Origin of the sequence: Vibrio sp. 10N.239.312.D08 (assembly GCF_041466145.1) — a bacterium.
In the GTDB taxonomy this organism is placed as follows: domain Bacteria; phylum Pseudomonadota; class Gammaproteobacteria; order Enterobacterales; family Vibrionaceae; genus Vibrio; species Vibrio crassostreae_C.
Genome location: NZ_JBFSSD010000018.1, coordinates 1 through 53,679 on the forward strand (window position 1 = coordinate 1; position 53,679 = coordinate 53,679).

General features: G+C 45.2%; 66 protein-coding genes and 1 riboswitch (1 of these 67 only partly in view). Of the genes, 43 read left to right on the plus strand and 23 right to left on the minus strand.

Features of this window, described 5'->3' with window-relative positions:
* Window positions 1–508 precede the first annotated feature (508 nt).
* The 28 genes from rpsJ to rplQ all read left to right on the plus strand — a co-directional run bounded on the left by rpsJ (window position 509) and on the right by rplQ (window position 14,159).
* A complete protein-coding gene (gene rpsJ, locus AB6D58_RS11410; RefSeq protein ID WP_004736761.1) occupies window positions 509–820 on the plus strand; it encodes a 30S ribosomal protein S10 in 312 nt (103 codons plus the stop codon).
* A 14-nt stretch (window positions 821–834) separates the two neighbouring features.
* The gene (gene rplC / locus AB6D58_RS11415; protein ID WP_004736763.1) at window positions 835–1,464 is read left to right on the plus strand and encodes a 50S ribosomal protein L3; all 630 of its coding nucleotides are present in this window, start codon (window positions 835–837) and stop codon (window positions 1,462–1,464) included.
* Between the two features lie 16 nt (window positions 1,465–1,480).
* Window positions 1,481–2,083 carry a 50S ribosomal protein L4 gene (gene rplD / locus AB6D58_RS11420; protein WP_004738803.1) on the plus strand — a complete coding sequence of 201 codons (603 nt, stop codon included), beginning with the start codon at window positions 1,481–1,483 and terminating at the stop codon, window positions 2,081–2,083.
* On the plus strand, window positions 2,080–2,382 hold the full coding sequence (gene rplW / locus AB6D58_RS11425; protein WP_004736765.1) for a 50S ribosomal protein L23: 303 nt from the start codon (window positions 2,080–2,082) through the stop codon (window positions 2,380–2,382). The genes rplD and rplW overlap by 4 nt, the downstream gene beginning before the upstream one ends.
* Before the next feature lie 14 nt (window positions 2,383–2,396).
* Complete coding sequence (rplB, locus tag AB6D58_RS11430) at window positions 2,397–3,221, plus strand: 50S ribosomal protein L2 (RefSeq protein WP_010435149.1); 825 nt, start codon at window positions 2,397–2,399, stop codon at window positions 3,219–3,221.
* A gap of 19 nt (window positions 3,222–3,240) precedes the next feature.
* The gene (rpsS, locus tag AB6D58_RS11435; RefSeq protein ID WP_004736729.1) at window positions 3,241–3,519 is read left to right on the plus strand and encodes a 30S ribosomal protein S19; all 279 of its coding nucleotides are present in this window, start codon (window positions 3,241–3,243) and stop codon (window positions 3,517–3,519) included.
* Window positions 3,520–3,529: 10 nt separating this feature from the next.
* Window positions 3,530–3,862: a 50S ribosomal protein L22 gene (gene rplV, locus AB6D58_RS11440; RefSeq protein ID WP_004736732.1), complete on the plus strand. Its 333-nt coding sequence runs from the start codon at window positions 3,530–3,532 to the stop codon at window positions 3,860–3,862.
* A gap of 18 nt (window positions 3,863–3,880) precedes the next feature.
* Window positions 3,881–4,579 carry a 30S ribosomal protein S3 gene (rpsC, locus tag AB6D58_RS11445; RefSeq protein WP_004736734.1) on the plus strand — a complete coding sequence of 233 codons (699 nt, stop codon included), beginning with the start codon at window positions 3,881–3,883 and terminating at the stop codon, window positions 4,577–4,579.
* Between the two features lie 11 nt (window positions 4,580–4,590).
* Window positions 4,591–5,001, plus strand: coding sequence for a 50S ribosomal protein L16 (rplP, locus tag AB6D58_RS11450; protein ID WP_004736736.1), 411 nt, complete (start codon window positions 4,591–4,593; stop codon window positions 4,999–5,001).
* Entirely contained in the window at window positions 5,001–5,192 is a 192-nt protein-coding gene (gene rpmC, locus AB6D58_RS11455) for a 50S ribosomal protein L29 (RefSeq protein ID WP_004736737.1), read from the plus strand. Before rplP ends, rpmC begins: the two co-directional genes overlap by 1 nt.
* Window positions 5,192–5,446 carry a 30S ribosomal protein S17 gene (rpsQ, locus tag AB6D58_RS11460; RefSeq protein WP_004736739.1) on the plus strand — a complete coding sequence of 85 codons (255 nt, stop codon included), beginning with the start codon at window positions 5,192–5,194 and terminating at the stop codon, window positions 5,444–5,446. Before rpmC ends, rpsQ begins: the two co-directional genes overlap by 1 nt.
* Before the next feature lie 162 nt (window positions 5,447–5,608).
* On the plus strand, window positions 5,609–5,980 hold the full coding sequence (gene rplN, locus AB6D58_RS11465; protein WP_004736740.1) for a 50S ribosomal protein L14: 372 nt from the start codon (window positions 5,609–5,611) through the stop codon (window positions 5,978–5,980).
* A gap of 11 nt (window positions 5,981–5,991) precedes the next feature.
* Window positions 5,992–6,309 carry a 50S ribosomal protein L24 gene (rplX, locus tag AB6D58_RS11470; RefSeq protein ID WP_004738792.1) on the plus strand — a complete coding sequence of 106 codons (318 nt, stop codon included), beginning with the start codon at window positions 5,992–5,994 and terminating at the stop codon, window positions 6,307–6,309.
* A gap of 24 nt (window positions 6,310–6,333) precedes the next feature.
* The gene (rplE, locus tag AB6D58_RS11475) at window positions 6,334–6,873 is read left to right on the plus strand and encodes a 50S ribosomal protein L5 (RefSeq protein ID WP_004738790.1); all 540 of its coding nucleotides are present in this window, start codon (window positions 6,334–6,336) and stop codon (window positions 6,871–6,873) included.
* 16 nt (window positions 6,874–6,889) lie between these two features.
* Window positions 6,890–7,195 (plus strand): 30S ribosomal protein S14, encoded by a 306-nt coding sequence (gene rpsN / locus AB6D58_RS11480; protein ID WP_004738789.1) that lies wholly within the window; start codon window positions 6,890–6,892, stop codon window positions 7,193–7,195.
* Between the two features lie 29 nt (window positions 7,196–7,224).
* Window positions 7,225–7,617: a 30S ribosomal protein S8 gene (rpsH, locus tag AB6D58_RS11485; RefSeq protein ID WP_017061309.1), complete on the plus strand. Its 393-nt coding sequence runs from the start codon at window positions 7,225–7,227 to the stop codon at window positions 7,615–7,617.
* A 10-nt stretch (window positions 7,618–7,627) separates the two neighbouring features.
* Window positions 7,628–8,161: a 50S ribosomal protein L6 gene (gene rplF / locus AB6D58_RS11490; RefSeq protein ID WP_017063712.1), complete on the plus strand. Its 534-nt coding sequence runs from the start codon at window positions 7,628–7,630 to the stop codon at window positions 8,159–8,161.
* A gap of 9 nt (window positions 8,162–8,170) precedes the next feature.
* Entirely contained in the window at window positions 8,171–8,524 is a 354-nt protein-coding gene (gene rplR / locus AB6D58_RS11495; protein WP_004738784.1) for a 50S ribosomal protein L18, read from the plus strand.
* A gap of 14 nt (window positions 8,525–8,538) precedes the next feature.
* Window positions 8,539–9,039: a 30S ribosomal protein S5 gene (gene rpsE, locus AB6D58_RS11500; RefSeq protein WP_017061307.1), complete on the plus strand. Its 501-nt coding sequence runs from the start codon at window positions 8,539–8,541 to the stop codon at window positions 9,037–9,039.
* A 7-nt stretch (window positions 9,040–9,046) separates the two neighbouring features.
* Window positions 9,047–9,223 carry a 50S ribosomal protein L30 gene (gene rpmD / locus AB6D58_RS11505; RefSeq protein ID WP_004736756.1) on the plus strand — a complete coding sequence of 59 codons (177 nt, stop codon included), beginning with the start codon at window positions 9,047–9,049 and terminating at the stop codon, window positions 9,221–9,223.
* A 5-nt stretch (window positions 9,224–9,228) separates the two neighbouring features.
* Entirely contained in the window at window positions 9,229–9,663 is a 435-nt protein-coding gene (gene rplO, locus AB6D58_RS11510) for a 50S ribosomal protein L15 (protein ID WP_004736758.1), read from the plus strand.
* Between the two features lie 20 nt (window positions 9,664–9,683).
* Window positions 9,684–11,018, plus strand: a complete 1,335-nt coding sequence (secY, locus tag AB6D58_RS11515) for a preprotein translocase subunit SecY (protein ID WP_004738781.1) — start codon at window positions 9,684–9,686, stop codon at window positions 11,016–11,018.
* Between the two features lie 41 nt (window positions 11,019–11,059).
* On the plus strand, window positions 11,060–11,173 hold the full coding sequence (gene rpmJ, locus AB6D58_RS11520) for a 50S ribosomal protein L36 (protein ID WP_000868186.1): 114 nt from the start codon (window positions 11,060–11,062) through the stop codon (window positions 11,171–11,173).
* 148 nt (window positions 11,174–11,321) lie between these two features.
* Window positions 11,322–11,678: a 30S ribosomal protein S13 gene (gene rpsM, locus AB6D58_RS11525; RefSeq protein WP_004738779.1), complete on the plus strand. Its 357-nt coding sequence runs from the start codon at window positions 11,322–11,324 to the stop codon at window positions 11,676–11,678.
* A gap of 19 nt (window positions 11,679–11,697) precedes the next feature.
* The gene (gene rpsK / locus AB6D58_RS11530) at window positions 11,698–12,087 is read left to right on the plus strand and encodes a 30S ribosomal protein S11 (RefSeq protein ID WP_004738778.1); all 390 of its coding nucleotides are present in this window, start codon (window positions 11,698–11,700) and stop codon (window positions 12,085–12,087) included.
* A 31-nt stretch (window positions 12,088–12,118) separates the two neighbouring features.
* A complete protein-coding gene (gene rpsD, locus AB6D58_RS11535; RefSeq protein ID WP_004738777.1) occupies window positions 12,119–12,739 on the plus strand; it encodes a 30S ribosomal protein S4 in 621 nt (206 codons plus the stop codon).
* 22 nt (window positions 12,740–12,761) lie between these two features.
* Window positions 12,762–13,754, plus strand: coding sequence for a DNA-directed RNA polymerase subunit alpha (locus tag AB6D58_RS11540; protein ID WP_004729813.1), 993 nt, complete (start codon window positions 12,762–12,764; stop codon window positions 13,752–13,754).
* Window positions 13,755–13,778: 24 nt separating this feature from the next.
* Window positions 13,779–14,159 (plus strand): 50S ribosomal protein L17, encoded by a 381-nt coding sequence (gene rplQ, locus AB6D58_RS11545; protein ID WP_004729812.1) that lies wholly within the window; start codon window positions 13,779–13,781, stop codon window positions 14,157–14,159.
* Window positions 14,160–14,410: 251 nt separating this feature from the next.
* On the opposite strand, the gene AB6D58_RS11550 is transcribed toward rplQ, so the two are convergent.
* Window positions 14,411–14,905, minus strand: a complete 495-nt coding sequence (locus AB6D58_RS11550) for a DUF2780 domain-containing protein (protein ID WP_017058875.1) — start codon at window positions 14,903–14,905, stop codon at window positions 14,411–14,413.
* A gap of 134 nt (window positions 14,906–15,039) precedes the next feature.
* Window positions 15,040–15,660, minus strand: a complete 621-nt coding sequence (locus AB6D58_RS11555) for an FKBP-type peptidyl-prolyl cis-trans isomerase (protein ID WP_008220519.1) — start codon at window positions 15,658–15,660, stop codon at window positions 15,040–15,042.
* Window positions 15,661–15,873: 213 nt separating this feature from the next.
* Here AB6D58_RS11555 and AB6D58_RS11560 point away from each other — a divergent pair, with 213 nt between their 5' ends.
* Window positions 15,874–16,458, plus strand: coding sequence for a LysM-like peptidoglycan-binding domain-containing protein (locus AB6D58_RS11560; RefSeq protein WP_017068022.1), 585 nt, complete (start codon window positions 15,874–15,876; stop codon window positions 16,456–16,458).
* Between the two features lie 59 nt (window positions 16,459–16,517).
* Here the strand turns inward: AB6D58_RS11560 and AB6D58_RS11565 are convergent, their stop codons facing one another.
* From AB6D58_RS11565 to AB6D58_RS11610, 10 genes are all read right to left on the minus strand, one after another.
* On the minus strand, window positions 16,518–17,366 hold the full coding sequence (locus tag AB6D58_RS11565) for a DMT family transporter (RefSeq protein ID WP_372157327.1): 849 nt from the start codon (window positions 17,364–17,366) through the stop codon (window positions 16,518–16,520).
* Complete coding sequence (locus AB6D58_RS11570; protein WP_017058878.1) at window positions 17,366–17,818, minus strand: GNAT family N-acetyltransferase; 453 nt, start codon at window positions 17,816–17,818, stop codon at window positions 17,366–17,368. Before AB6D58_RS11570 ends, AB6D58_RS11565 begins: the two co-directional genes overlap by 1 nt.
* 57 nt (window positions 17,819–17,875) lie before the next feature.
* A complete protein-coding gene (locus AB6D58_RS11575; RefSeq protein ID WP_017067547.1) occupies window positions 17,876–18,442 on the minus strand; it encodes a Crp/Fnr family transcriptional regulator in 567 nt (188 codons plus the stop codon).
* A gap of 71 nt (window positions 18,443–18,513) precedes the next feature.
* Window positions 18,514–20,268, minus strand: a complete 1,755-nt coding sequence (locus tag AB6D58_RS11580; protein WP_372157329.1) for a lysophospholipid acyltransferase family protein — start codon at window positions 20,266–20,268, stop codon at window positions 18,514–18,516.
* A 12-nt stretch (window positions 20,269–20,280) separates the two neighbouring features.
* Entirely contained in the window at window positions 20,281–20,718 is a 438-nt protein-coding gene (locus AB6D58_RS11585; protein WP_372157331.1) for a YHS domain-containing (seleno)protein, read from the minus strand.
* A 9-nt stretch (window positions 20,719–20,727) separates the two neighbouring features.
* Window positions 20,728–21,477, minus strand: coding sequence for an NRDE family protein (locus AB6D58_RS11590; RefSeq protein WP_017086680.1), 750 nt, complete (start codon window positions 21,475–21,477; stop codon window positions 20,728–20,730).
* A gap of 2 nt (window positions 21,478–21,479) precedes the next feature.
* Window positions 21,480–22,022 (minus strand): hypothetical protein, encoded by a 543-nt coding sequence (locus AB6D58_RS11595; protein ID WP_280584389.1) that lies wholly within the window; start codon window positions 22,020–22,022, stop codon window positions 21,480–21,482.
* A gap of 19 nt (window positions 22,023–22,041) precedes the next feature.
* Window positions 22,042–23,175, minus strand: coding sequence for an ATP-grasp domain-containing protein (locus tag AB6D58_RS11600; RefSeq protein WP_108092209.1), 1,134 nt, complete (start codon window positions 23,173–23,175; stop codon window positions 22,042–22,044).
* Entirely contained in the window at window positions 23,172–23,759 is a 588-nt protein-coding gene (locus AB6D58_RS11605) for a DedA family protein (protein ID WP_372157333.1), read from the minus strand. The genes AB6D58_RS11600 and AB6D58_RS11605 overlap by 4 nt, the downstream gene beginning before the upstream one ends.
* Before the next feature lie 338 nt (window positions 23,760–24,097).
* Complete coding sequence (locus AB6D58_RS11610) at window positions 24,098–26,074, minus strand: bifunctional 2',3'-cyclic-nucleotide 2'-phosphodiesterase/3'-nucleotidase (RefSeq protein ID WP_017069395.1); 1,977 nt, start codon at window positions 26,072–26,074, stop codon at window positions 24,098–24,100.
* Window positions 26,075–26,488: 414 nt separating this feature from the next.
* On the opposite strand from AB6D58_RS11610, the gene cysD reads away from it, so the two are divergent.
* The 4 genes from cysD to cysC all read left to right on the plus strand — a co-directional run bounded on the left by cysD (window position 26,489) and on the right by cysC (window position 31,317).
* A complete protein-coding gene (gene cysD, locus AB6D58_RS11615; RefSeq protein ID WP_226088532.1) occupies window positions 26,489–27,433 on the plus strand; it encodes a sulfate adenylyltransferase subunit CysD in 945 nt (314 codons plus the stop codon).
* Between the two features lie 18 nt (window positions 27,434–27,451).
* Window positions 27,452–28,882: a sulfate adenylyltransferase subunit CysN gene (gene cysN / locus AB6D58_RS11620; protein WP_017063719.1), complete on the plus strand. Its 1,431-nt coding sequence runs from the start codon at window positions 27,452–27,454 to the stop codon at window positions 28,880–28,882.
* Window positions 28,883–28,947: 65 nt separating this feature from the next.
* Window positions 28,948–30,672: an SLC13 family permease gene (locus AB6D58_RS11625; RefSeq protein WP_017067554.1), complete on the plus strand. Its 1,725-nt coding sequence runs from the start codon at window positions 28,948–28,950 to the stop codon at window positions 30,670–30,672.
* 24 nt (window positions 30,673–30,696) lie between these two features.
* Window positions 30,697–31,317: an adenylyl-sulfate kinase gene (gene cysC, locus AB6D58_RS11630; RefSeq protein WP_372157335.1), complete on the plus strand. Its 621-nt coding sequence runs from the start codon at window positions 30,697–30,699 to the stop codon at window positions 31,315–31,317.
* Window positions 31,318–31,480: 163 nt separating this feature from the next.
* Here the strand turns inward: cysC and AB6D58_RS11635 are convergent, their stop codons facing one another.
* The 7 genes from AB6D58_RS11635 to AB6D58_RS11665 all read right to left on the minus strand — a co-directional run bounded on the left by AB6D58_RS11635 (window position 31,481) and on the right by AB6D58_RS11665 (window position 37,244).
* Entirely contained in the window at window positions 31,481–32,389 is a 909-nt protein-coding gene (locus AB6D58_RS11635) for a TIGR03899 family protein (protein WP_017069397.1), read from the minus strand.
* Between the two features lie 514 nt (window positions 32,390–32,903).
* Window positions 32,904–33,419 (minus strand): DUF3299 domain-containing protein, encoded by a 516-nt coding sequence (locus AB6D58_RS11640; RefSeq protein ID WP_017058892.1) that lies wholly within the window; start codon window positions 33,417–33,419, stop codon window positions 32,904–32,906.
* A gap of 14 nt (window positions 33,420–33,433) precedes the next feature.
* On the minus strand, window positions 33,434–34,693 hold the full coding sequence (locus tag AB6D58_RS11645; RefSeq protein WP_017058893.1) for an ABC transporter permease: 1,260 nt from the start codon (window positions 34,691–34,693) through the stop codon (window positions 33,434–33,436).
* A complete protein-coding gene (locus AB6D58_RS11650; protein ID WP_017058894.1) occupies window positions 34,690–35,406 on the minus strand; it encodes an ABC transporter ATP-binding protein in 717 nt (238 codons plus the stop codon). The genes AB6D58_RS11645 and AB6D58_RS11650 overlap by 4 nt, the downstream gene beginning before the upstream one ends.
* Before the next feature lie 141 nt (window positions 35,407–35,547).
* Entirely contained in the window at window positions 35,548–36,270 is a 723-nt protein-coding gene (locus AB6D58_RS11655; RefSeq protein WP_065584315.1) for a DUF2796 domain-containing protein, read from the minus strand.
* A gap of 40 nt (window positions 36,271–36,310) precedes the next feature.
* Window positions 36,311–36,601 carry a DUF2607 family protein gene (locus AB6D58_RS11660; RefSeq protein WP_372126921.1) on the minus strand — a complete coding sequence of 97 codons (291 nt, stop codon included), beginning with the start codon at window positions 36,599–36,601 and terminating at the stop codon, window positions 36,311–36,313.
* Window positions 36,602–36,692: 91 nt separating this feature from the next.
* Complete coding sequence (locus tag AB6D58_RS11665; RefSeq protein WP_372126919.1) at window positions 36,693–37,244, minus strand: YtfJ family protein; 552 nt, start codon at window positions 37,242–37,244, stop codon at window positions 36,693–36,695.
* Between the two features lie 253 nt (window positions 37,245–37,497).
* On the opposite strand from AB6D58_RS11665, the gene AB6D58_RS11670 reads away from it, so the two are divergent.
* Entirely contained in the window at window positions 37,498–37,698 is a 201-nt protein-coding gene (locus tag AB6D58_RS11670) for a DUF1107 family protein (protein ID WP_017058898.1), read from the plus strand.
* A gap of 110 nt (window positions 37,699–37,808) precedes the next feature.
* On the opposite strand, the gene msrA is transcribed toward AB6D58_RS11670, so the two are convergent.
* Window positions 37,809–38,438 carry a peptide-methionine (S)-S-oxide reductase MsrA gene (gene msrA, locus AB6D58_RS11675; RefSeq protein ID WP_102394286.1) on the minus strand — a complete coding sequence of 210 codons (630 nt, stop codon included), beginning with the start codon at window positions 38,436–38,438 and terminating at the stop codon, window positions 37,809–37,811.
* A gap of 195 nt (window positions 38,439–38,633) precedes the next feature.
* Between msrA and AB6D58_RS11680 the strand changes: the two genes are divergently transcribed.
* Genes AB6D58_RS11680 through AB6D58_RS11690 form a run of 3 tightly spaced genes read left to right on the plus strand, consistent with a single transcriptional unit; the run spans window position 38,634 to window position 44,476 of the window.
* A complete protein-coding gene (locus tag AB6D58_RS11680) occupies window positions 38,634–40,346 on the plus strand; it encodes an autotransporter assembly complex family protein (RefSeq protein WP_102394285.1) in 1,713 nt (570 codons plus the stop codon).
* On the plus strand, window positions 40,343–44,101 hold the full coding sequence (locus AB6D58_RS11685; protein WP_017058901.1) for a translocation/assembly module TamB domain-containing protein: 3,759 nt from the start codon (window positions 40,343–40,345) through the stop codon (window positions 44,099–44,101). The genes AB6D58_RS11680 and AB6D58_RS11685 overlap by 4 nt, the downstream gene beginning before the upstream one ends.
* A gap of 18 nt (window positions 44,102–44,119) precedes the next feature.
* Complete coding sequence (locus AB6D58_RS11690) at window positions 44,120–44,476, plus strand: gamma-glutamylcyclotransferase (protein WP_017069403.1); 357 nt, start codon at window positions 44,120–44,122, stop codon at window positions 44,474–44,476.
* 87 nt (window positions 44,477–44,563) lie between these two features.
* On the opposite strand, the gene fbp is transcribed toward AB6D58_RS11690, so the two are convergent.
* Window positions 44,564–45,574 carry a class 1 fructose-bisphosphatase gene (gene fbp, locus AB6D58_RS11695; protein ID WP_008220458.1) on the minus strand — a complete coding sequence of 337 codons (1,011 nt, stop codon included), beginning with the start codon at window positions 45,572–45,574 and terminating at the stop codon, window positions 44,564–44,566.
* Window positions 45,575–45,844: 270 nt separating this feature from the next.
* On the opposite strand from fbp, the gene mpl reads away from it, so the two are divergent.
* The 5 genes from mpl to thiQ all read left to right on the plus strand — a co-directional run bounded on the left by mpl (window position 45,845) and on the right by thiQ (window position 51,484).
* Window positions 45,845–47,203 carry a UDP-N-acetylmuramate:L-alanyl-gamma-D-glutamyl-meso-diaminopimelate ligase gene (mpl, locus tag AB6D58_RS11700; RefSeq protein WP_102394284.1) on the plus strand — a complete coding sequence of 453 codons (1,359 nt, stop codon included), beginning with the start codon at window positions 45,845–45,847 and terminating at the stop codon, window positions 47,201–47,203.
* A 38-nt stretch (window positions 47,204–47,241) separates the two neighbouring features.
* Window positions 47,242–47,865 carry a flavin prenyltransferase UbiX gene (locus tag AB6D58_RS11705; protein ID WP_016787846.1) on the plus strand — a complete coding sequence of 208 codons (624 nt, stop codon included), beginning with the start codon at window positions 47,242–47,244 and terminating at the stop codon, window positions 47,863–47,865.
* 43 nt (window positions 47,866–47,908) lie between these two features.
* A riboswitch (TPP riboswitch) is annotated at window positions 47,909–48,028 on the plus strand.
* A gap of 53 nt (window positions 48,029–48,081) precedes the next feature.
* The gene (thiB, locus tag AB6D58_RS11710; RefSeq protein WP_017058906.1) at window positions 48,082–49,074 is read left to right on the plus strand and encodes a thiamine ABC transporter substrate binding subunit; all 993 of its coding nucleotides are present in this window, start codon (window positions 48,082–48,084) and stop codon (window positions 49,072–49,074) included.
* Window positions 49,075–49,166: 92 nt separating this feature from the next.
* Window positions 49,167–50,780, plus strand: coding sequence for a thiamine/thiamine pyrophosphate ABC transporter permease ThiP (gene thiP, locus AB6D58_RS11715; protein ID WP_017071294.1), 1,614 nt, complete (start codon window positions 49,167–49,169; stop codon window positions 50,778–50,780).
* Window positions 50,780–51,484: a thiamine ABC transporter ATP-binding protein gene (gene thiQ / locus AB6D58_RS11720; protein WP_017071293.1), complete on the plus strand. Its 705-nt coding sequence runs from the start codon at window positions 50,780–50,782 to the stop codon at window positions 51,482–51,484. Before thiP ends, thiQ begins: the two co-directional genes overlap by 1 nt.
* Before the next feature lie 106 nt (window positions 51,485–51,590).
* Here thiQ and yjgA read toward each other — a convergent pair whose 3' ends face one another.
* Window positions 51,591–52,115, minus strand: coding sequence for a ribosome biogenesis factor YjgA (yjgA, locus tag AB6D58_RS11725; protein ID WP_102394283.1), 525 nt, complete (start codon window positions 52,113–52,115; stop codon window positions 51,591–51,593).
* Between the two features lie 118 nt (window positions 52,116–52,233).
* Here yjgA and pmbA point away from each other — a divergent pair, with 118 nt between their 5' ends.
* The gene (gene pmbA / locus AB6D58_RS11730; RefSeq protein WP_017058910.1) at window positions 52,234–53,577 is read left to right on the plus strand and encodes a metalloprotease PmbA; all 1,344 of its coding nucleotides are present in this window, start codon (window positions 52,234–52,236) and stop codon (window positions 53,575–53,577) included.
* 96 nt (window positions 53,578–53,673) lie between these two features.
* On the opposite strand, the gene mgtE is transcribed toward pmbA, so the two are convergent.
* Window positions 53,674–53,679 carry the final stretch of a magnesium transporter gene (gene mgtE, locus AB6D58_RS11735; protein ID WP_102394282.1) on the minus strand. 1,350 nt of this gene lie beyond the right edge of the window, so only the last 6 of its 1,356 coding nucleotides appear in the window; its start codon lies beyond the right edge, outside the window; the stop codon is at window positions 53,674–53,676.

Here is a 53,679-nt window from a genome sequence, read left to right on the forward strand (position 1 = left end):
TCGCAATCCGCGAAGGTGGCCGTACAGTTGGTGCTGGTGTTGTAGCTAAAATCTTCGCTTAATAGCATTTAGATTTTTGCACTCTCTTCATTAGAAGAGCACGCATCTGAAAAGGGGAGCTTCGGCTTCCCTTTTGTTTTCTCAAAAGAAATATTACCTTCCATCTGTCTTCTTCCCTCTCGATACAAAACCAACTTCCAATAAATTGCGATTATTTTTCCAACACTACTTGCATACTAAAGTGTGATCTGTATAATGCATCGCACTGGCTAACGCTGGTTGTGAACCAATGAGCACTGAGGAGTAGGTCTTACCTAGTAATGTATACTCAGCTTATGTTCGCGGTTAATAAAAATAGTAAACTTCTTGTTTACTTCAAAAGTTAACTGACAATGCGTCCTAATTTTGGGTGCTACGGTTTCACATAAATCAATCGGCATTCTCTCGTTTTATCGGGTTTGAGTGGCGATATTGTTTGTGTAATTTTTAATAATTGGAGCTCTGTCTCATGCAGAACCAACGTATTCGTATCCGCCTTAAAGCGTTTGATTACAAGCTAATCGATGCTTCAACTGCGGAAATCGTTGAAACAGCAAAACGTACTGGCGCACAGGTTCGTGGTCCTATTCCACTTCCTACTCGTAAAGAGCGTTTCACTGTTCTTACCTCTCCACACGTCAACAAAGATGCACGTGATCAGTACGAAATCCGTACTCACAAGCGTTTGATCGACATCGTTGAGCCAACAGATAAAACTGTTGATGCTCTAATGCGTCTTGATCTTGCAGCTGGCGTTGATGTTCAAATCAGCCTAGGTTAAGGGAGATAAGAATAATGATTGGTCTAGTCGGACGTAAAGTGGGTATGACCCGCGTATTTACTGAAGAAGGCGTTTCTATCCCAGTAACTGTTGTTGAGGTTGAAGCGAACCGTATTTCTCAAGTTAAAACTCTTGAGACAGACGGCTACGCAGCAATCCAAGTAACTACTGGTGCTAAGAAAGCTAACCGTGTAACTAAACCTGAAGCTGGTCACTTCGCGAAAGCGGGTGTAGAAGCAGGTCGCGGTCTTTGGGAATTCCGTTTAGAAAACGGCGAAGAGTTTGAAGTTGGCGCTGAGCTAAACGTAGAACTTTTCAACGAAATTAAAAAAGTAGACGTTACTGGTACATCTAAAGGTAAAGGCTTCCAAGGCGCTATCAAGCGTTGGAACTTCTCTACTCAAGATATGACTCACGGTAACTCTTTGTCTCACCGCGCACCGGGTTCAATTGGCCAATGTCAAACTCCAGGCCGCGTGTTTAAAGGCAAGAAAATGGCAGGTCACATGGGTGCTGAGCGTGTAACGACTCAAAACCTAGAGATCGTACGTGTTGACGCTGAGCGCAATCTACTCCTTATTAAAGGTGCAGTACCGGGCTCAACAGGCGGAAACGTGATCGTAAAACCTGCTGTTAAAGCATAACGTCTAGGAGTAAGTAATGGAATTGATGGTTAAAGGTGCTGATGCACTAACTGTTTCCGAGACTACTTTCGGACGTGACTTCAACGAAGCTCTTGTACACCAAGTAGTTGTTGCATATGCAGCAGGTGCTCGTCAAGGTACTCGTGCTCAAAAGACTCGTTCTGAAGTATCTGGCGGTGGCGCTAAGCCATGGCGTCAAAAAGGTACTGGCCGCGCACGTGCTGGTACAATTCGTAGCCCAATCTGGCGTACAGGTGGTGTTACTTTTGCTGCGAAACCACAAGATCACAGCCAAAAAGTAAACAAAAAAATGTACCGCGGTGCTATGAAGAGCATTCTTTCTGAGCTAGTTCGTCAAGAGCGTTTAATCGTTGTTGATAACTTCTCTGTAGAAGCACCAAAAACAAAAGAACTTGTAGCTAAGCTTAAAGAGCTTGAGCTAAGCGACGTTCTGATTGTGACTGGCGAAGTAGATGAAAATCTATTCTTAGCTGCTCGTAACCTATACAAAGTAGATGCACGTGATGTTGCTGGTGTTGATCCAGTATCACTAATCGCTTTCGACAAGGTTCTAATGACTGCTGACGCAGTTAAGCAAGTTGAGGAGATGCTAGCATGATCACTGAAGAGCGTATCTTAAAAGTTCTACGTGCTCCGCACATCTCTGAAAAAGCAACTATGGCAGCTGAGAAAGCGAACACTATCGTTTTCAAAGTAGCTAAAGATGCAACTAAGAAAGAGATCAAAGCAGCTGTAGAAAAGCTATTTGAAGTTGAAGTTAAGTCTGTAAATACTCTTGTATTAAAGGGTAAGACCAAACGTCAAGGTATGCGTGAAGGCCGTCGTTCAGACGTTAAGAAAGCCTACGTTACTTTGAAAGAAGGTCAAGATCTTGACTTCGTTGGCGGCGCGGAATAACAGGAGTAGTAAAAATGGCTATTGTTAAATGTAAGCCGACTTCCCCTGGTCGTCGTCACGTCGTTAAAGTTGTTAACGCTGACCTACACAAGGGTAAGCCATACGCACCACTTCTAGAGAAAAACTCTAAGAACGGTGGTCGTAACAACAACGGTCGTATTACAGTACGTCACATCGGTGGTGGTCATAAGCACCATTACCGTGTAATTGACTTCAAACGTACTAAAGATGGCATCCCAGCGAAAGTTGAGCGTCTAGAATACGATCCAAACCGTAGTGCTAACATCGCTCTAGTTCTGTACGCAGACGGTGAGCGTCGTTACATCATTGCACCTAAAGGTGTTAACGCAGGCGACCAGATTCAATCTGGCGTAGATGCTGCAATCAAAGCAGGTAACACTCTGCCGATGCGCAACATCCCAGTAGGTTCTACTGTACACTGTGTTGAACTTAAGCCTGGTAAAGGTGCTCAACTAGCTCGTTCGGCTGGTGCTTATGCTCAAATCATCGCTCGCGATGGTGCATACGTAACTATCCGTCTACGTTCTGGTGAGATGCGCAAAGTTCTTTCTGAAGGTCGTGCAACGATCGGTGAAGTTGGTAACTCTGAGCATATGCTACGTGAACTTGGTAAAGCTGGTGCTTCACGCTGGCGCGGCGTACGTCCAACCGTACGTGGTGTAGTAATGAACCCGGTGGATCACCCACATGGTGGTGGTGAAGGCCGCACATCTGGTGGTCGTCACCCAGTTTCTCCTTGGGGCGTTCCTACTAAGGGCTTCAAGACTCGTAAGAACAAGCGCACTGACAAGTACATCGTACGTCGTCGCACTAAATAATTTATAAAGAGGAATCGCCATGCCACGTTCTCTCAAGAAAGGTCCTTTTATTGACCTACACTTGCTGAAGAAGGTAGAGAAAGCGGTGGAAAGCGGAGACAAAAAGCCTATTAAGACTTGGTCCCGTCGCTCAATGATCATCCCAACAATGATTGGTTTGACCATCGCTGTCCATAATGGTCGTCAGCACGTTCCAGTTTTCGTTACCGAAGAAATGATCGGTCACAAACTGGGCGAATTTGCACCAACTCGTACTTATCGCGGTCATGCTGCAGATAAGAAAGCTAAGAAGAAATAAGGAGTAGATGATGGAAGCTTTAGCTAAACATAACTTTGCTCGTATTTCTCCACAGAAAGCTCGCTTAGTTGCAGACCAAATTCGCGGTAAGTCGGTAGACCAAGCTCTAGAAATTCTAACTTTCAGCAACAAAAAAGCTGCTGTATTAGTTAAGAAGGTTCTTGAGTCAGCTATCGCTAACGCGGAACATAACGAAGGTGCAGATATCGACGATCTAAATGTCGCTAAAATCTTCGTAGATGAGGGCCCTATCATGAAGCGTATTATGCCTCGTGCTAAAGGTCGTGCGGATCGTATCTTGAAGCGTTCAAGCCACATCACTATTGTTGTAGCAGATCGCTAAAGACTAGGAGAGTAAGCAATGGGTCAGAAAGTACATCCTAATGGTATTCGTCTTGGCATCGTTAAGCCTTGGAATGCTACATGGTTTGCTAATACCAACGAATTCGCTGACAACCTAGACGGCGACTTCAAGGTACGTCAGTTCCTTACAAAGGAACTACAAAAAGCATCATTATCTCGTATCGTTATCGAGCGTCCAGCTAAGAGCATCCGTGTGACTATTCACACTGCTCGTCCTGGCGTTGTTATCGGTAAGAAAGGTGAAGACGTAGAGAAGCTACGCGCAGCTGTAGCTAAAATCGCAGGTGTACCAGCGCAAATTAACATCGCTGAAGTACGTAAGCCTGAGCTAGATGGTCAGCTTGTAGCTGATAGCATCGCGTCTCAACTAGAGCGTCGTGTTATGTTCCGTCGTGCAATGAAGCGTGCGGTACAAAATGCTATGCGTCTAGGCGCTAAAGGCATCAAAGTACAAGTAGGCGGCCGTCTTGGCGGTGCTGAAATCGCACGTTCTGAGTGGTACCGTGAAGGCCGTGTGCCTCTACACACTCTACGTGCAGACATTGATTACGCAACTTCTTCGGCTCACACTCAATACGGTGTGATCGGCATTAAAGTTTGGATCTTCAAAGGTGAGATTCTAGGCGGTATGCCAGCTGCTAACGCAGTAGAGCCAAAAGGCGATAAGCCTAAGAAGCAGCGTAAAGGCCGTAAGTAAGGAGTCGAACGATGCTACAACCAAAACGTACTAAGTTCCGCAAGGTTATGACTGGTCGTAACCGTGGTCTAGCTAAAGGTACTGAAGTAAGCTTCGGCGAATTCGGTCTTAAAGCTGTTGGCCGTGGTCGTCTGACTGCACGTCAAATCGAAGCGGCACGTCGTGCTATGACACGTCACATTAAGCGTCAAGGTCAAATCTGGATTCGTGTATTCCCAGACAAGCCAATTACTGAAAAGCCTCTTGAAGTTCGTCAAGGTAAAGGTAAAGGTTCAGTTGCGTACTGGGTTGCTCAAATCCAACCAGGCAAAGTTATGTACGAGATGAATGGCGTACCTGAAGAGTTGGCACGTGAAGCGTTCCGCCTAGCGGCACGTAAACTGCCTGTTAAAACTACTTTTGTAACTAAGCAGGTGATGTGATGAAAGCACAAGATCTACGCGAAAAGAACGTTGAAGAGCTTAACGCTGAGCTATTGAATTTGCTACGTGAACAGTTCAACTTGCGCATGCAAGCTGCAACTGGTCAACTTCAGCAAACTCATACTCTAAAAGCTGTACGCCGTGACATCGCACGTGTGAAAACTGTTTTGACTGAAAAGGCAGGCGCATAATGAGCGAAACTAACCGCATCCAGCAAGGCCGTGTAGTAAGCGACAAGATGGACAAGTCTATCGTTGTTGCTATTGAACGCACTGTAAAACACCCAATTTACGGTAAGTTCATCAAACGCACGACTAAAGTACACGCACACGACGAAGACAACACTTGTGGCCTAGGCGACAAAGTTGAAATCGCTGAGTGTCGTCCTCTGTCTAAGACTAAGTCTTGGACATTGGTTAAAGTTCTAGAAAAAGCGAAGATTTAATCTTTGTAATTCTATAACTTATAAGCGGCTCCAAATTATTTTTTGGAGCCGCTTGTTTTTTGTCTACCCAATTTAAAAAAAGGGTGGTACAATTCGCGTCCCTTTTAAAGAGGCAGCCCGACCCGAGAGGGTCTAGTTTTAATATTTAGCGGAGCACTAACAATGATCCAGATGCAAAGTACACTTGACGCAGCAGATAACTCTGGCGCGCGCAAGGTAATGTGTATTAAGGTTCTGGGTGGCTCTCACCGCCGTTATGCACATATCGGTGACGTCATCAAGGTTACAGTGAAGGAAGCGATTCCTCGCGGTAAAGTAAAGAAAGGTGATGTTCTGAAGGCGGTAGTAGTGCGCACCCGTAAAGGCGTTCGTCGCCCAGACGGTTCTGTCATTCGCTTCGACAGTAATGCTTGTGTATTGTTAAATGACACTACTGAGCAACCAGTCGGCACACGTATCTTTGGTCCTGTGACTCGTGAACTTCGTAACGCGAAATTCATGAAGATTGTATCACTAGCACCTGAAGTTCTGTAAGGAGCGGCAATATGGCAGCTAAAATCCGTCGTAATGACGAAGTAATCATTCTTGCTGGTAAAGATAAAGGCAAGAAAGGTAAAGTAACTAAGGTTCTGACAACTGGTAAAGTTATCGTTGAAGGCATCAACCTTGTTAAGAAACACCAAAAGCCGGTTCCGGCTCTAGGTCAACAAGGTGGCATCGTTGAACAAGAAGCAGCTATTGATGCTTCTAACGTTGCTGTTTTTAACGCGGCTACTGGTAAAGCAGACCGTATCGGTTTCCGTATCGAAGATGGCAAGAAAGTTCGTTTCTTCAAATCTAACGGCGAAACTGTTTCTAACTAATTAGAAGTAATTTGGAGTTCTACTATGGCGAAACTGCATGATTACTACAAGTCGTCTGTAGTCGCTGAGCTTACCAAAGAGTTCAGCTACACAAGCGTCATGCAAGTCCCTAGGATTGAGAAAATCACCCTAAATATGGGCGTTGGTGAAGCAATCAACGATAAGAAACTGCTAGAAAACGCAGCAGCTGATATGGCAACGATCTCTGGTCAAAAGCCACTTATCACTAAAGCGCGTAAATCTGTAGCTGGTTTCAAAATTCGTGAAGGCTACCCAATTGGTTGTAAAGTAACCTTGCGTGGTGAGCGCATGTGGGAATTTTTAGAGCGTTTAATCTCTATCGCACTTCCACGTGTACGTGATTTCCGTGGTGTTAGCGCTAAGTCTTTTGACGGTCGCGGTAACTACAGCATGGGCGTTCGCGAGCAAATCATCTTTCCGGAAATCGACTACGATAAAGTCGATCGTGTCCGCGGTCTTGATATCACTATCACGACTTCTGCGGGTTCCGATGAGGAAGGCCGAGCTCTGCTGGCTGCCTTTAACTTCCCATTCCGTAAGTAAGGGTAGGGTTACTGTTATGGCTAAACAATCAATGAAAGCACGTGAAGCTAAACGTGCAAAACTAGTAGCTAAGTTCGCTGAAAAGCGTTCTGCGCTAAAAGTTATCATTAGCGATGTAAACGCATCTGAAGAAGATCGTTGGAATGCGGTTCTTAAACTGCAATCTCTTCCACGTGATTCAAGTGCATCACGTCAGCGCAACCGTTGCAACCAAACTGGTCGTCCACACGGTTACCTACGTAAATTCGGTCTAAGCCGCATTAAGGTTCGTGAAGCTTGCATGAAAGGCGAGATTCCGGGTCTTCGTAAGGCTAGCTGGTAATTGCCACTTAATCATTTGGAGTAAATCTTATGAGCATGCAAGATCCGATTTCGGATATGCTGACCCGAGTTCGTAACGGTCAGGCAGCAAACAAAGTTGCTGTAAAAATGCCTTCTTCAAAGCTTAAAGTTGCAATTGCTGCATTACTTAAAGCTGAAGGTTACATCGTAGACTTCGCTGTTAACAGCGAAGCAAAACCTGAGCTAGAAGTTACTCTTAAGTACTTCCAAGCTAAACCTGTAATCGAGCAAATCAAGCGTGTATCACGTCCTGGTCTAAGAGTTTATAAAAATAAAGACTCTTTACCTACAGTGATGGGTGGTCTTGGTATTGCAGTTGTTTCTACTTCCAAGGGTCTGATGTCTGACCGTGCTGCTCGTAAAGCAGGTCTTGGCGGTGAAATCATCTGTTACGTAGCTTAAGGAGTAGATTATGTCTCGTGTTGCTAAAGCACCTGTCGCTATTCCAGCTGGCGTAGAGGTGAAACTAAACGGCCAAGAAGTTACTGTAAAAGGTAGCAAAGGTGAGCTTACTCGCGTTCTTAACAGCGCCGTAGTTATTGCACAGGAAGAAACCAACCTAACTTTCGGTCCGAAAGAAGGTGTTACTAACGCATGGGCACAAGCTGGTACAGCTCGCGCTCTAGTTAATAACATGGTTGTGGGTGTTACTGAGGGCTTCACTAAGAAGCTAACTCTTAAGGGTGTTGGTTACCGTGCTGCTATGAAAGGCAACTCTGTAGCTCTAACTCTTGGTTTTTCTCACCCAGTAGAGCACGCTCTACCTGAAGGTATTAAAGCTGAGTGCCCTAGCCAAACTGAGATCATCATTACTGGTTGCGATAAGCAAGTAGTAGGTCAAGTTGCGGCTGACATTCGTTCTTACCGTGCTCCTGAGCCTTACAAAGGCAAAGGTGTTCGTTACGCAGATGAAAATGTGCGTACTAAAGAAGCTAAGAAGAAGTAAGGTATCACTATGGATAAGAAAGCATCTCGCATCCGTCGTGCTACACGTGCACGTCGTAAGATTGCAGAACTTGGTGCAACTCGCCTGGTAGTACACCGTACTCCTCGCCATGTTTACGCACAAGTTATCGCGGCAAACGGCTCTGAGGTTATCGCAGCTGCTTCTACTGTAGAAAAAGCGATCCGTGAGCAAGTTAAGAACACTGGTAACGTTGATGCAGCTAAAGCAGTTGGTAAAGCTGTTGCTGAGCGCGCTCTTGAAAAAGGCGTAGCTTCAGTTGCATTTGATCGTTCTGGTTTCCAATACCACGGTCGAGTAGCGGCGCTAGCAGAATCTGCTCGCGAAGCTGGTCTGAAATTCTAAGGTAGGGTTGGAAGATGGCTAAAGAACAACAACAAGCTAATGATTTGCAAGAAAAGCTGATCGCAGTTAACCGTGTATCTAAGACGGTTAAAGGTGGTCGAATCATGAGCTTTACTGCACTAACAGTAGTTGGTGACGGTAACGGTCGCGTAGGTTTCGGTTACGGCAAAGCTCGTGAAGTACCTGCTGCGATTCAAAAAGCAATGGAAAAAGCGCGCCGTAACATGGTTACAGTATCGCTTAACGAAGGCACTCTTCACCACCCGGTGAAAGGTCGTCATTCGGGCTCTAAAGTTTACATGCAGCCAGCTGCAGAAGGTACAGGTGTTATTGCCGGCGGTGCAATGCGTGCTGTACTTGAAGTTGCGGGCGTACATAACGTACTTTCTAAAGCATACGGTTCAACGAACCCGATCAACATCGTTCGTGCAACGATTGGTGCTCTAGTAGACGTTAAGTCACCAGAAATGGTTGCTGCTAAACGTGGTCTAACTGTTGAATCTATTTCGGAGTAAGCACACGATGGCAACTATTAAAGTAACTCAAACTAAAAGCTCAATTGGTCGCCTACCTAAGCACAAAGCGTGTCTTAAAGGTCTAGGTCTTCGTCGCATCAACCATACAGTAGAACTTGAAGATACACCGTGCGTACGCGGTATGATCAACAAGGTTTACTACATGGTTAAGATTGAGGAGTAATCAGAATGCGTTTGAATACTCTATCACCGGCTGCTGGCTCTAAACCTTCTAAGAAGCGTGTAGGTCGTGGTATCGGTTCTGGCCTTGGTAAAACAGGTGGCCGCGGTCACAAAGGTCAAAAGTCACGTTCTGGCGGCTCTGTTCGTCCAGGTTTTGAAGGCGGTCAAATGCCTCTAAAACAACGTCTACCTAAATTCGGTTTCACTTCTCGTAAGAGCCTAGTGTCTGCTGAAGTTCGTCTAGCTGAGCTAGCGAAAGTAACAGGTGACGTAGTTGATCTTAACAGCCTTAAAGCTGCTAACGTTATCACTAAGAACATCGAGTTTGTTAAGATCGTTCTTTCTGGTGACCTAAGCAAAGCTGTGACTGTTAAAGGTCTACGCGTGACTAAAGGCGCTAAAGCTGCAATCGAAGCTGCAGGCGGTAAAATCGAGGAATAATCTCGAGGAACGAGGTACAGATGGCTAAGAAACCAGGACAAGATTTTCGTAGTGCTCAGAGCGGCTTAAGTGAACTAAAGTCGCGCTTATTATTCGTAATTGGTGCACTTTTAGTATTCCGAGCCGGCTCTTTTGTGCCGATCCCTGGTATTGACGCAGCTGTACTTGCCGATTTGTTCGATCAGCAAAAAGGTACCATCGTAGAAATGTTTAACATGTTCTCCGGTGGTGCTCTTGAGCGTGCATCTATATTAGCATTGGGTATCATGCCGTACATTTCGGCATCGATCGTAGTCCAATTGCTAACTGTAGTTCATCCAGCGTTAGCGGAACTCAAGAAAGAGGGTGAAGCAGGCCGTCGTAAGATAAGCCAATATACACGCTACGGCACGCTTGTACTTGCAACATTCCAAGCTATTGGTATCGCAACAGGCTTACCAAACATGGTCGACAATCTGGTTGTTATCAACCAAACCATGTTTACGCTTATTGCTACCGTGAGTTTAGTAACTGGTACCATGTTCTTAATGTGGTTAGGTGAACAAATCACTGAGCGAGGAATCGGTAATGGTATTTCCATTCTGATTTTTGCAGGTATTGTTGCTGGATTGCCTTCTGCAATCGGTCAAACAATCGAGCAAGCGCGTCAAGGTGAATTGCATGTGCTTCTTCTGCTGTTGATTGCTGTATTGTCTTTTGCTGTTATTTACTTCGTAGTTTTCATGGAACGTGGTCAACGTCGTATCGTCGTTAACTATGCGAAACGTCAACAAGGTCGTAAAGTTTTTGCAGCACAAAGCTCTCACTTGCCTCTTAAGATTAATATGGCAGGTGTTATTCCAGCGATTTTCGCATCAAGTATTATTTTGTTCCCAGGAACATTAGCGCAGTGGTTTGGTCAAAATGGTGAAAGCAGCGCGTTCGGTTGGTTAACTGACGTGTCATTAGCTCTTAGCCCAGGTCAACCTTTGTATGTAATGCTTTATGCAGCAGCTATAATCTTCTTCTGTTTCTTCTATACAGCGTTGGTGTTTAACCCACGTGAAACAGCTGATAACTTGAAGAAGTCTGGTGCATTCGTACCCGGTATCCGCCCAGGTGAGCAGACAGCGAAATATATCGATAAAGTGATGACTAGACTAACCCTTGCGGGCGCTCTATACATTACTTTTATATGTCTGATTCCTGAGTTCATGATGGTCGCGTGGAACGTTCGTTTCTACTTTGGCGGCACATCACTACTAATCGTAGTGGTAGTTATCATGGATTTCATGGCACAGGTACAGACTCATCTGATGTCACAACAGTATGATTCTGTGTTAAAGAAAGCGAATCTGAAGGGTTACGGCCGTTAATTCGGTGGTAACAATTTCGATTCCATTTACGGAGTTTAGCAATGAAAGTTCGTGCTTCCGTTAAAAAAATCTGCCGTAACTGTAAAGTTATCAAGCGTAACGGTGTCGTTCGCGTGATTTGCAGTGAGCCAAAGCATAAGCAACGCCAAGGCTAATTAGCAGAAATTTTTACTTGAAATACAAGGTAGAGTCGAGTATATTCCTCGGCCTACCTTTTGCGTGCAAAAGAAGTAGTATGCCGCAGCGTATCCATAACGGGCTTTGCTGCGGATAATTCTTTTATGAACCCCTTAGGAGTGAATAATGGCCCGTATAGCCGGCATTAACATTCCTGATCATAAGCATTCTGTAATTGCACTTACTGCAATCTACGGTATCGGTAAAACTCGCTCTCAAGCTATTCTAGCTGAAGTGGGTATTGCTGAAGATGCTAAGATCAGTGAACTAACTGAAGAGCAGATCGATCAACTGCGTGATGGTGTAGCTAAGTACACTGTAGAAGGTGATCTACGTCGTGAAGTATCGATGAACATCAAGCGTCTTATGGACCTTGGCTGTTACCGCGGTCTTCGTCATCGTCGCAGTCTACCACTACGTGGACAGCGTACTAAAACCAACGCTCGCACCCGTAAGGGTCCGCGCAAGCCGATCAAGAAATAGTCGGATAAGGTAGAGTACAATGGCAAAACAACCAACTCGCGCGCGTAAGCGCGTACGCAAGCAAGTAGCTGATGGCGTAGCGCACATTCATGCTTCTTTCAACAACACAATCGTAACTATCACTGACCGTCAAGGCAACGCTCTTGCATGGGCTACAGCAGGTGGTTCAGGTTTCCGTGGTTCTCGTAAATCTACTCCGTTCGCAGCACAAGTTGCAGCTGAGCGTTGTGGTGAAATGGCTAAAGAATATGGCCTAAAGAACTTGGAAGTTATGGTTAAGGGTCCAGGTCCAGGTCGCGAATCTACTGTTCGTGCACTGAACGCTGCTGGTTTCCGTATCACTAACATTGTTGATGCGACACCAATCCCTCATAACGGTTGTCGTCCACCTAAGAAACGTCGCGTTTAAGTTTCGTTTCTAGGAATATTGGAGAAAGATCATGGCAAGATATTTGGGTCCTAAGCTTAAGCTTAGCCGTCGCGAAGGTACTGACTTATTCCTTAAGTCTGGTGTCCGTGCGATCGATACCAAGTGTAAAATTGATAACGCACCAGGTGTACACGGCGCTCGTCGCGGTCGTCTATCTGAGTATGGCGTTCAGCTTCGTGAGAAGCAAAAAGTTCGTCGTATCTACGGCGTTCTAGAAAAACAATTCCGCAACTACTACAAAGAAGCTGCACGTCTTAAAGGCAACACAGGTGCAAACCTGCTTCAGCTTCTTGAAGGTCGTCTTGATAACGTAGTTTACCGTATGGGCTTTGGCGCTACTCGTGCTGAATCTCGTCAACTAGTTAGCCACAAGTCTATTCTAGTTAACGGTAAAGTTGTAAACGTTCCTTCTTTCAAAGTAGCGGCAAACGACGTTGTTTCTATCCGCGAGAAAGCTAAACAGCAATCTCGTATTAAAGCGGCTCTAGAAGTTGCTGAACAACGTGAAAAGCCAACTTGGATTGAAGTAGATGCTGGCAAAATGGAAGGTACATTCAAGCGTATGCCTGAGCGTTCTGACCTATCAGCTGACATCAATGAACACTTGATCGTCGAACTTTACTCTAAGTAAGGTTAAAAAAAGAGAGGACACAATGCAGGGTTCTGTAACAGAATTTCTTAAGCCGCGTCTTGTTGACATTGAACAGATCAATACGACACACGCGAAAGTAACTCTTGAGCCATTAGAGCGCGGTTTCGGCCACACTCTAGGTAATGCTCTTCGCCGCATTCTTCTATCTTCTATGCCGGGTTGTGCCGTAACAGAAGTTGAAATTGAAGGTGTGCTACACGAATACAGCACTAAAGAAGGCGTTCAGGAAGATATCCTGGAAATCCTTCTAAACCTTAAAGGTTTGGCTGTACGCGTTGCTGAAGGCAAAGATGAAGTGTTTATTACACTGAACAAATCAGGCTCAGGCCCTGTTGTTGCAGGTGACATCACCCACGATGGTGATGTAGAGATCGCTAACCCTGAGCACGTAATTTGTCACCTAACGGATGACAACGCTGAGATCGCTATGCGTATCAAAGTAGAACGTGGTCGTGGTTACGTTCCAGCTTCAGCTCGTATCCATACTGAAGAAGATGAGCGTCCTATCGGTCGTCTACTAGTTGACGCTACTTACAGCCCGGTTGATAAAATCGCTTACGCTGTAGAAGCGGCACGTGTAGAACAACGTACTGATTTAGACAAGCTTGTTATCGATATGGAAACGAACGGTACTCTAGAACCTGAGGAAGCAATCCGTCGTGCAGCTACTATTTTAGCTGAACAATTGGATGCGTTCGTAGATCTTCGTGATGTACGTGTACCTGAGGAGAAGGAAGAGAAGCCAGAATTCGATCCTATCCTACTACGTCCTGTAGACGATCTTGAACTAACAGTTCGCTCTGCTAACTGTTTGAAAGCAGAAGCGATTCACTACATCGGTGATCTTGTACAGCGCACTGAGGTTGAGCTACTTAAAACGCCAAACCTTGGTAAGAAATCTCTTACAGAGATTAAAGATGTGCTTGCTTCACGTGGTCTTTCTCTAGGCATGCGTCTAGAAAACTGGCCACCAGCGTCAATCGCTGAAGATTAATCGAAAAGTTAGAAGGATTAGGTCATGCGCCATCGTAAAAGTGGTCGTCAACTCAACCGCAACAGCAGTCATCGCAAAGCGATGTTCAGCAACATGGCTAGCTCTCTTGTTCGTCACGAAGTTATTAAAACTACCGTGCCTAAAGCAAAAGAACTACGTCGCGTAATTGAGCCATTGATTACCCTAGCTAAGACAGACAGTGTTGCTAACCGTCGTCTTGCATTTGCTCGCACTCGTGATAACGAAGTTGTGGCAAAACTATTTAATGAACTAGGCCCGCGTTTCGCGGCTCGCCAAGGTGGTTACACTCGCATTCTTAAATGTGGTTTCCGTACTGGTGATAAAGCTCCAATGGCTTACATTGAGCTTGTAGACCGCCCAGCTGCTGAAGAAGCTGCTGAGTAATCTATACTAGATTCTTAATACAAAAGCCGAGCATTAGCTCGGCTTTTTTGTGTCTGTAGAACAAGGAAAAGATAATAGAAATTGCACCATGATGTTTGGCACTTTTTGCTTGTCTTATCTGCTCCAATTTTCAAAAATGTCTCGTATCTCGTATCTCGTATCTCGTATCTCAAATATCTTTTCTTCCACGCACAAAAAAGAGCACCGAAGTGCCCTTATTAGATTTTAAGCTAGCTATTAATAACTAACGATTATTGCCATATAGCTGAAAGTGAATCCATCAGGCCGCTCGTCGCACCTTGTGACTGCAATGCTTGAAGAATGATTGGCGCAAATGTCGTAACCATTGATGGATCCATGCCTAATCCAGAAAACGCACTTTCAACGGCACCTTGTGAGCTTAGTAGCGATGATAGCCCCGTAGACTCAAGGCTCGACATGCCTGGAATAAGTGTCGCGAGTTCTTTGTTGTCGGCTGTGCCAAGTGAGTTTTGTGCAAGGGCCAACATTGAACCAATACCGCCAACTGCTTGGTCGCTGGTAACAGAAGCTTGGTCAGCTACCGTATCCACAAGTGGTGTTGTTTCGTTCTGCTGAGACCACATATTCACTGCTGCCATTAGTGCAGTTTGTGATAGTTGGGAATAGTTGGTATCTGATGATGAACTGGTTTGTTCAGAGTCGCTAGTGCTAGCGCAAGAGACAACAGCAAGGCTGCTTAAAACTGTGATGAGTACTTTCTTCATTATTCGTCCTTAAGTAATAAAGTAATTTACTCTTTCACTATAAACGAAAAACGGCGATGTAGTCACATCGCCGTTGGATTATTTCAATTTTATTTGCCAATAGTATTTTGTTTTACTAAAGGTTTTTATAAAAATTAAAGAATAGCTAGAAGTTCTACTTCAAATACTAGAGCAGCAAATGGTGGGATTGCAGCACCTGCGCCACGCTCACCGTATGCTAGATCTTGAGGGATGTATAGCTTCCACTTAGAGCCAACAGGCATCATTTGTAGAGCTTGTACCCAACCTTGAATTACGCCAGTTACAGGGAATTCAGCAGGTTGACCGCGAGATACAGAGCTGTCGAAAACAGTACCGTCAGTTAGTTCGCCGTGGTAGTGAACACGTACTTGCTTGTCTGCAGTTGGGATTTCGCCAGTACCTTCAGTTAGTACTTCGTACTGAAGACCAGACTCAAGAACCGTTACTTCTGAACGAAGAGCGTTGTCAGCTAGGAAAGCTTCGCCGTCAGCAGCAGCAGCTTTAGCTAGTTCTTGACGTGCAGCTTCACCGCGAGTGTGTAGCTCTTGTAGTGCGTTGTTGATTTCGTCAACTTCGATAGCTGGCATGTCGCCAACTAGAGCTGTTGCGATACCAGCAGCGATTGCGTCAACGTTTAGGCCTTCAAGACCAGAACCAGCAAGTTGTTGGCCCATTTGTAGACCGATACCGTAGCTAGCTTTTTGCTCTACAGTTTCAAATTTTACTTCAGACATGAAAAGTCACTCTTTTTGTCAGTACGAAAAGGGTAAGAATACCAGTATTAGCAGCGTGAAGAAACGGCTAGTCCCTGATCACTTGCGCTTTACCGCGCCCAAATCACAGCCATGTCAATTTTCTCGCTTTGGGCCTTGTTGTGACGGAAAGATCTATACTGTTGGTACTTTGGTTTTTATACTGTAGTTATTCAATGTATAGGACGCAGTGGTATGAATCGTCGTCAAAAGAAAAAACAGAAAGTTGACCACTTAGCAGAATTCAAGGATCGACTGAATCAGGTCAAAGAGAAATTGAGTTCGATCGATGTGAAGAAAATGAAAACCTCGACAGCGCAAACTTGGGGTTCATTGCCGAAGTTACACCAAAGACTGTTGATGGTGATTTCTCCGATCGTACTGATATTACTTTTTGTGCCGCTACCAGAACCTAAAGTAGACACAGCTCCAACAACATCGCGCGTTGAGCTTGAAATAAACACCGTCGGCTTAAGCGAACAGCAAAATGCCAAGAACAGCTCATTAGAACCGAGTAACAAAAATTGGCAGGAGTACCTTGTTAAGCAAGGGGATACGTTAGCGCAGGTTTTTCGAAACAACGATTTGCCATTGTCTGACTTGAATGCGTTAGTGCGTATTGAAGGTGCAGATAAGCCACTCAGTCAGATTCGTAAAGGCCAACTGGTTCGTTTCAAACTTGCTGAAACTGGGCAGTTGGACATTCTTCAGCTAGAGAAAGGCGATACTTCGGTGATGTTCTTCCGCTTATCCGATGGTGGCTTTGGTCGCAGTAAGTAGATGAACAGTAAGCCTGAGTTAAAGCGCTTTGCTAGACACAGATAAACGATAGAAAAGAGCTAAGCATTAGCTCTTTTTTTTGGTCGCTTGAAAGGGGCGAGTGGCAAGATGATAAGCATGATTCCGATAAAGGTTAATGTATCCGGAATCTCATCGAACCATATTGCACCTATTAGCGCGACAAACACCAATCCTGAATACTCAGCCAAGGCAATTTGGCTAGAGTGTGCTTTTTGATAGGCAGCAACCGCAAGGCCGTTGTAGCTTAAGATTAGCGTCGCACTTAATGCTATGTATCCCAAATGCTCCACAGACACCGGCTGCCAGTATAAGAAGCACAGTACTAATGAGGCTGGAATAGAGAATAAGGTTGTCCACCACAGCGTAGTGACCACCGTTTGCTCACTAGGAAGCTTTCTTACGAGTACATTAAAGAGTGCGAGAGTGAGTGCTGTACCCAAAGCAAACAGTGCCGCCCAATGAAATTGTGATGGCCTCAAGACAATCAATGCACCAATAAAACCTATGGTTGTGCCGATAACCTTGCCGAGTGCCGGTTGCTCTTTCAATAGCAACATTGAGATCGGCAACATCAGTAAAGGCGCGACATAAAATACTGCGTTGGCGGTTGCCAAAGACAAGTGAGTGATCGCGACCACCATGCACCCACTGCCGATCAGAATTAACTGACCTCGAATGAAGGTTACCTTAGCCTGCTGTAAGCGCCGTTGTTCTTTTTTCTGCTGTAGCCACAAAGGGGTGATGATGAGCAGAGATATCAACTGTCGGAAAAAAATATACTGTAAGGGCGGTACTTCGCCATTTAACAGCTTTACCGCTACGTCGGAAAGCGAGGCAAACAAGTTACCTGCAACCAACAATAGAATACCGGCAGTGATATTCGTCATTATTTTTCTAATCTCATGTCTATATGAGGAATGTCATCTTCGAGGTACATATCCGAGATGGTGTTGAAGCCGTGGCTCGCATAGAAGTTTTCTAGGTGTTGCTGCGCGCCAATATCAATGGCCGTATTTGGCCAAAGAGCCTCGCAGCGTGTTAATGCTTCTTTGATTAATTGATGCCCCAAGCCACCACCTCTTGCCGATTGCTTGGTTGCGACTCGACCGATGCTGGTGTTGTCGTAAGAGGTACCTGGTGGTAATAAACGTGCACACGCTACCAACTCTTCATCAGCATAGCCAAGCAGGTGCTCAACACCCGCGAGTGTATCTTTACCGTCCAGCTCTGGATAAGGACAAGTCTGCTCGACCACAAATACATCGACTCTTAATTTAAGTAGTTGATAAAGCTGTTGTGTTGAGAGTTCAGAAAAAGGAATTGAGTGCCAAGTGATCATGTTTACATCCAGAGATTATCGATGCCCTGAATGTACTATGCGTGATGATTGTTGGCATTAACTATTGTTAATTCGACCTTTAATTCTGCTCAGGCTGATTGCGGTTATTCCTAGGTAGGCTGCAATTTGATTGTCGTTCAAGCGCTGCTCAAGGTCGGGATAGTGCTCGCAGAACAGCTGATAGCGTTGCTCTGGTGTATAGAGCAGCATGAAGCGTTCTTTGTTTTCCTTATGCATCAGTTGTGTTTCTAACAGCTTTAAATACAAAGGATTATTTGATGCACGCCACTCGATAACCGCATTCATTGGCAGCTCTAACATGGTGATGGGTGTCAGCGTTTCTAATAGGTAAGGAGAGGCTTGGTTCTTTATCAGACTCTCAAAGCCGATGATCCAATCTTGTTCCCAATAGAACTCTTTGCTGTATTGCTTACCATCATCAGTGAGGTAGCAGGCATGGCACAAGCCTTCAAGTACAAAGTAGATTGAACTCGCCATCTCACCTTGATTGATCAAGATGTGTCTGGTTGGCAGCTCAAGTGGCTTGGCGACAGCGAGTAGAGATTCAATCTGGCTTTCAGAGAAGTCGAAGCTTTGCAGTTGTTCGATAAAAGAGGTGTGCATGAAAATAACCTATCCCAAATAAGTGCCGAAATCATCGCACTTATTTGGAGAGAGGTACAGAGCAGGATAAATCAGAGGCGTGCGTGTTGCTCTAGGTAATCTTGAGCAAGTTCTCTGCCCATGTATTTACCTAAGGTCTTCAATGGAACCTTCTTAAGGTTCACCACAATCAAGCCATCCAAGGCATCATTAAACGATGGGTCGACGTTAAAGCAAACCAGTTTCCCGTTCATCCCTAGGTATTGGCGCAATAATACCGGTAAGCCTTTTCCTTGTTCCATCCGTGCTAATACTTTTGAAAGTAGGGGCACACTCGCCAGTGACGATAATAGATGATTCTGCCAGAACACATGACTGCTGGTATTGAGTGGTGATGAAGGTGAAACCAAGTTCGCCTTTTCCTCATCGTAGTGATGGATTGATAAGGTGGTCGCGATCAACAGACGCGCATTGTGGCTGTAATCATTACTGATACTGACTGGGCCGAACAGATGGGTATATTGAGGGTGACGAGAAACAAAAGTCGCAATGCCTTTCCACAATAGTAACAGGGAGTTCAGGCTCTTTTGGTAAGGTTTACTTACTACCGATCGCCCTAGTTCAATGCTGTTTTCTAACGTATCAATGAATTCTTGGTTGTAGTTAAACAGGCTACGAGAGTAAAGCTGATCAAGCCCGTGCTCTGCGATGAGTTTGTCGACCATACCGAGTCGATACGCCCCGACCAGTTCTGCCTTGGTTTTATTCCACACAAACAGTTGATGGTAGTAAAGGTCATACTCATCTAAATCACAGGCCAGCCCACTGCCTTCTCCGACTTCTCTAAAGCTTTCTTCTCTTACTCGACCAATCTCGCGCATTAAGTTAGGAATAGATTGGCTAGGCGTGCAGTAGACCTCGAAGTCCCCTTGCTCAAGTAACTTCATATCTTCCGGAAGAGAATCGACCTCTATTGCCAACACTTCTGGCGGAATAGGCGCAATCACTTGGGTATCAAAAGAAGGTGCGTGGATGGGCGTGCTCGGGCTGTCTTGTTGACTCATTAGATAGGTATTAAGTCGTAGGTAGTTGACGATATCCATCTCTTTTTCAAACGATTTTATCTCTGAATATGGAATCGATGAGCCAATCGAGATAGAGATAGTTGTCGCTTGTTTATTAAGAAGTTCACGCCCGAGTAGAGCGGTTCTCAACAGTGGATGAACACGACCCGCTTGATAGAAAAGCTCACTGTTCTTGCCATTGATAAAGATAGGTACCGTGGTGGCTTGGTGACGTTTGACGAATTTCGCTACCGACTTGCTCCACTCGATGTCTGTCAGTGTTTTTGCCCCTTTACGGTAGCTTGATACTTCACCTGCTGGGAATACAATCAATAGTCCACCATCAGCCAAATGACGATTGGCATCTCGAATCGCTTTGGCATTGGTGCGTTTCGATTCTTTACTGTTAAAGACATCGACACCGATGAAAAGATCATCCAGTTCAGGCAGGCGCTTAAGTAACTCATTGGCCAGCACCTTCACATCCTTTCTTACTGATCCTACGAGATCGGCAAGGATCACGCCTTCGATGGCGCCAAGCGGGTGGTTCGCCACAATCACGACAGGCCCTTCTTCCGGGATGTTTTCCGTGCTTCCCGATGCAACCGAGTAGTCGATATTGAGCGCCGACAGAGTGTAATTCATGAATTCGAAGCTAGATAACTCGTTTTTACGATCTTGGTAGAGTCGGTCTAGCTTAGATAGCCCAGTTGCCCACTCGACAACAGACTCACCTAAACCAAAAGGCGTGTAACGTGGTAAACGAAAAGGACTATCAATCATAATGAAATTACCTTACTTAATCAGTTGCGGCCAAACTTTATCGGCTTGTTGAATATGCTGTGCTTGGTCTTGTTCCCAGCGCTGCTTAATCTCTTGGTCGTAGTTGAGGTAAAGCTTGTTATCAACAATTGTCCATTGATGTGGGTCACTCGGTGCAAAGTCGCTCTTCGCTGATACTGCCCAAGCGCAATAGCCACCATATTGAGGGGCATATTTTTCAGGATTATTAACAAATAAAGTCAGATTCTTTTCAGAAGAGAAATACCAGTCCGCGCCTTTGTACTCGGTGCTGAATTTTTTACTGCCTTCAATGGGCTTACCTGAAGTGAAATAAGCCACAGTATCGTAGCCATCGAGCGCCTTACTGCTAAAGAACCCGGTGTAGATTTCATCGGCGGCAAATACGTATGGGCTAACAAGTAGCATGACCATGGTTAATAGTTTTCTCATGATGGACTCCTATAGATTGATTACGGGTGATAAATCGAAGGTAAAGCGCTGTTGATTTATCTGGCATGGTTTAATGGGTTCACAAGGCGAGCCGGGTGCGTAAAACATAGAGGCTTGGCCGTGTAGATTGCGTAAGTGTGTAAAGCTCACGGTGTGCGCGTCTTCACGATGCATACAGGTCGCTAAATGAGGCTGTTCGCTATGATGGTGAGAGTGAAATTGAAGTAAGTTCTGCTGATTCTTACCTGTTGTCATAAGCTGATCGTATTTTGCTTGTCGGTAGGCTTGCACTCGCTCTAAATCAACACCGGATGAGAAGAGTGGAGAATCGGTGTCGACGATGTGCTGTTGAATACCATCCCACATGTAGGCGATAACCAAACCATTGTTCTGAGTTAAATTCGGCGCGAAAGCCAACAAGGTAAATGGAGCAAAAGAGTGCAGGTCGAGCTGATGAAATGCTTCAGAGAGCTGACTGATGTTACGACTCGATGATAGATTCTTGAGTAACAAACCACGGCTGACTAAAAGTCCATCAGGTACGATGCCTTGATAGTTATTGAGTAGGCATAACGAAAGCCCGAACTCATTGATACTGATCCAGCTACCACCGCCAGTTGGGTCGAGTGGCATGATGATATCGACGCCGTTAACTCGATACTGTTTAGGCGGCATTGCTAGTGCTCGCGTCTTTTGTTCGTCACGGTTAAAAAAGACCTGATAACCATTTTCTTCAAGCAGCCAAGATACTGAACACATGATTATTGCTCCCTCAGATAGCTGCTGGTGGTTGGGGCATAACCAAAGGTATTGCATGTTTCGACATCAAGAAAGGTCGTGATCACTTTGATCATCGCATAGTGATGATTGGCATGCAGCGCAGCAAAGGTGACCTCTCTTTCTAACGTAGAAGGCAGGCTGGCGAATACTTGTGTATCCATTGAAACTTCGGTTTGGATCATGATAGGCGCTTCGAGATCTCTGCGGTCTAATCGTTCAAGCCAGTTGATCACATAATGGATCTCTTTTACTGCAATTGAGCGGTCGTATTCGACCGGGTGACCGCGACGACGAGTGTTGTAATCAACGGTCGCATTCTCTTTTAAGATTAAGGCGTGAAAAAGATCGAGCGTGTGACGAGTATGCTCACCAATAGAGCTTGTGACGTGCGGCTTTGCTCGTGTCAGATAGTCGCTGTCAGATATCGCTAACAAAAACTCTAGACCCTGATTCAATATCTCTACCGCTCCTTTGATACAAGGAGAGAAAGAAGTGAGGGCGCTCGGTTGGGCTATGGGGTTCATTCATGGTCCTCGTACAAAGTTAGTCAGTGGTCGGATATTGTTGAACAAGACGTCGCTCTTCTTGCCACGCAGCGAATAAGCTTTTGAAAGAAGGAGTCTTATGGCCTCGTTGTTTTTGCTGAGCGCCAATATCAAAAAGAATGCGGTATTGCAGTAGTAGCGTAGAAAATATCTCTCGCAGCGGTGTGTTGCGATCCCAGATATGCCCAGCCTCACTGCTTGCGCCATTGACCTCAAGGATCGTGAAATCCTCTCCGTTCATTAGGCTGTGCATGTCCTTAAACTTGACGTCGAGTCGGCCAAAATGAAAACCATCGAAGTCATCGAATATCTCGTCTAAACGTTCAGTTAAAGCCCGAGTGATGTATTGATTGCCATCGCGGAAGATGCAGCCACGGCTATGGCTACCTGCGAACGCAAGTTGGAACTCTTCGCCCTCTGCGAGCACGTGATCCAATTTATCTTGATGCCTTGGTAGATACAGGTGACTGAGCTGCCCAGCACGCGGGCTATTTTCAATTAACTGCTTGAGTGTCGACTTGCCATCACCCATCACCATTGGCGCATATTTGAGTGTGATCGAGATGATCTCGCCTTGCTTTTTGTTTGGGTAACGAACATAGAAAACGCCAGCTTCTGCCTGATAAGGCGCCTTTTCTTGCAGTAGAAAGCGAGCGTTATTTGGGAAAGATTCAACATATTGCTCAAGTTGATCTTGTGTGTTGATCAGCTTGACGCCAACGCCTCGACAGCCAAGATCTGGTTTAGCGACAATCGGGAAATCAAGATCGGATTGTATGAGTGCGCTGCGTGCATCTTCAGCTTGTTTCTTACCGCTGAGATCCGTTTTGGTGAGGGTGATAAACGGAGAGATCCAACGCTGACTTGAAGATCCGGCAAGGCTTAATATCTCGTGTTTTGATTCGCCTACCATACCGCTTAACTTGATGCTTGGGTTGGCGATGAGCGGCAGTGCCCAGTCAAAGTGCCGTAACCCTTGCATCAGGCTTTGAATCACCACTGGCGTGTAGAAGAACCAAGTTGGAAGAAACTCATAAGGAGAGACGCTGCGCACGGTATCTTTTTCAAGCAAAGGCATGCCTGCATTGATTTGATGTGCGGGAATGATGCGAATATCTTGCGGTGAACTCATGATAATCCTCTAGAGTAGGTTCTATTCATTAATCGATTGCCGATAAACAGCAAAGCGATGGCACACGGGATGATAATCCATTGATATTCAGAGGCTTGCAGCCACGCTGATGTCCCTAAATAGTAGATGGCAGAGAAGACAATGCCAGTCCAGATCGCGGTGGCGCTGATGACAGCAAACAAGAAAGTAGGCAGTGGGATGGCGAAAAAGCCACTTAAGGTAAACCCGACGGTGCGAAGCCCTGGAATAAAGCGGATAACAAAAAGGCTGCTGAATGCGTTCTGACGTAATTTGGTACGAAGCGAACGAAAGTACTTATTAGTGAGGGCTTTATATCGAACACCTCGGAAGTAACGTCCTGATTTACCCAGGTAATAAAGACCGAGATCACCCGTGGCAATACCGATGAAAATCGCAAGCAGCGCATATTGAGGAAGTATTAGACCTTGAGTCGCTATACCTGCCGCCGTAACAATCGCAAGATCTTCAAGCAGGTAAGAAAGCGCGATGATGCCAAGCATCAGCCATAGCAGCGACTCCTTTCCTGAATGTAACCATGCTTGAATGCTCTCGACGGTGCTCATCAAATGTCCTTATCTATCCTATAGATGAATGGCTTAACCACCATTCATTGAGTGTAGTAAATTAAATAGACAGGAGGAGCAGATAAAAACTTACAGCTGATTAGTGTTTTTTTGTGTTGGATTTATTCAATTGGTGGTTTGAGTCGTGCTGTTTGACTGCTGTTTGACTGCTGTTTGACTGCTGTTTTGAAGCTAAAGGCGTGGCATTTAGAAGCGGGTTGAACGAGAGTTTGTCGTTCGAAAATTAGGGCTTTGGGCTGAACATTTAGAAGAAAAGAAAAAGGCTGAGTCGTTAAACTCAGCCTTTCAGAACGTTAACTATGGATTACTTAAGCAACCTATTTAGTTAGGTCAATCTGGTAAACAGCAAAACCAACATCGTCAGTCGCAACACGTTTCATCGGGTATTGACCCTTCTCTTTAATGAACTCTGCTGCTTTGTCGCTTGGAGATGTTTCAAAGCGGATATCTAGCTTGTTATCTGTTTTGATTGGCGCAAATGACCAATTGTTATCCGCGCTTGGGCTCACTTGACCTTGCTCTTTGCTTACGCGAGAGATGTAGTTTGCAAGAACAGTACGGTTCTCATCTGGTGCATCAAATGCGATGAAGTCTTCACCTGTGCCTGGGAACTTAGCGCTGTATGCACGGTAGTTGTTGGTTGCGATCAGGAAGTCTTGCTTCATGTCGATTGGCTTACCTTGGTAAGTTAGGCCAACAATACGCTGTGAGTCAGGGTTAACGACTTTACAGTTTGCATCGTATTTAGCAGGTTGAGTTACGTCGATTTGGTAATCAACACCGTCGATAACATCGAAGTTGTAAGTACGGAAGTTATCCCACTCAATCAACTGTTGTGGTGCTGTGGAGTTAACATCCACTTGGTTGAACTGACCTGCAGAACACTCAAGCCACTCTTTTACTTCGTGACCTGTTACCTTCATCGCAACTAGCGTGTTCGGGTAAAGGTACAAGTCAGCTGCGTTACGGAATGTCAGTTGACCAGATTCAACCTCAGTGAAGTTCGCTGGGTCATTCTTACGGCCACCGGCCTTGAATGGTGCAGCTGCTGAAAGTACTGGCGTACCATCTAGGTCAGGGTCACCTTGGATGAACTGTTCAACGTAATCTTTCTGTGCAAGGTTAACGATTTGAACTGTTGGATCGTCTTGTACTAGAGACAAGAAGCTGTACATCACATCGTCTGCTTTACCAATCGGTTGGTTAACAAACTCACGAGTACCAGCGTGGTCTTTTTCTAGTGCTGTTACGATGCCTTCATCAGCTGCAGCAAGCGATTTCTTCTCTATTTTGTCGTAGATAGGGCGCGCTTCTGATTGGCCTTTAACAACTTCCCACTTACCGTCTTTTTGTGCAAGTGTTAGATCCATAACACCAACGTGGCTACCCCAACGACCAGGCATTACTGCCGCAACGCCGTTCATGGTGCCAGTTTCGTTGTCGATGCCTTGAATGTCATCAAAACCTTTACCTGGGAAAACTGCGTGAGAGTGGCCGAATGCGATCGCATCGATGCCGTCTACTTCAGATAGGTAGAACGTTGAGTTCTCTTCGCCATTTTTGTATGGGTCAGTTGATACGCCTGAGTGAGGGATAGCAACGATAACCTCTGCACCTTCCGCTTTCATTTGAGGCACTAACTCGTTAGCCGTCTCAATGATATCGCGAGCGATCACTTTGCCTTCTAGATTCTTCTTATCCCACGTCATGATTTGTGGTGGAACAAAACCGATGTAACCCACTTTTACTTCGTGCTCTACGCCAGCAGTATCTTCGAACGTGTGCGTCTTGATGATATAAGGCGTGAAGTAGTGTTCTTTGGTTTCTGCGTCGTAAACGTTAGCACTGATGTACGGGAAATCAGCGTCGTTGATAGATTCTTCTAGGAACTCAAGACCGTAGTTGAATTCGTGGTTACCTAGGTTTGCAGCGTCGTAGCTTAGTTGGTTCATTGCTTTATATGCAGGGTGAACTTCGCCAGCTTCGATGCCTTTGTCTGCCATGTAGTCACCCATTGGGCTACCTTGTAGCAAGTCACCGTTATCAACTAAAACGCTGTTGGTTACTTCGCTTTGAGCTTCTTTTACTAAAGTTGCAGTACGTGCTAAGCCGATTTTTTTCGATGGCTTGTCTTTGTAGTAGTCGTAATCCATTAGGTTGGTATGGATATCCGTCGTTTCTACGACACGTAATTTAATCACTTCATCGGTATCTGGTGTTGTTGTGCAGCCTGCTAAAGTCAAACCAAGACCCGCAAGTACAGCCAATGACAAAGGTTTCATTGCAACTTTCATTTTGTAGCTCCAAAGTGGATAGTAGAAAATTCGTTGCGTAATGTAACAAAACCGAATGAAACAATGATTACAACGAATGTTAATTCGTGACTTAGATCGATTACTTTATGGTGTTCTGCAAGACGCCTCACAAAGCTGCTCAATCGATGCGCAACTGATATCGATAATATTAGTCCATTCATTTCACCTGCTTATCGGTAAATCCAATCCCTTATCAGCTTTTCGAATAAAAAATGAAATTTTAGAATTTCCAGTAATATGAGAGGCTCGTCATAATGCCTATATCAAGGACGTATCAGGCAGATGAATAGCAAGGATAGCTCAAAACGAAGCTTCTGTTTTCTTCTAGTGCCAATACTCCCATTCACTCAAGTGGATGAGTTAAATCCCTTGCTTGGCAAGACCAAGTAATGAATTGCTCGTAACGCGAGCCTTAAAGGAAGCACTGAAATGGACCAAGAACGTTTAACCCACCTAAAACAGCTCGAAGCGGAAAGTATTCATATTATCCGTGAAGTAGCGGCTGAGTTTGATAACCCAGTGATGATGTACTCCATCGGAAAAGATTCTTCTGTGATGCTTCATTTAGCTCGCAAAGCGTTTTATCCAGGCAAGATTCCATTCCCGCTATTGCATGTAGATACGGATTGGAAATTCCGCGAGATGATTGAGTTTCGTGATCGTACGGCTAAAAAGTACGGCTTCGACCTTTTAGTACATAAGAACCCAGAAGGTATTGAGATGGGTTGTAGCCCATTTGTACATGGTTCTTCGAAGCACACTGACATCATGAAAACACAGGGCCTTAAGCAGGCGTTAAACAAGTATGGGTTCGATGCGGCTTTTGGTGGTGCGCGTCGTGATGAAGAAAAATCTCGTGCGAAAGAACGTGTTTATTCTTTCCGTGATAAGAACCATACGTGGGATCCAAAAAACCAGCGTCCAGAGCTTTGGCACACCTACAACGGTCAGGTTAATAAGGGCGAAAGCATTCGTGTCTTCCCGCTATCTAATTGGACTGAGCTCGATATCTGGCAATACATCTATCTAGAGAGCATCGATATTGTTCCACTTTACCTTTCAGACAAACGCCCTGTAGTTGAGCGTGATGGCATGCTGATCATGGTTGATGATGACCGTATGGAGCTGCAAGAAGGTGAAGTGATTGAAGAGAAAAGCGTTCGTTTTCGTACTTTAGGCTGTTACCCATTAACCGGAGCGGTTGAATCTGAGGCGAATACGCTAACGGGCATTATTGAAGAGATGCTGGTGGCGACGTCTAGTGAGCGTCAAGGTCGAGCGATTGACCATGATCAGTCGGGCTCTATGGAGCTGAAAAAGCGCCAAGGTTATTTCTAAGAATCTAAGGAAAGAAAAATGAATAGTGCAGTAGAAGCCGAATTGGCTGAACTAGGGATTGAAGGTTATCTAAGTCAGCATCAGCATAAATCTATGCTTAGATTTTTAACTTGTGGCTCGGTAGATGACGGTAAAAGTACGCTAATCGGTCGCTTACTCCATGATACAAAACAGATTTATGAAGATCAGCTAGCGGCGGTTCACTCGGATAGCCAACGAGTGGGAACGACAGGTGAGAAACCTGATTTGGCACTGCTTGTTGATGGTCTGCAGGCTGAGCGTGAGCAAGGGATCACGATCGATGTGGCTTACCGCTACTTCTCGACTCAAAAACGTAAGTTCATTATTGCTGATACTCCTGGGCATGAGCAGTATACGCGCAACATGGCAACAGGCGCTTCAACGTGTGATCTGGCGGTGATCTTGATTGATGCTCGTAAGGGCGTTCTGGATCAAACACGTCGTCACTCGTTTATCTCTAACCTGCTTGGTTTGAAGCATTTCATCGTTGCTGTAAACAAGATGGATCTTGTGGAGTATTCACAAGATCGTTTTGAAGAGATTCGCGATCAGTATCTAGAGTTTGCAGAAAACCTAGAAGGTGAAACCAATATTCAGATCTTGCCAGTATCGGCGCTTGAAGGCATCAACGTTGCTGCACCAAGTAAAGAGCTTGCATGGTTCGAAGGCCCATCTCTGCTAGAAGTGTTAGAGAACGTCGACATTGACCAAAAGCGTTCGGCAGGTGAATTCCGATTCCCAGTTCAGTACGTCAATCGTCCTAACTTAGACTTCCGCGGTTTTGCTGGCACCGTTGCCTCTGGCCGTGTCAGTGTCGGTGATGAAATCAAGGCGCTGCCGTCGGGTAAAACCTCTAAGGTTGCACGCATTGTAACTTTTGATGGTGATTTGGAGTCTGCGCAAGCGGGCTTGGCAGTAACACTGACCCTTGAAGATGAGATTGATATCAGTCGTGGTGATTTGATTGTGCTAGAAAACGCGCAGATTGAATCCACTAACCACGTATTGGCTGACATCGTGTGGATGACAGAGCAACCATTGCAACCGGGCAAAGCTTACGACATCAAGATCGCAGGCAAGAAAACCGTTGGTCAGGTTGAAACGGTTCGTCACCAATACGACATCAACAACCTATCGACTCACGCTGTCGATGAGTTGCCATTGAATGGCATTGGCTTGTGTGAATGGTCACTGAACGAGACTGTCGCGCTGGATAAATACCGTGAAAGTGCCGATACCGGTGGCTTCATCGTTATCGACCGACTAACCAACGTGACGGTTGGCGCGGGTTTGATTCGAGACCGTTTGGACTCTGTTGAACAGCAAGTCGGTAACTTCTCTGCATTTGAACTTGAGTTCAACGCATTGGTTCGCAAACATTTCCCTCATTGGGATGCCAAAGATCTAAGCCAACTACTGAAGTCATAAACGACCAAGTAACAGCTTATTGAATCAGGCGGAAACCGATCGTTTCCGCCATAAAGGACGGGTATATGTGGCAACAAGGATTTGTATTAGCGATTTTGCTCGGCATCATTACTTGCCTGCTCGTTACCCGTATTAAGCCAAGCTTTATCTTTGCTGGCGCGGCGTTTATTGCTTTTATGGCTGGCATGATCGACTTGTCGAGCTTGGCTAATAACTTCACTAACTCCTCGTTACTGACTTTAATTCTTCTGATCCTCGCATCAAGTGCGTTGGAGAAAACTCGCTTAATCAGCTGGGTTAGCCGCAATATCTCTGAAGGTAGGCTAGGTACCGTGGTTGCGAAGTTGGGTATTTCTACAGCGTTACTTTCTTCTTTTACTAATAACACCGCGGTGGTTGTTTCTTTGATCGGGGCGATCAAACGTAATCAACAGCACGCGCCGTCTAAGTTACTTATCCCTTTGTCATACGCTGCCATCTTAGGTGGCACCCTGACATTGATCGGCACCTCTACCAATTTGATCATCAATAGTTTTGTTGAAGATGCAGGTTTACCGAGCTTAAACTTTTTCACACCTACCTTGATCGGTTTAGCGGTTTTGGTCGGTGGGGTATTGATCCTTATTCCTCTTAGCTATTTTTTACCCAGCTACGATGATGGTTCTCAAGATGATCTGCCTTACTTTTTAGAAGCCAGAGTGGAGCCGGGCTCACCGTTAGTTGGTCGCAGCGTAAGTGAAAACAACCTCAGAGCATTGAGAAAACTGTTCTTAGCGGAAGTGATTCGAGACGGTAAGACCACCGCATCTATTGACCCTGATTTTATTCTTCAAGCTCGCGACCGATTGCTGTTTTGTGGTGATGTAGAGAGTGTTGCAACACTGCAAGAAATCCAAGGTTTAACCCTGTTTGGTCAGCATCATTTGAATGGCCAGAGCTTTGTTGAAGTGGTGGTGAGTTCGTCGGCAAGCTTCTGTAACAAAACCCTGAAAACCAGCCAATTTAGAGATCGTTTCGATGCGGTTGTGGTTGCTATTCGTCGTGGCCATGAACGCCTAGAAGGTGGGCTAGGGAATATCACATTGACCGCTGGTGATACCTTGATTTTGGTTCCAGGTAAACGCTTTGAAGAACAGCGCCAACAACACAACAAAGAGTTTGTGTTGATGAATGACTTAGATTCGAGTGCCAAGCTTGATGCCGACAAATCGACGTTCGTGTTGCTCGGCTTTGCTAGCGTGATTGGTTTAGCCCTTATCGATGCAGTACCTATTATCAAAGGCTTAGCTGGTTTTCTACTGTTGCTGGTGGCATTTGGCGTGGTGCAACTGGGTGAGCTCCGCCGCCGTTTCCCAGTTGATATTGTGGTGATCGTGGGCTCTGCACTTTCTATTGCTCAACTGATGATTTCATCGGGTTTATCTGAGCGGATGGGGCTGATGTTTATGGAGGCGTTTAATGGCTGGGGCGTATTCGGTGCGTTAGTTGCTACCTACTTTATGACTTTGGTTTTGACAGAGCTGGTGACCAATAATGCGGCTGCAGCACTCTCATTTCCGATTGGCTACAGTATGGCAGTAGGTTATGGCGTTGACCCTATGCCGTTCATCATGGCGGTACTGTTTGGTGCCAGTGCCAGTTTTATCTCTCCATACGGCTACCAAACCAACTTACTTGTTTATAGCGTAGGTAATTACCATTTAACGGATTATCTGCGTATCGGCATTCCAATCTCGATTGTATATTCGGGCTTGGTGCTGACCCTAATTCCTTATTTTTTCCCATTTTAATGCTGTTTATTTAAAGGACTAATTATGACCGCAGTACTCAAATCCAAAGATGAGAATGTTGTGTGGCATCAACACTCGATTGATAAAACATTTCGCGCGGATCTGAAATCACAAAAGCCAGCCGTGCTCTGGTTCACGGGGTTGTCTGGTTCTGGTAAATCGACAGTCGCTGGAGCATTAGAAAATCGCTTGGCACAGCTTGGTTACCATACTTATTTATTGGATGGTGACAATGTGCGTCATGGCTTATGTAGCGACCTTGGCTTCTCTGAGCAAGATCGTCGAGAGAACATCCGTCGTATTGGTGAGCTTGCTAAATTGATGGCAGATGCAGGCTTGATCGTGTTGTCAGCCTTTATTTCTCCGCATCAAGCTGAAAGGCAACTCGTGAGAGATTTATTGCCGGAAGGTGAGTTTCTTGAGGTGTTCGTCAATACGCCATTAGAGGTTTGCGAACAGCGTGATCCTAAAGGTCTGTATAAGAAAGCACGTTCCGGAGAAATCCCGAACTTCACAGGTATTAGTTCAGTGTACGAAGCGCCTCTGAACCCTGAGATTGATCTACCTGCAGGTGAGAAGACACTCGATGAATTGGTCGAACTGTGTATTGATGCGTTGGAGAAGCGAAATATTTTAGCCAATTGAGATCGTTGGTACGACTAAGGCTGTTCACTTACTTATCGACTTATTCATGACTGATAAGTAGTACAGCCTTGGTTTTCCGAGACAAGAAACCTATCCCCTAGATTCTCTTTATTCCTCTTAATACTTCACTTCTTACATCGTCTATTTTAGCTCCGTAGAGTGTCTAGACGGTGTAATTCACGCTGCTTTTCACCTCTGTCTGAACCGTGAATTTCTGGCTCAATAGTGCAATCAGTTGGTCGTAATATTGTGTGTTTGGCTTGTTGCCGAGCAAGGTACAAAGCTCATTGCCTGTAGGGCTGAATCGGTAGTAAACCAGCTTCACGCCTTTTGATAATGGTGCCAGTGACATGCTCTTACCTTGATAGGTTAGGTGCAGGGCTGGATCGAAATCAATCTCTCCGGATTCTAATTCTGTGCCCAGAATAATCCCGAGCTCTATCAAGTGGAGCAAGCTGGAGTAGGGCAGGTTGTGCCCACCAAGGTTGATGGTGTTGGTGGTGTCCCTTTTGCCAAAGTTGAATAGCCCAGCATGAGATTTAAAGCCGAGTAAGAGCTTTCTGCTGTTATCGCTACCAAAGCTACAACCCAGTGATGCTGCCCTTTGTAGGGTTAACGCTTCTTTTGGTGTCATGTCTTTTAAGATTTGCAGTGCCTTCATCGACGTCGAGCCTGGGTTGGTGACTTCTCGTTTCAGTACTTGAGCCCATAGCCTCTGCATCGATGTATTGTGGATCTCTTGTGCCATGTCGAAGAAACGGTATAACCAGTCCTGATCCGGGTCTCCAGCCGCTTCATCCTTACATGAAGAGTGCGCCAACTTTAGAATCTGTTCTAGGTTCTTTTGGCGAAGCTCTCTACGTTTTTTCTCTCGCAATAGTGCCCGTTCGATAAGCGTACTCTCAGCTTTATCCTTTGGCTTGGCACTATGACTAATTAAGGAATCGAGGCCGAAGCTTTGTGCGATGTGCAGCATTCTGCTGGCACTGTCGGCAATATGAGGCTTTTTCTCATGCTTATGCTGTGTGTCGCTAGCATGCTCAATGATCACTGGCTGTTTGGTTTTTGACATAAGAGTACCGTTAGGAGACGACTCAAAACCAATCGTAGTAAATAATTGCTCAGCCTAGCTTGTTAAAACGCTTGATAACTGAGCTACAATTTTTGATTGTAGAATAACTACTTATCAAAAAGCTCCGCCTTGTTCTCAAGGCTTTTTCCTACGCTATTTCTGAACACTTACTTATTGTGATTGGTATAACTGTCTAAAATGTAACTCTTTATCTTATTGGTGGCTAGATTTTGCGAGCATAGTTGAAGGTTTCAACAAAATTTTACTTTTGTTGATGATAATAAAATGTTAAATTTGTTGTAATTCTCAAGGAGGAGTTATGAATCAAGTCAATGATAACAAGCTGAAGAAACAGCTTAGTATAGGGTTATTACTCGCGATTTATGTCGCTGTTCTAGCTTACTTATCTAATTACATCGCGTAATTCAGAAGAAAATTATCGTTATTAAACTGTTATTGAATGATCACACTCGTTCAGTGACGGCAGCTCATCCTTGAGCCACCCTTCTAATGACTACATGTCGTCATATTCTTCAATCGCAGTACCTTCAATAAGATAACCTGTTTGCGCTAAGTCATGGCTGATCGACTCAGTTTTTAGCGTACCGACTAAATAAATTACATCCCATAACTGCTGTATTGGCGCACCTTTCGGGAACTTCACGTAGATGATTTGGTTCGGTGGCGGCGGTGGCACGTGGATACATGCGCCAAAGTACGGTACCAGCAGAAACTCAGTGATCATATTCTCATCACCTTCCAATGGAATCACAAAGCCTGGAATCTTCACTGTGCTGCCATTCAGCTCTGGGCGAACAGCACCAAGTGTCGATTGTTGAGGTTTGTCCATACTATTGTGGTCAACCATTGGCATACCAAATGAATCTAGTTGAGCGCGCTCTGATTCTGGAATCAAATCAATCCATTCAAGTGTTAATACCGATTCGTCATTCTGAGTGGTTTCAGCGTGAGCTGTACTGATAAATGGGAACAGAAGTAGCCCAAGTATCAGTAGGAATTTGCGTTGCATCGTAGGTTCCTATTTTAGATTCGAATCGTCATGCCATCAGACAATGACTGGCGGTAAGCCCTGAAAGCGGGAATAAAGCCGATAATGATTCCGGCAACTTGTACCAGCATAAGCAGTTTCCACTCATGCGGTGTGATTGCGGATATCGATATGTTGATACCATAACTTTGTTGCACAATAGGAGCAACCACTGCGATCAGCGCAAACAGCACTGCAACACCTAATGTAATGCCAAGGAAGGTTAGTGCACTGGCTTCACTGATCAGTAAACCAAACACATGACGAGGTCTTGCGCCCATCGCACGTAGGATAGCCATCTCTCGACGCCTTTCTTGCAAGCTAGTGAGTAGGCTACTGAGCATACCCAATAATCCGGCGACAACAACAAACCCTGAAACAATCAGTAATGCTTGTTCTGCTACAGCCATCATTCCCCACAATTCGTGAAGCGCAATGCCCGGCATAATGGCGCTTAAAGGTTCTTGGCGGTAGTTATTGATTTCTCGTTGCAGTGCGAAGGTTTGGATCTTCGATTTAAGGCCAACCATCATCGCGGTAATCTGCTTCGGTTGGAAGTCACGTTGCTTTAGCGCTTCAGCATTCGGTGTGTGCCCGAGGTTGGCACCTGATTCCCAGCCAACATGAATTGCTTCGATTGCCTCTAGCGATACGTGTACGGTTTTGTCTACTGGTGTTCCTGTTGGCGCGAGTATTCCCACAATCTTGAAGGGCAGATTATCGTGACGGCTAAACGCAACATCACTGATACCGTGCGCAAGAATGATTTGATCACCTATTTTGTAATCTAGCTTCTTCGCGACGTCGGCACCAATCACTACGTCAAATAGCTGATTAAACTCTTTGCCTTGCTGAAAAGTAAGTGGTTGCTTACTTCCATAGCGATAATTCTCGAAGTAGCTATGGTTCGTGCCCATTACGCGGAAGCCTTTATGTGAATCACCCAATGAGATTGGGATCGCCCACTTTACAGCGTTGTGCTGGCTAAATTCTTCATAGCTTTTCCAGTCGATGTTGTTGGTCGCATTACCGATTCTAAATACGGAATAAAGCAGCAGGTTTACCTGACCAGAGCGGCCACCGACGATAAGGTCAGTACCTGAAATCGTATTGGCGAAGCTGCTCTTAGCTTCGGTTCTTACACGTTCCACACCGAGTAATAGAATGACGGATACAGCCACAGTGAGAATAGTTAGAATGGCTGTGGCTTTACGGTTGAGTACGCTTTTTAAGGCTAAGTGAGTAATTACTTTCATACGACAACCTTAGCTTGGTTAACGGTTTTTAAATCTATGGTTCGAGTGAACAACTTTTCTAGTGTTGGATCATGGCTAACAAAGATAAGAGTAGAACCTGCCTGGTTGGCTTGTTCTAACAACAGTTCGATAAAAGCTTCTCGGTTGTCATGATCCAAAGCCGAGGTTGGCTCGTCGGCAATAATGATTTTGGGTTGGCCGATCAAAGCACGAGCGGCAGCAACACGTTGTTGTTGACCGATGCTTAACTCGGTAACGGGCTTGTCCATTAAAGCTTGAGGTAGTTTTAATCTGAGTAACAACTCTCGAGCCGTCTCTTGTAAGCTTTTCTGGCTTTCAGCGACTTGCTGTTTACGTATCTGTGAAAACTGGCAAGGAAGCGTCACGTTATCGATAACTGATAGATAAGGAAGCAGGTTAAATTGTTGGAAAATATAACCAATATGATCGGCTCTGAATTTATCTCTTTGACGAGGTGTAAGCTGAGTGAGGTCTTGATCAAGGATAGAGACTTCTCCTTGCTCAGCTTGGTTGATTCCGGTCAGTAGCCCTAACAAAGTTGATTTTCCACAACCACTTGGCCCTTTAATAAAAAGGTGCTCTTGGGCTTGGATGTGAAGAGAGGGGATCTCTAACGTTGGTGGTAATTCAGGCTTCCAACGAAAGCTGATATTTTCGAGTTTGACCACAAGTGATGAACTGTCAGAAGACATGCTAGCTCCAATAATTAAAGCGGTGTATCTACTGGACAGTAATTTGAAACATAAATTCCCAGGAACACACCGATTTGAACAGCCAAGTAAGCGATGACTTACCTGGCTGTTTATTTTACGTTTAATCCGATCTAGGAGTGATTAGAATCGGAAACTAATACGCTCTGCGTTAAGCACTTCTTGTACTTGAGCTGTGTCTGTTAGTAGGTTCACCGTCATTTTTTCAGTGTTGCTGAACTTAGAGAACCACTGAGTGCTAACTGTGTCTAGCTTAGCAACATCTGAACATTCATAGTGGTACTCAACAGTGAACTCACCGTGGCCACCTTCTGAGTGATCGTGGCCTTCATGATCGTGGTGGTCGTGACCTTCGTGGTCATCATGATCGTGCTCAGCGTGGTCATGGTCTTTGTGGTCATCATGATCGTGTTCAGCGTGGTCATGGTCTTTGTGGTCGTCATGATCGTGTTCAGCGTGATCATGGTCTTTGTGGTCGCCATGACCGTGTTCCGCATGGTCATGGCCTTCATGGTCGTCATGACCGCCTTCTAAGGTGTTTGCTACTGACTTGAACTTCAGAGTACAACTCGCATTGTTAAAACTAAACAGCTCTTCTGGCTTGTTTAATTGTGCGATAGCCTGTTCAAACACTTTCTTCTGTTCTGCAGTTTTTGGAGCATGTTCAAACCCAACCACATCTGCGCCTGGAGCTGTTACTTCAACAAGCAATTCTTGCCCATCTTGCGCGATGTTTACTTCAACTTGGCCATGTACGTGTGCATCATGAGAGCGGAATTCTTCGTTAGCTAGAGCATTTGTAGAGACAGTCATGCCGATAACAACGGCTAAAAAAGTAGGTTTCATGTTTTTTCCTGAATAAAGGTTAATTAAAAAGTAGTGGTAATTAAGCGATATTTACAGGAGGTGAGCGTGCCAAATAAGCGAAATATAGCCGCTGTAGTGAAGTTACTGACTCTGTAATAGCGACAGTAAATTCCGAATGGAACTCTGGAATCTGTGGTAGTGAGTGCGCTGTGATGAACTGATTAAGCGAAAACAGCTCACAATGGTGTGAAGTGTGGTGCTCTGGTGCGATATCCACAATGTGTGTTGCGGCTAACACGCTTAACATGAGCATAAGCCCAAGCAAGATGCCTGTTTTGCGTTTCACATTGTTGGGTGTGTTTTGCCACATCAGGATGATTAACCACAGAATTAAAAAAAGGATACTGTTATAATATAACAATATCCTTTGGTTAGGTCTCGAAAAAGACGCGAATATCTTATTAAAGGCTCGCTTTAATCAACTCAATGACTTGAGTGACTTCTGATTCGTTTAATGCACCTTCTTTTACAAACAAGATTTTACCTTGCTTGTCTTGAACGATAATCGCTGAGCTTTCTTCTTTTAGAGCCCATGTTGACGCAACGGCGCCGTCTTCATCTAGGACCATAGAAGACCATGGAAATTCTTCTTTGCTGCTTTCGGCAGAGGACTTAACAAAAGACCCAGTACCCCAAATCGCATCATCTTGGTTGATGATAGTGGTGGTTTGGTAGCTGTCTTCTGAGAATTTCGATGCGGTAATGGCTGCCATCAGTGGTGCGTTGAGCTCTTTAGAGCTGCTGCGGCCAGCGATAGCTTGAACGACGCGAACTTTACCTAGAAGATCATTGGTTGCCCAAGCTTGATATCCAGTATTTCCGTCGTTTAGAACAATCTCACCATAGTTACTCACATCAACGGCAGGCAGGGTAGCGCCTACTGATAGGTTGTGAGCATTGGCGAAGAGTGGAGAGACTGCGGCTAGAAAAGCCAGTAGAGTTTTGTTTTTCATTATATTTTTGTTCCGCTTATTGGTTTGCACAGGAAGTATAATATGAAATTTGAAAAATGCCTCTTTAACTTTTTTATCGTACGACGTAGAAAGAAGTTGCAGGCTTGTTACCAAAAGGTATAATGCATCAATATCAAGATGAACAATAGATTATCTTGCTGTTTGCTAAAGGAATTAGCGATTAAATGTGCTTTGAACAGCGACGCTGTTCAGGTATGTGACTGTAGTACTCAAATGGAATTGAGGTTGTATTATGTTAAGAAAATTTTCTACTTACCGTCCACGTCAGGTGGCGCGTTTCGTTAAAGTCCTGTTCAAAGGCCAATTTGCTATTGAAGGTGTTGGAGAGTTTCGCTTCGACCAAGGCAAGGTGCTACTTCCTGAAGTTTCAGACAAACAAAAGCTCACTATTTTTAAAGAAGTTAACGGCACCATTGCAGCGTTGCCGGTGTAACTGAGCTTTATCGATTTGTCTTGCACCGAATAGATTAACAATGAAAAGGGCTTCCTGATGGAAGCCCTTTTTTTAATGGATGTTGTTCTAGCTTGTATGCCTAACGCACATTATTGCGGAGGGAAGCACACACCCGTACCGCCCAACCCACAGTAACCGTTAGGGTTTTTGGCTAGGTATTGTTGGTGGTAGGTTTCTGCGAAAAAATATTTTCCAGCAGGCAGAACTTCCGTCGTGATCTCGTTGCCTAAAGATTCAGTCATTGCTCGTTGATATTCACGTTTAGAGTGCTCAGCGATAGATTGTTGTTCTTCACTGAAGGTGTAAATCGCAGAACGGTACTGAGTCCCTAAATCGTTGCCTTGGCGCATCCCTTGAGTTGGGTCATGACGCTCCCAAAAGGTTTCAAGTATTCGAGCTAGAGAGGTTTGTTCACTATCAAATATGACACGAACGACCTCGGTATGGCCGGTTTGCCCAGTACATACTTGTTCATAAGTGGGATTAACTGTGTATCCGCCAGCGTAACCAACGGATGTTGAAATAACGCCATCCAATTGCCAAAACAAACGCTCAGCTCCCCAGAAGCACCCCATACCAAACAGGACTTCTTGTTGAGAGCCCGTGGGTGCATCGAGCAGGTCGGTTTGATTGACGAAATGGCGCTCAGTGATTCGAATTGGGTCAGCATTTCCCGGTAGTGCGGTTGCTGCATAAACCAGTTGTTGTTTGTTTAGCATGTTATATTCCTTTTCGCATACGTTTACCGCGCTGGCTTTTATTTAACGTGGGTTCATATTAACTGTTGGTCAATATTGAATAAGTCTTTAAATTAGACCGTGTTATTCCAGGATTTATTACAGACTCAATGCCTATTTAGCGGTATTATTTCTTTTCACTTATTAACGTATTGATAACTTCTTCACCAATTAAACATGATAAGAAAAACTTTACCAGTTCTGATTGGCACTCTATTGTCATCGACGCTCGCTTTCGCTGACGTTTCCCTTGAAATCAAAGGGCTAGATGGAGCGCTTGAGGATAATGTTGATGCTTATCTGAGTGCGATCCCTGAAGAAGAGTATTCGGTTTCACTAAGATTCCAATCCCGCTTGGAATCTATGATTAAAGAAGCCCTGAATGCGTTAGGCTACTACCACCCTAAAATCACATTTACTCACTCCGAAGATGATACCGAAATGACCGTTACGGTTGAGCCGGGAGAGCCTGTTGTTATTTATACTTCAGATATCGTTCTAACTGGTGAAGCCAAGGATGACCCAGACTTTTTAGCCTTGATAGCGAAGAGTAGCTTGTCTAAAGGTTCGACTCTGAATCATGGTAATTATGACTCTTTGAAATCGTCGATCCGCAACCTTGGCTTAGCGAAAGGCTACTTCGATGGTGCTTATGATCTTAGTAAGCTAGAAGTCGCTCCTGAATTGAACCGCGCTTATGTTCGTCTTCATTATAACAGTGGTATCCGCTATCACTTTGGTACTACTCAGGTTACTGGTAGCCAGATAGAAGAAGATAAGGTGCAGTCACTTAAACCATTTGAGGATGGCGAACCTTACTCAATCATCAAAGTCGGTGAGTACAACCAAAACCTGTCCAATACGGATTGGTTCTCCTCGGTATTTGTTGAACCAGATTTAAGCCAGTTAGGCGAAGGCCGAGAGATCCCGATGAAGGTTAGCCTTGCTCCGCAAGCTCGTAACCAAATCGAAACGGGTATCGGTGTATCCACCGACCTTGGCGTAAAAGGCACTCTGAAGTGGAAAAAACCTTGGGTTAATGAACAAGGCCATAGCTTCAATAGCAGCCTGTCGATTTCTAAACCTGAACAGACGATTACCGCTACCTATAAAATCCCTCTGGATGACGTGCTGAACGACTACTATCAAGTTAAGTACGGTATGAAAAACTTGGATAATCGTGATACCAAGAGTTTGGAGTCAAACTTAGCGCTAGAAAGATATTGGCGACTGGATAACGGTTGGCAACGCACGGTCTTCATTCGATACTTGGTCGAAAACTATGAGCAAGGTTTGCAGGATGATTTAGCGCAATTTGTGCTGCCGGGTATCTCTTTCTCACGCACTCGAACGCGAGGCGGTTCGATGCCGATGTGGGGCGATAAACAAACCATTATGGTTGAAGCGGGTGATGATACCTTGTTATCTGAAACTAAGGTTGTTCGTTTTCAAGGTCAAACCGCTTGGATTCGAAGCATTGGCGACAATCACCGAGGCTTAACTCGACTTCAATTTGGCGGCAACTTTGCCGACGAGTTTGATAAGCTATCTCCCTCCCTAAGATTCTTTGCTGGTGGTGACAATAGCATTCGTGGTTATGGTTATGAGTCGATCTCTCCTCGAGATGAAAGTGGCGCACTAACGGGTGCCAAATTCATTGCAACCAGCTCGTTTGAATACCAATACCGCTTGGTTGGAAACTGGTGGGGCGCAGCATTCTACGACATTGGTGATGCCTTCAATGATAAACCTGAATGGAAACATGGTACCGGCGTCGGGGTTCGTTGGGCGTCGCCCGTCGGCCCTGTGAGCTTAGATTTTGCTTGGGGTCTAGATGCAGCAAAAGGTGATGAGTTCCAGTTACACTTTAGTTTAGGGCCAGAATTATGATCAAAGTGATGGGCAAGTGCATCAAGTGGACGTCGATCTCATTGACGTCTATTTTGCTGTTGTTGATAGCCTTGCTAGGTTTTGTTTTGTTCACCAATCCAGGGTTGAACACTGTGTTGTGGGGCGCTGAAAAAGCGTTGCCACAGCTTAAAGTGGAAAGCACTAAAGGGGCTCTTTTCCCGAGCTTTACGCTTAATAATGTTCAGTTTAAAGATGACAGCCTGCATATAGACACCAAAGTTCAAAAGCTGAACTTGGCGATTAATCCTCGCTGTCTGCTCGACCCTAAGTTGTGTGTCGATCGTTTAGCGATTCAAGGATTGGACTTCGCATTTACTGAACTGCCTCCGGCCTCTACAGAAGAAACAGAACCTACTCCGCCCGTAACATCGGTAAAAACACCGTTGCCAATCGTAATCAACCGTATCGCTTTGTCTGATATCAAGTTGAATATCTTAGGGCATGAAATTGAATGGAGCTTGTTCTCTACGGCTTTGAGTATGCAGGGCGAAAAGCTAACTGTATCGCCAACCTTATTCAATGATCTTAAGGTTAAACTCGCTGAGTCGACAGAAGAACCGCAAGCAGAAAAGGTTGAGCCAAAAGCTGCCGTTAAAACGGCTATCGAATTGCCGGAAGTCTGGATTCCTCTGCAGGTTGTGTTGGAGCGTTTTGACCTCAACCGTTTCACCTTAGAACAAGAAACACCAATCGTTGTTAACCACCTTGGGTTAGAAGCTCGCGCGGGCAAACACACGGTTGATGTTTCAACTCTCGAACTCGATATGCCACAAGCAAGCGCCAATCTAACCACGAAGGTTGAGCTCAAGGGCGGTTACCCGCTAGAACTTTCTTTGGATGCGTTGGTGAAAGAAACCGACCTTGTTGGGCAGAAGTTGTCTCTGAAAGCACAAGGCAGCGTGGCTAAGCTAAACCTAGACTCCCAATTTTCTGAGCTGATTGAGGCAAAGTTGTCTGGGGATATTCAACCCTTAGAACCGACTCTGCCATTTGACCTTCTTTTAGAGGGCGGACAAGCACAGTGGCCCCTTACCGGAAAAAGCGATTACCAAGCGACAATTGAGCAATTTAAAGCTGATGGCTCACTAGATGGTTTTAATGTTCTTCTTAAAGGTGAAGCCGATGGTAAGGAAATCCCTGAATTAGCCATCGATCTACAGGGTAAAGGCACGACGGAACAAATTGTTCTCGAGCGTCTAAAGCTCAACACGCTAGGCGGTGAGCTTAACGGTGTCGTTAAAGCGAACTGGAAGAGTCTCGTTAACTGGCAAGCTGACGTGACACTCAAAGATATTCAACCGGGTCTGCAGTGGCCAGAAGCTGAGGGCAACATTAGTGGAAACATCGTCACCTCAGGTGAGTTGACTGAAGCGGGCGGCTGGGCGATTGAACTGCCTAAATTGGATATTGAAGGGATCTTGCGAGAATACCCTCTGGATATCGAAGGTCAGTTGTCAGCGTCGGATCGCAGCGCGAGCGGTGAACCAAAACTGAAAACCAGTGGTTTGAGCTTAGCTCACGGTGTTAACTCGATTAAGGCTCAGGGTGAGCTTGATAAGAAATGGGACATGGGTGTTGAGATTCACTTCCCTGAGCTTGTAAAAAGCGTCCCTGATTTGAAAGGTAAAGTGATTGGTAACATCCAGCTCAGTGGTCCAACGAAAAAGCCTGAAGTCGATCTCGCTCTAAATGTGGATAAGGTAGATTGGAATAACGAAGCAACACTAGAATCCTTGTCGCTTAATGGTTCTGTGGTTCCTCTGCCATTACCTGAAGCTCAAGCTGATCTTGAATTAAAAGCTAACAACCTAACCTATCAAGATCAGAGCGTAAAAAGCATTGATCTCACGGTGAGTGGTGGTGAGAAGAAACACACAGTGACACTTGATGTGATATCCGACATCGTGTCTACAAGCTTAGCTATTTCCGGAGAGTTGATTCAAAAGCCTTCTCTTATTTGGTATGGATCGTTAGACAGAGTCAAAATCACCACTCAGCAAGGTCCTTGGGTGTTAGATCAACCTGTCGCGATAAATGCGGATGTTGATAAACAGTTTGCCGATGTTCAAGCGCACTGTTGGAAACAATCGGGTTCGAGCGTGTGTTTGGATGAAGACGTTCGTGTCGGAAAATCGGGTGAGGCCAAGGTAGCCATCAATCAATTCGATTTCGAGCAGATTAAAGCCTTTGTGCCTAAAGAGACGCAATTACAGGGCTTAGTCAATGCGACTGCTCATGCAAAGTGGTCTGAACAAGATGAGCCTGAAGTCACGGTAAGCGTTGATATGCCGAAAGGTCAGGTTGTTCAACAAGTGGGTGAGCCAATCACACTGGGTTGGGAAAGCGTTGCATTGAATGCCCAACTGAAAGACAACAAACTGGATGCCGATTTTAAGTTGGATGTTTCCGACAATGGTGACCTGTCTGGCACGGTGTCGTTACCGGATATTCTTGCCGAAGACAAAATGGTCGATGCGGCAATTAAGCTGACCACGTTCCATCTTGATTTCTTACAACCAATTCTAGGTGAATACAGCTTATTGAAAGCCGACCTTGAGAGTGATCTTCAAGTTAAAGGCTCTCTGATGCACCCTCAAGTCTTTGGTCAATTCTCTGTTGATGGTATTCAAGTCAAAGGCGATGTTACGCCTGTTGATGTGAAAGATGGCCGCATCGACCTCGACTTTGATGGTTATAGTGCAAAACTGGATGCGAATGTCGAAACACCTGATGGTCACCTTGATATTGAGGGAACCGGAGATTGGCAAGATCTTAAAGCATGGCATTCGAACGTTAGAGTTTTCGCTGATGAGTTGATGGTTGATATCCCACCGATGGTTAAGGTGAAGGTCGTACCTGATATGACTATTGATGTCACACCAGATCTGGCGAAAATCACCGGTGATATTGCATTACCATGGGGACGAATTGTTGTTGAAGATTTACCACCGTCAGCGGTTGGCGTCTCTTCTGATCAGGTTATTTTGAATAAAGATCTAGAGCCAGAAAACGAAGATACGATTCCATTCAATGTGATGACGAATATTAATATCTCCATTGGTGATGACTTTAAACTGTCTGCCTTCGGTCTTGAAGGTGATTTGGTCGGTAAGCTCAACGTGGCTCAAAAAGACCAAGGTCCATTTATTACAGGTGAAGTGAACATCGTCGATGGTACTTATCAATCATTCGGGCAAGACCTCTTGATCGAAGAGGGTAAGATCCTAATGAATGGACCACCGGATCAGCCATACGTAGCCATCAACGCGATTCGTAATCCTGATAATACTCAGGATGACGTGACCGCTGGTATTCGAGTGACTGGCCCTGCGACAGAGCCTACCATCGAGATTTATTCTGACCCAGCGATGCCACAAGCGAACGCACTGTCTTATATTTTGCGTGGCCAAGATATCGACGGTGAGTCGAGCGGTTCGATGACAACGACTTTAATCGGTTTGAGTTTAGCGAAGAGTGGTAAGGTTGTTGGTGAAATCGGTGAAGCCTTTGGTGTAAAGGACTTGCAACTGGATACTGCAGGCTCTGGCGATGACTCTCAAGTGACGGTAAGTGGTTACATCCTGCCTGGCTTACAGGTGAAGTATGGTGTGGGTATCTTTAACTCGTTAGGTGAGTTTACCGTTCGTTATAGATTGATGCAGGATCTCTATGTTGAAGCTGTTTCTGGCCTAGACAGTGCTGTGGATCTTCTCTATCAATTTGAGTTCGAGTAGAGCCGTATGGGAGGGCATATGCAGCATCTTGTTTTTGTCTATGGAACCTTGAGGCAAGGTCAGTCCAATCACCATTATTTGCAGGGCTGCGATTTATTAGGGCAGTTTGATACACCTAAGGAATACGCACTTTTTGATTTAGGTGCCTATCCGGCGATGATTTTGGGAAAGAAAAGTGTCGCTGGTGAGGTCTATATCATTAACGACGAAATTTTAGAGTCGCTCGATCGGCTAGAAGATGTTCCTGTTGAGTATCGTCGCGAGCAAATAGAGACTATATTTGGATTAGCATGGGTATATTTGTATCAGCTTGATCTAACAGCTAATAAAGAAATACTTTCGGGTAACTGGTGTCAGCGGAACAATGATTCCTAACTAGTTAATCACCTTACGAGACAACAAAAAGCCAGCACTGAGGTGCTGGCTTTTTAATAGCGTTAGTTTGAGAATGAAATGAGAGGGTTACTCAGGGTTCAGCTCAAGAAACTCTTCTACTTTACGTACCATTTTTGTTGAACCAACGAAGAAAGGCACACGTTGGTGTAGCTCAGTTGGTTTGATATCCATGATACGCTGTGCACCGTCTGATGCAATACCGCCAGCTTGCTCCATAAGGAAAGCAATAGGGTTGCATTCATAAAGCAAACGCAATTTACCTTGAGGGTGGCTCTCTGTACTTGGGTATAAGTAGATGCCGCCTTTTAGCAAGTTACGGTGGAAATCAGACACAAGAGAACCAATGTAACGTGACGTGTAAGGGCGGTTATCGCTTGGCTCGCTTTCCTGACAGTATTTGATGTACTTCTTAACACCGGTTGGGAAGCGGATGTAGTTACCTTCGTTGATCGAGTAGATCTTGCCTTCGTCTGGAATCATCATGTTTTCATGAGATAGACAGAAAGTACCCAGAGATGGATCGTAGGTGAAACCATTTACGCCAGCACCAGTTGTGTAAACCAGCATGGTTGAAGAACCGTAAATTACGTAGCCGGCAGCTACCTGTTTGTGACCTGGTTGCAGGAAGTCTTCTTGAGTCGGTGGTGTTCCGATTGGAGAGACACGGCGGTAGATAGAGAAAATCGTACCAACCGATACATTTACATCGATATTTGATGAACCATCAAGTGGGTCCATCAACACGACGTATTTTGCGTTTTTGTTGAGCTCTTTATTGAAGGCAACCGCTTCGTCTTCTTCTTCACTTGCAACACCACAAACTTGGTCACGGGCTTCTAGAGCCGCTTTAAATTTGTCGTTCGCGTAAAGGTCTAGCTTTTGCTGCTCTTCACCTTGCACGTTGTCTGTACCAACAGCGCCAGTGATGTCGACTAGGCCAGCCTTGTTGATCTCACGGTTAACAATTTTTGCAGCAAGTCGAATAGACGACAAAAGGGATGATAGATCACCGCTTGCATGGGGGAAGTCACTCTGTTTCTCAACAATGAACTCACCAAGGGTGCGCATCTCAGACATGTTATTTCCTTAAACTTCTCTCAATATTAGGGGGGATTTGAGCACTGTAGATTCGGCCTCTTGAGTGGGCTTTATTCATCTAGACGCTTACCTAAATTCTAAAGGTTAGATCTTTTTAATGGTAATGAACTAAGCGACACAGATCTCACTTACTATGTCGACTCAATTTGTTTTGCATTGCCGCTCGCTTTTAATCGCCATTTAATGATAATGAGTGCAAGCCGTTTTAATTAGGCACTGTTTATTTAGCCAAGCGTTTGGAAGCAATTTATGCATATTCATATCTTAGGAATTTGTGGCACCTTCATGGGTGGTGCTGCGGTATTGGCTCGTCAATTAGGTCACAAGGTTACGGGTAGTGACGCGAATGTTTACCCACCAATGAGCACCTTGTTGGAATCACAAGGGATTGAAATTATTGAAGGGTTCAACCCTAGCCAATTAGAACCAAGGCCAGATCTCGTGGTTATCGGTAACGCAATGAGCCGCGGTAATCCGTGTGTTGAGTATGTGTTGGATAACAACCTTAGATACACCTCTGGTCCTCAGTGGTTGCAAGAGTTCTTACTGCATAACCGTTGGGTGTTAGCGGTATCGGGAACGCACGGTAAGACCACGACATCAAGCATGTTGGCTTGGATCTTGGAAGACTGTGGCTATGCACCGGGCTTCTTAGTTGGCGGAGTGTTGGGTAACTTTGGTATCTCTGCTCGCCTTGGTGAAAGCATGTTCTTCGTGGTAGAAGCCGACGAATACGACAGTGCTTTTTTCGATAAACGATCTAAGTTCGTTCATTACCACCCAAGAACCTTAGTGATGAATAACCTAGAGTTCGATCATGCGGACATCTTTGACGATCTTGAAGCGATTAAGCGACAATTTCATCATTTGGTTCGCACTGTGCCAAGTAATGGTCGCATTTTCTCACCTAAGCAAGATACGGCTATTGAAGATGTTCTATCTCGTGGGTGTTGGAGTGAGACTGAATCGAGCGGCGAACTTGGCGATTGGGATGCTAAGAAACTGGTTAAAGATGGCTCCAAATTTGAGGTCTATTTCCAAGACGAATGTGTTGGAACCGTAGACTGGGATTTGGTTGGCGATCATAACGTAAGTAATGCCTTGATGGCGATTGCAGCTGCACGTCATGTGGGCGTGACACCTGACCTTGCTTGTGAATCACTAGCTACCTTTATTAATACTAAGCGCCGTTTGGAGTTTAAAGGCGAGGTGGCAGGTGTGTCTGTTTATGATGATTTTGCTCATCATCCTACAGCGATTGAACTTACTCTGGGTGGCTTACGTAATAAGGTCGATACGAAAAAAATCATTGCTGTTTTAGAGCCTCGTTCTGCCACCATGAAGCGTGGTGTGCATAAAGAAACCTTGGCTGATTCGCTTAAACAAGCGGATTCTACCTACTTATTCCAACCGGATAACATTGATTGGTCAGTTCAAGATGTTGCAGACGCTTGTCACCAACCGGCACACGTGAGTGATGACATGGATGCATTCGTTGCTAAAATTGTCTCAGAGGCACAAGCTGGCGACCAAATTTTGGTAATGAGTAATGGTGGCTTTGGTGGCATTCATCAAAAACTGTTGGATGGATTGGCACTCAAAGGCTAACGGCATCCACGACCTTATAATTTGAAGTAATTGAGAACATGACAAAACACGATAAAGCGATAACCCTTGCTTTCACTGGCGCATCCGGTGCGCCTTATGGCCTGCGTTTACTTGAATGCCTTTTGGCAGCCGATTATCAGGTCTACTTGCTGATTTCATCGGCAGCGCGAGTGGTATTGGCGACCGAGCATGAACTTAAGTTACCTGCTGGGCCAGATGCGGCGAAACAAGCTTTGGTTAAACATCTTGGCTGCGACCCTGAAAAGCTGGTGGTGTGTGGCAAAGATGATTGGTTCTCGCCGGTTGCCTCTGGTTCAGCAGCACCTAAACAGATGGTCGTTTGTCCATGTTCAGCGGGAAGCTTGGCTTCGATTGCTCATGGTCTATCAGATAACCTGATTGAGCGAGCAGCAGACGTAGTCATGAAAGAGCGAGGCCAATTGTTGTTGGTGGTTCGCGAGACGCCATTTTCGACGCTTCATCTCGAGAACATGCACAAACTTTCGACCATGGGCGTAACGATCATGCCTGCAGCTCCGGGTTTTTATCATCAACCCAAGTCAATTGAAGATCTGGTCGACTTTATGGTGGCGCGTATTCTAGATCACCTTGGTATCGAACAAGGTTTAGTGCCACGTTGGGGTTACGATCAACGTAATTGATCCAAACTTGATAGCTTATTGTTAAAAATCAAATTACAATTCTGAACACTCATCGGGGAGCGAACCATTCAAATAATGAATGCGAGCTGAGATCAAGCAGGTGCTTGGGACCCGTAAACCTGAACCAGATAATGCTGGCGTAGGAATTGAGTTAGGAACAACCTCTACCGTTCTCCTCCCTCAAACCTGTGCCGCTCAGACCATGGAGAGCGTCCAGTGAAATTCACATTAACTACCCTTGCTGTTACTACAGCTATTTCTTTTTCTGCCTTTGCTGCAGACAACACTTTGACTGTATACACCTATGACTCTTTTGCTGCGGATTGGGGCCCTCGTCCTGCCGTTGAAAAAGCATTCGAAGAGAAGTGTGGTTGTGATGTGAATTTTGTCGCTCTAGAAGATGGCGTGTCTATTCTGAACCGTTTACGTCTTGAGGGCGGCAACAGCAAAGCCGATATCTTGCTAGGTCTCGACAACAACCTGATGGCTGAAGCGAAAGCGACGGGCTTATTGGCTGAGCATAATGTTGATACGTCATCGGTAACGCTTCCTAATGGTTGGAACGACAGCACTTTTGTACCCTATGACTTTGGCTACTTTGCTTTTGTTTACAATAAAGAGAAACTGGAAAACCCGCCGAAGAGCTTGAAAGAACTGGTTGAGCAGCGTGATGATCTTAAGGTCATCTACCAAGATCCACGTACATCAACACCAGGCCAAGGCATGATGCTTTGGATGAAATCAGTATACGGTGATGAAGCGACAGCAGCATGGAAGAAGCTTGCTCAGAAAACAGTGACTGTAACCAAAGGCTGGTCTGAAGCTTACTCTATGTTCCTAGAAGGCGAGTCGGATTTAGTGTTGTCTTATACAACGTCTCCGGCTTACCACATTATTGCAGAGAGCGATTCTAAGTATGCAGCAGCAAGCTTCGAAGAAGGGCATTACACTCAAGTGGAAGTGGCCGCTAAGGTTAAAGGCAGCAAGAACGAAAAGCTTGCTGATGAGTTTATGGCGTTTATCCTAAGTGATGAATTCCAATCGGCGATGCCAACAGGCAACTGGATGTACCCAGTGACCGATATTGAGCTTCCAAAAGGGTTCGAGCAACTTACGGTTCCTCAGAAAGCGCTAAGCTTTACGCCCGAAGAAATTGCAGCTAAGCGTAAGCCATGGATTCGTGAATGGCAGAGTGCACTTACTTTTTAATTTGCTTTTAAAAAATTAGCTTTCTAACTTTCTGTATTTAAAGGTTTGTTCGATGTTAACTGAGCGAACCATTTACGGTAAAAAATCAATCTATGATAAAGAAAACACCTAAGGTTGGGATTTGGGTAGCGATACTCATTACCGCCTTCGTGGTTTCAGCAGTTGGGGCATTGCTTAGCAATGCCCCTTCTCTTGATATCAGCCAAGTATGGTCCGATCCCTACTATTGGCATGTAACGAAATTCAGTTTTTATCAGGCGACACTCTCAACGGTGCTGAGTGTTGGCTTTGCTATACCTATTGCTCATGCGCTGTGTCGTAGACAATTTTTTGGACGCGCTTTGTTGTTAAGGCTGTTCGCGTCGACCTTAGTCCTGCCAGTGTTAGTGGGTGTATTTGGCTTACTTGCGATCTATGGCAATAGTGGTTGGTTAGCTAAGTTTTTGGCGAACTTCGATATTGAATTGCCATTTTCCATATACGGATTGAATGGTATTTTGCTGGCGCACGTTTTCTTCAACTTGCCTTATGCCAGTCGCTTACTTCTGCAAGCGTTAGATACCGTGCCTGCCGAGCAACACAAGCTTTGTGCTCACTTGGGTATGAGTCATTGGAACAAATTCAGATGGGTTGAATGGCCTCGCTTAAGACAGCAATTACCACATGTGTGTGGCTTAGTCTTCATGTTGTGTTTTACCAGCTTTGCTACCGTGATGGCGCTAGGCGGTGGACCTAAATCAACCACTATCGAGCTCGCTATTTATCAGGCGATTAAATTCGACTTTGACCTTCAAGCTGGTGCCTTGCTCGCGATATGGCAAATGCTGCTGTGTGGTGTGCTAGCGGTGAGCATTCAACGCCTATCGAAGCCTATTTCAGTGACGGCCAGTCAGCTGTCGGAAGAGAAATATTTGGTTAAGGACAGCTGGTGGTCAAAAGCTTGGGATAGCTTTTGGATCATCATAGTCTCAATGCTGGTATTGCCGCCATTAGCTATGGTTATCGTCAATGGAATTAACTCGCAGGCATTAACCGTACTCAGCAGCGAGCCGTTTTGGGCGGCGTTAATGACCTCGGTTAAAGTTGCGTCATTAGCAAGTGTTATCGCAGTTGGTATTGGTATCGCCATACTACTGACTAGCCGAGCATGGCGTTTACAGAACAAGAATTTTCGAGCCGATAAAATCGAGCTGATTGGCGCTATTATCTTGGTGACTCCGGGGCTGGTGATCAGTACGGGTATCTTCTTATTACTGCGTTCATTCACCGATGTATTCAGTTTAGCTTTCTTTATCGTGATTGCCGTCAACAGCTTAATGGCGCTGCCTTACGTAATTAAAACCCTAGCTCAACCTATGCTGCATTTGTCTCAGCAGTACCAGTATGTGTGTGCAAGCTTGGGTATGACAGGTTTCACGCGTTTTAGGTTAGTGGAGTGGCGAGCATTGCGTAAGCCGATGGCGCAAGCCTTCTCGATCAGCTTTATGTTGGCGATGGGTGATTTAAGCGCGATTGCCTTGTTTGGTAGCCAAGATTTTAGAACTCTGCCTTTGTACCTATTCCAATTGTTAGGCAGCTATCAAATGGAAGCGGCGGCGGTAGTTTCTGTGAGCTTACTGTTATTGAGTGTCGGCAGCTTTAGCTTAATAGAATTCTTATTTACTCGAAGATCTAAGCTCGATGCTAAAGAATTAAGGAACCGATGATGTTAGTGATGAAAGATGTGGATTACCACTATCACAGAGAGTTGTTTAGCTTTGATTTTCAAGCTGAGCAGGGCGATATTGTTGCGCTTATGGGGCCGAGTGGTGCGGGTAAGTCTACACTGTTGGCGCTAGTTGCTGGTTTCATCGAGCCTACATCGGGTGAGATATCAGTGGCTGGGCAGTCGCTTATTGGTAAAGAAGCACATCAGCGTCCGTTGGCGATGTTGTTTCAAGAGCACAACCTGTTTGCTCACCTTACGGTGCGAGAAAATATTGGTTTAGGTCTGCATCCAGGTTTAAAGCTTACTGCAACCCAAAAGCAAGCTGTGGAGCAAGCCGCAGCGCAAGTTGGCGTCGCTGAGTATTTGGATAGGTTGCCTGAGCACTTATCCGGCGGTCAACGCCAGCGTGTTGCGTTAGCGCGTTGTTTTGTCCAACCTCATGATATTTGGCTGCTTGATGAACCTTTCTCTGCGCTTGATCCTTTGCTGCGTGAAGAGATGCTTAGCTTAGTGAAGCGATTAGCGGCAGAGCGAAATATTACGGTCTTGATGGTGACTCACCATTTAGGTGACGCACGCAGTATCGCGAATAAGTTTGTGTTTGTGGCGCTAGGTAAGGTGTTGGTTGAAGACTCGATAGAGGCACTGACGGCGGATCATCCACAGACAGAATTAAGCTCATTTGTTAAAGCGGGTGAGTGACGATTCATCACTCTTGTTTAATCTCTCTGATATTGAGTACGTAGAAAACAAAAAGACCTAGCATGCGCTAGGTCTTTTATTGTCTTACAGAATAAAGCGACAAAGATTAGTCTTCTAGCTTTAGCTCTTTTAAGATTTGGAAGATTTCACGAGAAGCCTTTGCTGGCTTGTTCGCTGATTTCTCTTTGTTAGCTTGGCGAGCTAGCTGACGAAGACGCTGACGGTCTGCTTCAGGGTACATTTCCATTACTTCTGAAATAGCCGCATCACCTTCAGCAACAACACGATCACGCAGTTGCTCAAGCTTATGTAGTTCAGCTGTTGCTTGTGAGTGCTTGTTACGTACTTTATCCAAAGCCGCTTGAATTGGCTCAGGATCAACATTGCGCATTACTTTACCAATGTATTGAAGTTGACGGCGCTTCGCTTCATTTTTAAAGCGTTGTGCATCTTTAATCGCTTGTGCCAAATCTTCAGACAGAGGAAACTTGTCTAATACAGAAGGCTTCAGGGAAACAAGTTCTTCCCCCAGTTTTTGTAGCGCTTCCATGTCGGTTTTCATTTCTGTCTTACTTACCCAGATGATTTCTTCTTCTGGTTCCCATGGGGCTTTTTGGTTTTTGCGAGCCATCTTTTCTGCCTATGTCACTATCTCAAACGAATATATTGCCTATTTTAGCAAGAATCTTGGGGAGAAAGCGAAATTCTTGTTATCCTACGTAATATTGACCTAAAAAATTAGAATAGATATGGATGTAAAACAGCAAGTCGCCCAGCAAAGAGTTGAGCTAGAAGCCGCAGTAGCTAAAGCGTTGGATATGGCATCAGTGAGTGCAGACGCAGCTGAGGTCGCTATTACTAAGTCAACGGGTTTAAGTGTTTCAACACGTATGTGTGAAGTGGAAAACGTTGAATTTAATAGTGATGGTGCGCTAGGTATTACTGTTTATCGCGGCCAGAAAAAAGGCAGCGCATCTACATCTGATCTGAGTGAAAAGGCGATTGCTCAAACCGTCGCGGCCGCACTTGATATCGCTCAGTATACTTCTGAAGACCCATTTGCCGGTCCTGCGGCAAAAGAATACATGGTAAAAGAAATTCCAGATTTGGATCTTTTTCACCCTGATGAACCAAACCCTGACTATGCCGCTGAGATTGCGATTGCTGCTGAGAAGCAAGCGTTAGCTTATAGCGATAAGATCAAACAGAGTGATGGCGCAAGCTACGACAGCCACTATGGCGTTAAGGTTTATGGTAACAGCCATGGCTTACTAGCAAGCTATGCTTCTAGTCGTCATAGCACGAGCTGCTGTGTAATTGGACAAGGCGCTAACGGTGAGATGGAACGTGACTACAGCTACACCGTTGCACGTCACCGTGACGAGCTGTGGACGCCTGAGCGTGTAGGTCAAGAAGCTGCAGAAAAGACCATTAGCCGTTTGGATGCGAAAAAGCTACCAACAGGCCAGTACCCAATTATGTTCGCTAATGATGTGGCAACTGGCTTGATTGGTCACCTTGTTATGGCGATCAGTGGCGGTAACCTTTACCGCAAGTCGTCATTCCTATTGGATCATCTCGGTCAGAAAATCCTACCTGACTGGTTTAACATTTCTGAGCGACCACATATCTTGCGTGGTTTGGCTTCAAGCCCATTCGATAGCGAAGGTGTGTTCACTCAAGATCGTGAAATCATCACTGACGGTGTGCTAGCAACTTACCTACTAACGAGCTATGCCGCACGTAAGATGGATATGACGCCAACCGGTCATGCTGGTGGTATTCATAACTGGTTCGTTAAATCGACCGGTCAAAACTTTGAGCAGATGCTAAAAGAGTTGGGTACTGGCTTCCTAGTCACTGAAGTGATGGGCCAAGGCGTAAACACCGTAACGGGTGATTATTCACGTGGCGCTGCAGGTTTCTGGGTTGAAAACGGAGAGATCCAATACCCAGTATCAGAAGTAACAATCGCAGGTAACCTAAAAGACATGTTTACTCAGATTGTTGCTGTGGGTAACGACGTAGAAACACGTTCGCAAATTCAAACGGGTTCTATCCTGCTTGAGTCGATGAAAGTCGCGGGTGAGTAATTCAATTAAAGCGAATCTGATGAATTAAAAAAGGGAGCCGTGGCTCCCTTTTTGTTTTCTGTATTTCGCCAAAAATTGGCTAGCTGCTTATGCTAACTAGAT

What these genes read in the sequence shown, in the direction of transcription:
- rpsJ (WP_004736761.1), top strand. Translation starts at nt 509, where the DNA reads ATGCAGAACCAACGTATTCGTATCCGCCTTAAAGCGTTTGATTACAAG.
- rplC (WP_004736763.1), top strand. Translation starts at nt 835, where the DNA reads ATGATTGGTCTAGTCGGACGTAAAGTGGGTATGACCCGCGTATTTACT.
- rplD (WP_004738803.1), top strand. Translation starts at nt 1,481, where the DNA reads ATGGAATTGATGGTTAAAGGTGCTGATGCACTAACTGTTTCCGAGACT.
- rplW (WP_004736765.1), top strand. Translation starts at nt 2,080, where the DNA reads ATGATCACTGAAGAGCGTATCTTAAAAGTTCTACGTGCTCCGCACATC.
- rplB (WP_010435149.1), top strand. Translation starts at nt 2,397, where the DNA reads ATGGCTATTGTTAAATGTAAGCCGACTTCCCCTGGTCGTCGTCACGTC.
- rpsS (WP_004736729.1), top strand. Translation starts at nt 3,241, where the DNA reads ATGCCACGTTCTCTCAAGAAAGGTCCTTTTATTGACCTACACTTGCTG.
- rplV (WP_004736732.1), top strand. Translation starts at nt 3,530, where the DNA reads ATGGAAGCTTTAGCTAAACATAACTTTGCTCGTATTTCTCCACAGAAA.
- rpsC (WP_004736734.1), top strand. Translation starts at nt 3,881, where the DNA reads ATGGGTCAGAAAGTACATCCTAATGGTATTCGTCTTGGCATCGTTAAG.
- rplP (WP_004736736.1), top strand. Translation starts at nt 4,591, where the DNA reads ATGCTACAACCAAAACGTACTAAGTTCCGCAAGGTTATGACTGGTCGT.
- rpmC (WP_004736737.1), top strand. Translation starts at nt 5,001, where the DNA reads ATGAAAGCACAAGATCTACGCGAAAAGAACGTTGAAGAGCTTAACGCT.
- rpsQ (WP_004736739.1), top strand. Translation starts at nt 5,192, where the DNA reads ATGAGCGAAACTAACCGCATCCAGCAAGGCCGTGTAGTAAGCGACAAG.
- rplN (WP_004736740.1), top strand. Translation starts at nt 5,609, where the DNA reads ATGATCCAGATGCAAAGTACACTTGACGCAGCAGATAACTCTGGCGCG.
- rplX (WP_004738792.1), top strand. Translation starts at nt 5,992, where the DNA reads ATGGCAGCTAAAATCCGTCGTAATGACGAAGTAATCATTCTTGCTGGT.
- rplE (WP_004738790.1), top strand. Translation starts at nt 6,334, where the DNA reads ATGGCGAAACTGCATGATTACTACAAGTCGTCTGTAGTCGCTGAGCTT.
- rpsN (WP_004738789.1), top strand. Translation starts at nt 6,890, where the DNA reads ATGGCTAAACAATCAATGAAAGCACGTGAAGCTAAACGTGCAAAACTA.
- rpsH (WP_017061309.1), top strand. Translation starts at nt 7,225, where the DNA reads ATGAGCATGCAAGATCCGATTTCGGATATGCTGACCCGAGTTCGTAAC.
- rplF (WP_017063712.1), top strand. Translation starts at nt 7,628, where the DNA reads ATGTCTCGTGTTGCTAAAGCACCTGTCGCTATTCCAGCTGGCGTAGAG.
- rplR (WP_004738784.1), top strand. Translation starts at nt 8,171, where the DNA reads ATGGATAAGAAAGCATCTCGCATCCGTCGTGCTACACGTGCACGTCGT.
- rpsE (WP_017061307.1), top strand. Translation starts at nt 8,539, where the DNA reads ATGGCTAAAGAACAACAACAAGCTAATGATTTGCAAGAAAAGCTGATC.
- rpmD (WP_004736756.1), top strand. Translation starts at nt 9,047, where the DNA reads ATGGCAACTATTAAAGTAACTCAAACTAAAAGCTCAATTGGTCGCCTA.
- rplO (WP_004736758.1), top strand. Translation starts at nt 9,229, where the DNA reads ATGCGTTTGAATACTCTATCACCGGCTGCTGGCTCTAAACCTTCTAAG.
- secY (WP_004738781.1), top strand. Translation starts at nt 9,684, where the DNA reads ATGGCTAAGAAACCAGGACAAGATTTTCGTAGTGCTCAGAGCGGCTTA.
- rpmJ (WP_000868186.1), top strand. Translation starts at nt 11,060, where the DNA reads ATGAAAGTTCGTGCTTCCGTTAAAAAAATCTGCCGTAACTGTAAAGTT.
- rpsM (WP_004738779.1), top strand. Translation starts at nt 11,322, where the DNA reads ATGGCCCGTATAGCCGGCATTAACATTCCTGATCATAAGCATTCTGTA.
- rpsK (WP_004738778.1), top strand. Translation starts at nt 11,698, where the DNA reads ATGGCAAAACAACCAACTCGCGCGCGTAAGCGCGTACGCAAGCAAGTA.
- rpsD (WP_004738777.1), top strand. Translation starts at nt 12,119, where the DNA reads ATGGCAAGATATTTGGGTCCTAAGCTTAAGCTTAGCCGTCGCGAAGGT.
- AB6D58_RS11540 (WP_004729813.1), top strand. Translation starts at nt 12,762, where the DNA reads ATGCAGGGTTCTGTAACAGAATTTCTTAAGCCGCGTCTTGTTGACATT.
- rplQ (WP_004729812.1), top strand. Translation starts at nt 13,779, where the DNA reads ATGCGCCATCGTAAAAGTGGTCGTCAACTCAACCGCAACAGCAGTCAT.
- AB6D58_RS11550 (WP_017058875.1), bottom strand. Translation starts at nt 14,905, where the DNA reads ATGAAGAAAGTACTCATCACAGTTTTAAGCAGCCTTGCTGTTGTCTCT.
- AB6D58_RS11555 (WP_008220519.1), bottom strand. Translation starts at nt 15,660, where the DNA reads ATGTCTGAAGTAAAATTTGAAACTGTAGAGCAAAAAGCTAGCTACGGT.
- AB6D58_RS11560 (WP_017068022.1), top strand. Translation starts at nt 15,874, where the DNA reads ATGAATCGTCGTCAAAAGAAAAAACAGAAAGTTGACCACTTAGCAGAA.
- AB6D58_RS11565 (WP_372157327.1), bottom strand. Translation starts at nt 17,366, where the DNA reads ATGACGAATATCACTGCCGGTATTCTATTGTTGGTTGCAGGTAACTTG.
- AB6D58_RS11570 (WP_017058878.1), bottom strand. Translation starts at nt 17,818, where the DNA reads ATGATCACTTGGCACTCAATTCCTTTTTCTGAACTCTCAACACAACAG.
- AB6D58_RS11575 (WP_017067547.1), bottom strand. Translation starts at nt 18,442, where the DNA reads ATGCACACCTCTTTTATCGAACAACTGCAAAGCTTCGACTTCTCTGAA.
- AB6D58_RS11580 (WP_372157329.1), bottom strand. Translation starts at nt 20,268, where the DNA reads ATGATTGATAGTCCTTTTCGTTTACCACGTTACACGCCTTTTGGTTTA.
- AB6D58_RS11585 (WP_372157331.1), bottom strand. Translation starts at nt 20,718, where the DNA reads ATGAGAAAACTATTAACCATGGTCATGCTACTTGTTAGCCCATACGTA.
- AB6D58_RS11590 (WP_017086680.1), bottom strand. Translation starts at nt 21,477, where the DNA reads ATGTGTTCAGTATCTTGGCTGCTTGAAGAAAATGGTTATCAGGTCTTT.
- AB6D58_RS11595 (WP_280584389.1), bottom strand. Translation starts at nt 22,022, where the DNA reads ATGAACCCCATAGCCCAACCGAGCGCCCTCACTTCTTTCTCTCCTTGT.
- AB6D58_RS11600 (WP_108092209.1), bottom strand. Translation starts at nt 23,175, where the DNA reads ATGAGTTCACCGCAAGATATTCGCATCATTCCCGCACATCAAATCAAT.
- AB6D58_RS11605 (WP_372157333.1), bottom strand. Translation starts at nt 23,759, where the DNA reads ATGAGCACCGTCGAGAGCATTCAAGCATGGTTACATTCAGGAAAGGAG.
- AB6D58_RS11610 (WP_017069395.1), bottom strand. Translation starts at nt 26,074, where the DNA reads ATGAAAGTTGCAATGAAACCTTTGTCATTGGCTGTACTTGCGGGTCTT.
- cysN (WP_017063719.1), top strand. Translation starts at nt 27,452, where the DNA reads ATGAATAGTGCAGTAGAAGCCGAATTGGCTGAACTAGGGATTGAAGGT.
- AB6D58_RS11625 (WP_017067554.1), top strand. Translation starts at nt 28,948, where the DNA reads ATGTGGCAACAAGGATTTGTATTAGCGATTTTGCTCGGCATCATTACT.
- cysC (WP_372157335.1), top strand. Translation starts at nt 30,697, where the DNA reads ATGACCGCAGTACTCAAATCCAAAGATGAGAATGTTGTGTGGCATCAA.
- AB6D58_RS11635 (WP_017069397.1), bottom strand. Translation starts at nt 32,389, where the DNA reads ATGTCAAAAACCAAACAGCCAGTGATCATTGAGCATGCTAGCGACACA.
- AB6D58_RS11640 (WP_017058892.1), bottom strand. Translation starts at nt 33,419, where the DNA reads ATGCAACGCAAATTCCTACTGATACTTGGGCTACTTCTGTTCCCATTT.
- AB6D58_RS11645 (WP_017058893.1), bottom strand. Translation starts at nt 34,693, where the DNA reads ATGAAAGTAATTACTCACTTAGCCTTAAAAAGCGTACTCAACCGTAAA.
- AB6D58_RS11650 (WP_017058894.1), bottom strand. Translation starts at nt 35,406, where the DNA reads ATGTCTTCTGACAGTTCATCACTTGTGGTCAAACTCGAAAATATCAGC.
- AB6D58_RS11655 (WP_065584315.1), bottom strand. Translation starts at nt 36,270, where the DNA reads ATGAAACCTACTTTTTTAGCCGTTGTTATCGGCATGACTGTCTCTACA.
- AB6D58_RS11660 (WP_372126921.1), bottom strand. Translation starts at nt 36,601, where the DNA reads ATGTGGCAAAACACACCCAACAATGTGAAACGCAAAACAGGCATCTTG.
- AB6D58_RS11665 (WP_372126919.1), bottom strand. Translation starts at nt 37,244, where the DNA reads ATGAAAAACAAAACTCTACTGGCTTTTCTAGCCGCAGTCTCTCCACTC.
- AB6D58_RS11670 (WP_017058898.1), top strand. Translation starts at nt 37,498, where the DNA reads ATGTTAAGAAAATTTTCTACTTACCGTCCACGTCAGGTGGCGCGTTTC.
- msrA (WP_102394286.1), bottom strand. Translation starts at nt 38,438, where the DNA reads ATGCTAAACAAACAACAACTGGTTTATGCAGCAACCGCACTACCGGGA.
- AB6D58_RS11680 (WP_102394285.1), top strand. Translation starts at nt 38,634, where the DNA reads ATGATAAGAAAAACTTTACCAGTTCTGATTGGCACTCTATTGTCATCG.
- AB6D58_RS11685 (WP_017058901.1), top strand. Translation starts at nt 40,343, where the DNA reads ATGATCAAAGTGATGGGCAAGTGCATCAAGTGGACGTCGATCTCATTG.
- AB6D58_RS11690 (WP_017069403.1), top strand. Translation starts at nt 44,120, where the DNA reads ATGCAGCATCTTGTTTTTGTCTATGGAACCTTGAGGCAAGGTCAGTCC.
- fbp (WP_008220458.1), bottom strand. Translation starts at nt 45,574, where the DNA reads ATGTCTGAGATGCGCACCCTTGGTGAGTTCATTGTTGAGAAACAGAGT.
- mpl (WP_102394284.1), top strand. Translation starts at nt 45,845, where the DNA reads ATGCATATTCATATCTTAGGAATTTGTGGCACCTTCATGGGTGGTGCT.
- AB6D58_RS11705 (WP_016787846.1), top strand. Translation starts at nt 47,242, where the DNA reads ATGACAAAACACGATAAAGCGATAACCCTTGCTTTCACTGGCGCATCC.
- thiP (WP_017071294.1), top strand. Translation starts at nt 49,167, where the DNA reads ATGATAAAGAAAACACCTAAGGTTGGGATTTGGGTAGCGATACTCATT.
- thiQ (WP_017071293.1), top strand. Translation starts at nt 50,780, where the DNA reads ATGTTAGTGATGAAAGATGTGGATTACCACTATCACAGAGAGTTGTTT.
- yjgA (WP_102394283.1), bottom strand. Translation starts at nt 52,115, where the DNA reads ATGGCTCGCAAAAACCAAAAAGCCCCATGGGAACCAGAAGAAGAAATC.
- pmbA (WP_017058910.1), top strand. Translation starts at nt 52,234, where the DNA reads ATGGATGTAAAACAGCAAGTCGCCCAGCAAAGAGTTGAGCTAGAAGCC.